Source organism: Microbacterium sp. 22179, from assembly GCF_052045715.1.
GTDB lineage: Bacteria > Actinomycetota > Actinomycetes > Actinomycetales > Microbacteriaceae > Microbacterium > Microbacterium galbinum.
On record NZ_JBQEPJ010000001.1, the window covers coordinates 339,253 to 393,167 of the forward strand.

At 69.4% G+C, this 53,915-nt stretch carries 59 protein-coding genes and 1 tRNA gene (1 of these 60 running past the window's edge); 32 read left to right on the forward strand and 28 right to left on the reverse strand.

The window, feature by feature from the left end:
* Positions 1-99 precede the first annotated feature (99 nt).
* Positions 100-411 carry a thiamine-binding protein gene (locus tag ACTJKK_RS01525; RefSeq protein ID WP_247622837.1) on the forward strand — a complete coding sequence of 104 codons (312 nt, stop codon included), beginning with the start codon at positions 100-102 and terminating at the stop codon, positions 409-411.
* A 14-nt stretch (positions 412-425) separates the two neighbouring features.
* Here ACTJKK_RS01525 and ACTJKK_RS01530 read toward each other — a convergent pair whose 3' ends face one another.
* Positions 426-881, reverse strand: coding sequence for a DUF2000 family protein (locus ACTJKK_RS01530; RefSeq protein WP_440746762.1), 456 nt, complete (start codon positions 879-881; stop codon positions 426-428).
* 48 nt (positions 882-929) lie between these two features.
* Here ACTJKK_RS01530 and ACTJKK_RS01535 point away from each other — a divergent pair, with 48 nt between their 5' ends.
* The 3 genes from ACTJKK_RS01535 to ACTJKK_RS01545 are packed head-to-tail and all read left to right on the forward strand — an operon-like array spanning position 930 to position 3,572.
* A complete protein-coding gene (locus ACTJKK_RS01535; protein WP_247632472.1) occupies positions 930-1,715 on the forward strand; it encodes a helix-turn-helix transcriptional regulator in 786 nt (261 codons plus the stop codon).
* A 9-nt stretch (positions 1,716-1,724) separates the two neighbouring features.
* Positions 1,725-2,954, forward strand: coding sequence for an MFS transporter (locus tag ACTJKK_RS01540; RefSeq protein WP_247632471.1), 1,230 nt, complete (start codon positions 1,725-1,727; stop codon positions 2,952-2,954).
* A 9-nt stretch (positions 2,955-2,963) separates the two neighbouring features.
* Entirely contained in the window at positions 2,964-3,572 is a 609-nt protein-coding gene (locus tag ACTJKK_RS01545; RefSeq protein ID WP_440746763.1) for an NUDIX domain-containing protein, read from the forward strand.
* A 24-nt stretch (positions 3,573-3,596) separates the two neighbouring features.
* On the opposite strand, the gene metX is transcribed toward ACTJKK_RS01545, so the two are convergent.
* Positions 3,597-4,805 (reverse strand): homoserine O-acetyltransferase MetX, encoded by a 1,209-nt coding sequence (gene metX, locus ACTJKK_RS01550; protein WP_247622832.1) that lies wholly within the window; start codon positions 4,803-4,805, stop codon positions 3,597-3,599.
* A 107-nt stretch (positions 4,806-4,912) separates the two neighbouring features.
* On the reverse strand, positions 4,913-6,235 hold the full coding sequence (locus tag ACTJKK_RS01555; RefSeq protein WP_247632468.1) for a bifunctional o-acetylhomoserine/o-acetylserine sulfhydrylase: 1,323 nt from the start codon (positions 6,233-6,235) through the stop codon (positions 4,913-4,915).
* Positions 6,236-6,382: 147 nt separating this feature from the next.
* Between ACTJKK_RS01555 and ACTJKK_RS01560 the strand changes: the two genes are divergently transcribed.
* The 3 genes from ACTJKK_RS01560 to ACTJKK_RS01570 are packed head-to-tail and all read left to right on the forward strand — an operon-like array spanning position 6,383 to position 8,506.
* Positions 6,383-7,165: an SDR family oxidoreductase gene (locus tag ACTJKK_RS01560; protein WP_440746764.1), complete on the forward strand. Its 783-nt coding sequence runs from the start codon at positions 6,383-6,385 to the stop codon at positions 7,163-7,165.
* 2 nt (positions 7,166-7,167) lie between these two features.
* Positions 7,168-7,881: a uracil-DNA glycosylase gene (locus tag ACTJKK_RS01565; protein WP_440746765.1), complete on the forward strand. Its 714-nt coding sequence runs from the start codon at positions 7,168-7,170 to the stop codon at positions 7,879-7,881.
* Positions 7,882-7,885: 4 nt separating this feature from the next.
* Positions 7,886-8,506 carry a GNAT family N-acetyltransferase gene (locus tag ACTJKK_RS01570; RefSeq protein WP_247622829.1) on the forward strand — a complete coding sequence of 207 codons (621 nt, stop codon included), beginning with the start codon at positions 7,886-7,888 and terminating at the stop codon, positions 8,504-8,506.
* Here ACTJKK_RS01570 and ACTJKK_RS01575 read toward each other — a convergent pair.
* The 6 genes from ACTJKK_RS01575 to ACTJKK_RS01600 form a co-directional block, all read right to left on the reverse strand.
* Positions 8,500-9,291 carry an ABC transporter ATP-binding protein gene (locus ACTJKK_RS01575; RefSeq protein WP_440746766.1) on the reverse strand — a complete coding sequence of 264 codons (792 nt, stop codon included), beginning with the start codon at positions 9,289-9,291 and terminating at the stop codon, positions 8,500-8,502. The two genes, ACTJKK_RS01570 and ACTJKK_RS01575, sit on opposite strands and share 7 nt — an antisense overlap.
* On the reverse strand, positions 9,288-10,079 hold the full coding sequence (locus tag ACTJKK_RS01580; protein WP_440746767.1) for an ABC transporter ATP-binding protein: 792 nt from the start codon (positions 10,077-10,079) through the stop codon (positions 9,288-9,290). Before ACTJKK_RS01580 ends, ACTJKK_RS01575 begins: the two co-directional genes overlap by 4 nt.
* Positions 10,076-10,948, reverse strand: coding sequence for an ABC transporter permease (locus tag ACTJKK_RS01585; RefSeq protein WP_440746768.1), 873 nt, complete (start codon positions 10,946-10,948; stop codon positions 10,076-10,078). The genes ACTJKK_RS01580 and ACTJKK_RS01585 overlap by 4 nt, the downstream gene beginning before the upstream one ends.
* Positions 10,945-11,892, reverse strand: coding sequence for an ABC transporter permease (locus tag ACTJKK_RS01590; RefSeq protein WP_440746769.1), 948 nt, complete (start codon positions 11,890-11,892; stop codon positions 10,945-10,947). Before ACTJKK_RS01590 ends, ACTJKK_RS01585 begins: the two co-directional genes overlap by 4 nt.
* A gap of 18 nt (positions 11,893-11,910) precedes the next feature.
* A complete protein-coding gene (locus ACTJKK_RS01595) occupies positions 11,911-13,428 on the reverse strand; it encodes an ABC transporter substrate-binding protein (protein WP_440746770.1) in 1,518 nt (505 codons plus the stop codon).
* Positions 13,429-13,533: 105 nt separating this feature from the next.
* Positions 13,534-14,454 carry an alpha/beta fold hydrolase gene (locus ACTJKK_RS01600; RefSeq protein WP_404596594.1) on the reverse strand — a complete coding sequence of 307 codons (921 nt, stop codon included), beginning with the start codon at positions 14,452-14,454 and terminating at the stop codon, positions 13,534-13,536.
* A 171-nt stretch (positions 14,455-14,625) separates the two neighbouring features.
* Here ACTJKK_RS01600 and ACTJKK_RS01605 point away from each other — a divergent pair, with 171 nt between their 5' ends.
* The 3 genes from ACTJKK_RS01605 to ACTJKK_RS01615 are packed head-to-tail and all read left to right on the forward strand — an operon-like array spanning position 14,626 to position 16,339.
* Positions 14,626-15,102: a carboxymuconolactone decarboxylase family protein gene (locus ACTJKK_RS01605; protein WP_440746771.1), complete on the forward strand. Its 477-nt coding sequence runs from the start codon at positions 14,626-14,628 to the stop codon at positions 15,100-15,102.
* Positions 15,099-15,812 (forward strand): tyrosine-protein phosphatase, encoded by a 714-nt coding sequence (locus ACTJKK_RS01610; protein ID WP_440746772.1) that lies wholly within the window; start codon positions 15,099-15,101, stop codon positions 15,810-15,812. Before ACTJKK_RS01605 ends, ACTJKK_RS01610 begins: the two co-directional genes overlap by 4 nt.
* Before the next feature lie 56 nt (positions 15,813-15,868).
* Positions 15,869-16,339, forward strand: coding sequence for an SIP domain-containing protein (locus ACTJKK_RS01615; RefSeq protein WP_440746773.1), 471 nt, complete (start codon positions 15,869-15,871; stop codon positions 16,337-16,339).
* Positions 16,340-16,362: 23 nt separating this feature from the next.
* On the opposite strand, the gene ACTJKK_RS01620 is transcribed toward ACTJKK_RS01615, so the two are convergent.
* The 4 genes from ACTJKK_RS01620 to ACTJKK_RS01635 form a co-directional block, all read right to left on the reverse strand.
* Entirely contained in the window at positions 16,363-16,800 is a 438-nt protein-coding gene (locus ACTJKK_RS01620) for a Fe-S oxidoreductase (RefSeq protein WP_247632458.1), read from the reverse strand.
* Positions 16,797-17,603 carry an arginase family protein gene (locus ACTJKK_RS01625; RefSeq protein WP_440746774.1) on the reverse strand — a complete coding sequence of 269 codons (807 nt, stop codon included), beginning with the start codon at positions 17,601-17,603 and terminating at the stop codon, positions 16,797-16,799. The genes ACTJKK_RS01620 and ACTJKK_RS01625 overlap by 4 nt, the downstream gene beginning before the upstream one ends.
* A 68-nt stretch (positions 17,604-17,671) precedes the next feature.
* The gene (locus tag ACTJKK_RS01630; RefSeq protein WP_440746775.1) at positions 17,672-18,415 is read right to left on the reverse strand and encodes a PspA/IM30 family protein; all 744 of its coding nucleotides are present in this window, start codon (positions 18,413-18,415) and stop codon (positions 17,672-17,674) included.
* A 55-nt stretch (positions 18,416-18,470) separates the two neighbouring features.
* Complete coding sequence (locus ACTJKK_RS01635; RefSeq protein WP_440746776.1) at positions 18,471-20,516, reverse strand: TPM domain-containing protein; 2,046 nt, start codon at positions 20,514-20,516, stop codon at positions 18,471-18,473.
* A gap of 122 nt (positions 20,517-20,638) precedes the next feature.
* Here ACTJKK_RS01635 and ACTJKK_RS01640 point away from each other — a divergent pair, with 122 nt between their 5' ends.
* The 4 genes from ACTJKK_RS01640 to ACTJKK_RS01655 are packed head-to-tail and all read left to right on the forward strand — an operon-like array spanning position 20,639 to position 23,505.
* Positions 20,639-21,478 (forward strand): DUF3097 domain-containing protein, encoded by an 840-nt coding sequence (locus ACTJKK_RS01640; RefSeq protein WP_440746777.1) that lies wholly within the window; start codon positions 20,639-20,641, stop codon positions 21,476-21,478.
* Between the two features lie 43 nt (positions 21,479-21,521).
* Positions 21,522-22,247 carry a tRNA (guanosine(46)-N7)-methyltransferase TrmB gene (trmB, locus tag ACTJKK_RS01645; protein WP_440746778.1) on the forward strand — a complete coding sequence of 242 codons (726 nt, stop codon included), beginning with the start codon at positions 21,522-21,524 and terminating at the stop codon, positions 22,245-22,247.
* Between the two features lie 5 nt (positions 22,248-22,252).
* On the forward strand, positions 22,253-23,074 hold the full coding sequence (locus ACTJKK_RS01650) for a CPBP family intramembrane glutamic endopeptidase (protein ID WP_440747198.1): 822 nt from the start codon (positions 22,253-22,255) through the stop codon (positions 23,072-23,074).
* Between the two features lie 38 nt (positions 23,075-23,112).
* Positions 23,113-23,505 (forward strand): DUF1304 domain-containing protein, encoded by a 393-nt coding sequence (locus ACTJKK_RS01655; protein ID WP_247632452.1) that lies wholly within the window; start codon positions 23,113-23,115, stop codon positions 23,503-23,505.
* A gap of 27 nt (positions 23,506-23,532) precedes the next feature.
* Here the strand turns inward: ACTJKK_RS01655 and ACTJKK_RS01660 are convergent, their stop codons facing one another.
* From ACTJKK_RS01660 to ACTJKK_RS01685, 6 genes are read right to left on the reverse strand one after another with little or no spacing between them, the layout of a single operon-like run.
* On the reverse strand, positions 23,533-23,934 hold the full coding sequence (locus ACTJKK_RS01660) for a RidA family protein (protein ID WP_440746779.1): 402 nt from the start codon (positions 23,932-23,934) through the stop codon (positions 23,533-23,535).
* Between the two features lie 60 nt (positions 23,935-23,994).
* The gene (locus ACTJKK_RS01665) at positions 23,995-24,972 is read right to left on the reverse strand and encodes a zinc-binding dehydrogenase (RefSeq protein ID WP_440746780.1); all 978 of its coding nucleotides are present in this window, start codon (positions 24,970-24,972) and stop codon (positions 23,995-23,997) included.
* 18 nt (positions 24,973-24,990) lie between these two features.
* Positions 24,991-25,413, reverse strand: coding sequence for an organic hydroperoxide resistance protein (locus tag ACTJKK_RS01670; protein ID WP_247622809.1), 423 nt, complete (start codon positions 25,411-25,413; stop codon positions 24,991-24,993).
* Positions 25,414-25,439: 26 nt separating this feature from the next.
* Complete coding sequence (locus ACTJKK_RS01675) at positions 25,440-25,907, reverse strand: MarR family winged helix-turn-helix transcriptional regulator (protein WP_440746781.1); 468 nt, start codon at positions 25,905-25,907, stop codon at positions 25,440-25,442.
* A gap of 36 nt (positions 25,908-25,943) precedes the next feature.
* Positions 25,944-26,642, reverse strand: coding sequence for an ion channel (locus ACTJKK_RS01680; RefSeq protein WP_440746782.1), 699 nt, complete (start codon positions 26,640-26,642; stop codon positions 25,944-25,946).
* Between the two features lie 44 nt (positions 26,643-26,686).
* Positions 26,687-27,112 carry a GIY-YIG nuclease family protein gene (locus ACTJKK_RS01685; RefSeq protein WP_440746783.1) on the reverse strand — a complete coding sequence of 142 codons (426 nt, stop codon included), beginning with the start codon at positions 27,110-27,112 and terminating at the stop codon, positions 26,687-26,689.
* Between the two features lie 128 nt (positions 27,113-27,240).
* Between ACTJKK_RS01685 and treS the strand changes: the two genes are divergently transcribed.
* Complete coding sequence (treS, locus tag ACTJKK_RS01690) at positions 27,241-29,010, forward strand: maltose alpha-D-glucosyltransferase (RefSeq protein ID WP_247622805.1); 1,770 nt, start codon at positions 27,241-27,243, stop codon at positions 29,008-29,010.
* Positions 29,007-30,467 (forward strand): maltokinase N-terminal cap-like domain-containing protein, encoded by a 1,461-nt coding sequence (locus ACTJKK_RS01695; RefSeq protein WP_440746784.1) that lies wholly within the window; start codon positions 29,007-29,009, stop codon positions 30,465-30,467. The genes treS and ACTJKK_RS01695 overlap by 4 nt, the downstream gene beginning before the upstream one ends.
* 31 nt (positions 30,468-30,498) lie before the next feature.
* On the opposite strand, the gene ACTJKK_RS01700 is transcribed toward ACTJKK_RS01695, so the two are convergent.
* Complete coding sequence (locus tag ACTJKK_RS01700) at positions 30,499-30,891, reverse strand: VOC family protein (RefSeq protein ID WP_247632447.1); 393 nt, start codon at positions 30,889-30,891, stop codon at positions 30,499-30,501.
* A gap of 106 nt (positions 30,892-30,997) precedes the next feature.
* Between ACTJKK_RS01700 and cmtR the strand changes: the two genes are divergently transcribed.
* Both cmtR and ACTJKK_RS01710 read left to right on the forward strand, forming a co-directional pair.
* On the forward strand, positions 30,998-31,360 hold the full coding sequence (gene cmtR / locus ACTJKK_RS01705; protein ID WP_247622799.1) for a Cd(II)/Pb(II)-sensing metalloregulatory transcriptional regulator CmtR: 363 nt from the start codon (positions 30,998-31,000) through the stop codon (positions 31,358-31,360).
* Complete coding sequence (locus tag ACTJKK_RS01710) at positions 31,347-33,278, forward strand: heavy metal translocating P-type ATPase (RefSeq protein WP_440746785.1); 1,932 nt, start codon at positions 31,347-31,349, stop codon at positions 33,276-33,278. Before cmtR ends, ACTJKK_RS01710 begins: the two co-directional genes overlap by 14 nt.
* Positions 33,279-33,284: 6 nt before the next feature.
* On the opposite strand, the gene ACTJKK_RS01715 is transcribed toward ACTJKK_RS01710, so the two are convergent.
* Positions 33,285-33,632: an ArsR/SmtB family transcription factor gene (locus tag ACTJKK_RS01715; RefSeq protein ID WP_440746786.1), complete on the reverse strand. Its 348-nt coding sequence runs from the start codon at positions 33,630-33,632 to the stop codon at positions 33,285-33,287.
* An 80-nt stretch (positions 33,633-33,712) separates the two neighbouring features.
* Between ACTJKK_RS01715 and ACTJKK_RS01720 the strand changes: the two genes are divergently transcribed.
* Entirely contained in the window at positions 33,713-35,029 is a 1,317-nt protein-coding gene (locus ACTJKK_RS01720) for an NAD(P)-binding domain-containing protein (protein ID WP_440746787.1), read from the forward strand.
* Position 35,030: 1 nt separating this feature from the next.
* Here ACTJKK_RS01720 and ACTJKK_RS01725 read toward each other — a convergent pair whose 3' ends face one another.
* Positions 35,031-35,426, reverse strand: coding sequence for an arsenate-mycothiol transferase ArsC (locus ACTJKK_RS01725; protein WP_440746788.1), 396 nt, complete (start codon positions 35,424-35,426; stop codon positions 35,031-35,033).
* A gap of 13 nt (positions 35,427-35,439) precedes the next feature.
* A complete protein-coding gene (locus tag ACTJKK_RS01730; protein WP_440746789.1) occupies positions 35,440-36,114 on the reverse strand; it encodes an arsenate reductase/protein-tyrosine-phosphatase family protein in 675 nt (224 codons plus the stop codon).
* 49 nt (positions 36,115-36,163) lie between these two features.
* Here ACTJKK_RS01730 and ACTJKK_RS01735 point away from each other — a divergent pair, with 49 nt between their 5' ends.
* Both ACTJKK_RS01735 and ACTJKK_RS01740 read left to right on the forward strand, forming a co-directional pair.
* Positions 36,164-36,898 carry an aquaporin gene (locus ACTJKK_RS01735; RefSeq protein WP_440746790.1) on the forward strand — a complete coding sequence of 245 codons (735 nt, stop codon included), beginning with the start codon at positions 36,164-36,166 and terminating at the stop codon, positions 36,896-36,898.
* A 13-nt stretch (positions 36,899-36,911) separates the two neighbouring features.
* On the forward strand, positions 36,912-38,318 hold the full coding sequence (locus tag ACTJKK_RS01740) for an FAD-dependent oxidoreductase (RefSeq protein WP_440746791.1): 1,407 nt from the start codon (positions 36,912-36,914) through the stop codon (positions 38,316-38,318).
* Between the two features lie 62 nt (positions 38,319-38,380).
* Here the strand turns inward: ACTJKK_RS01740 and ACTJKK_RS01745 are convergent.
* Both ACTJKK_RS01745 and ACTJKK_RS01750 read right to left on the reverse strand, forming a co-directional pair.
* A tRNA-Arg gene (locus ACTJKK_RS01745) sits at positions 38,381-38,453 on the reverse strand.
* Between the two features lie 16 nt (positions 38,454-38,469).
* On the reverse strand, positions 38,470-39,276 hold the full coding sequence (locus ACTJKK_RS01750; RefSeq protein ID WP_440746792.1) for an SGNH/GDSL hydrolase family protein: 807 nt from the start codon (positions 39,274-39,276) through the stop codon (positions 38,470-38,472).
* Between the two features lie 70 nt (positions 39,277-39,346).
* Here ACTJKK_RS01750 and argS point away from each other — a divergent pair, with 70 nt between their 5' ends.
* Positions 39,347-41,011, forward strand: a complete 1,665-nt coding sequence (argS, locus tag ACTJKK_RS01755) for an arginine--tRNA ligase (protein ID WP_440746793.1) — start codon at positions 39,347-39,349, stop codon at positions 41,009-41,011.
* Positions 41,012-41,050: 39 nt separating this feature from the next.
* Complete coding sequence (locus ACTJKK_RS01760; protein ID WP_440746794.1) at positions 41,051-41,911, forward strand: LmeA family phospholipid-binding protein; 861 nt, start codon at positions 41,051-41,053, stop codon at positions 41,909-41,911.
* A 1-nt stretch (position 41,912) separates the two neighbouring features.
* On the opposite strand, the gene ACTJKK_RS01765 is transcribed toward ACTJKK_RS01760, so the two are convergent.
* A complete protein-coding gene (locus ACTJKK_RS01765) occupies positions 41,913-42,947 on the reverse strand; it encodes a YhjD/YihY/BrkB family envelope integrity protein (RefSeq protein WP_440746795.1) in 1,035 nt (344 codons plus the stop codon).
* 150 nt (positions 42,948-43,097) lie between these two features.
* Between ACTJKK_RS01765 and lysA the strand changes: the two genes are divergently transcribed.
* The 6 genes from lysA (at position 43,098) to ACTJKK_RS01795 (ending at position 50,417) form a co-directional block, all read left to right on the forward strand.
* Entirely contained in the window at positions 43,098-44,516 is a 1,419-nt protein-coding gene (lysA, locus tag ACTJKK_RS01770; RefSeq protein WP_247632441.1) for a diaminopimelate decarboxylase, read from the forward strand.
* A 21-nt stretch (positions 44,517-44,537) separates the two neighbouring features.
* Complete coding sequence (locus tag ACTJKK_RS01775; RefSeq protein ID WP_440746796.1) at positions 44,538-45,842, forward strand: homoserine dehydrogenase; 1,305 nt, start codon at positions 44,538-44,540, stop codon at positions 45,840-45,842.
* Positions 45,839-46,774, forward strand: coding sequence for a homoserine kinase (thrB, locus tag ACTJKK_RS01780; protein WP_247622791.1), 936 nt, complete (start codon positions 45,839-45,841; stop codon positions 46,772-46,774). The genes ACTJKK_RS01775 and thrB overlap by 4 nt, the downstream gene beginning before the upstream one ends.
* 168 nt (positions 46,775-46,942) lie before the next feature.
* Positions 46,943-48,874 carry a transcription termination factor Rho gene (gene rho, locus ACTJKK_RS01785; protein ID WP_440746797.1) on the forward strand — a complete coding sequence of 644 codons (1,932 nt, stop codon included), beginning with the start codon at positions 46,943-46,945 and terminating at the stop codon, positions 48,872-48,874.
* An 11-nt stretch (positions 48,875-48,885) separates the two neighbouring features.
* Positions 48,886-49,965: a peptide chain release factor 1 gene (gene prfA / locus ACTJKK_RS01790; protein WP_440746798.1), complete on the forward strand. Its 1,080-nt coding sequence runs from the start codon at positions 48,886-48,888 to the stop codon at positions 49,963-49,965.
* 32 nt (positions 49,966-49,997) lie between these two features.
* Positions 49,998-50,417, forward strand: a complete 420-nt coding sequence (locus tag ACTJKK_RS01795; RefSeq protein ID WP_440746799.1) for a hypothetical protein — start codon at positions 49,998-50,000, stop codon at positions 50,415-50,417.
* Between the two features lie 6 nt (positions 50,418-50,423).
* On the opposite strand, the gene epsC is transcribed toward ACTJKK_RS01795, so the two are convergent.
* Together epsC and cysK are read right to left on the reverse strand one after the other, a co-directional pair.
* Complete coding sequence (gene epsC / locus ACTJKK_RS01800) at positions 50,424-50,987, reverse strand: serine O-acetyltransferase EpsC (RefSeq protein ID WP_247632437.1); 564 nt, start codon at positions 50,985-50,987, stop codon at positions 50,424-50,426.
* A gap of 10 nt (positions 50,988-50,997) precedes the next feature.
* Positions 50,998-51,936: a cysteine synthase A gene (gene cysK, locus ACTJKK_RS01805; RefSeq protein WP_247955971.1), complete on the reverse strand. Its 939-nt coding sequence runs from the start codon at positions 51,934-51,936 to the stop codon at positions 50,998-51,000.
* A gap of 100 nt (positions 51,937-52,036) precedes the next feature.
* Here cysK and prmC point away from each other — a divergent pair, with 100 nt between their 5' ends.
* The 3 genes in view from prmC to ACTJKK_RS01820 are tightly spaced (at most 38 nt apart) and all read left to right on the forward strand, a layout consistent with a single transcriptional unit that may run on beyond the window.
* The gene (gene prmC, locus ACTJKK_RS01810; RefSeq protein ID WP_440746800.1) at positions 52,037-52,897 is read left to right on the forward strand and encodes a peptide chain release factor N(5)-glutamine methyltransferase; all 861 of its coding nucleotides are present in this window, start codon (positions 52,037-52,039) and stop codon (positions 52,895-52,897) included.
* Positions 52,898-52,935: 38 nt separating this feature from the next.
* A complete protein-coding gene (locus ACTJKK_RS01815; protein ID WP_440746801.1) occupies positions 52,936-53,661 on the forward strand; it encodes an L-threonylcarbamoyladenylate synthase in 726 nt (241 codons plus the stop codon).
* Positions 53,658-53,915, forward strand: partial view of a glycosyltransferase family 4 protein gene (locus tag ACTJKK_RS01820; RefSeq protein WP_440746802.1) — the start only. The gene runs 912 nt beyond the window's last position; the window shows 258 of its 1,170 coding nt (coding positions 1-258); its start codon is at positions 53,658-53,660; its stop codon lies off the right edge, out of view. Before ACTJKK_RS01815 ends, ACTJKK_RS01820 begins: the two co-directional genes overlap by 4 nt.

Below are 53,915 nucleotides of genomic sequence, written 5' to 3' on the forward strand. Positions count from 1 at the left end.
GGCAGCGGCGGCCGCGCAGGTCCTCGCCGCGATGCTCGGCTCGGACCCCGCCGGCCGGGAAGTCGCTCCCACCGCCATCGAAGAGACACGAGGTTCCCCATGCTGATCGCCTTCTCCGTCGCTCCCTCCGGCACCGGCCGCGAAGACGGCTCCGTCCACGTCGCCGTGGCCGCCGCCGTGCGCGTCGTCCGCGAGTCCGGGCTGCCGCACCGGACGACGAGCATGTTCACCGAGATCGAGGGCCCCGACTGGGACACCGTGATGGACGTCGTCAAACGCGCCACCGAGGCGGTCATGCCCTTCGGCTCGCGCGTGTCCTTGGTGCTCAAGGCCGATATCCGCCCCGGCTTCACCGGCGAGCTCGACGGCAAGATCGAGCGTCTCGAGCGTGCGATCGACGAGGCCGAGTAGAACGCACACGTCGTTCAGGCGTGCATGCGCGCGCCCTTGAGCATGCGGTCGACGGCGTTGCGCGGACCCCGCAGCGCGAGCCCCACGAGATCGAGGTCGGCCGTTGCGACGGCCGCGACGGCGGCGCGATTGGCATCGTCGTGCCCTGTCGCGAAGAGCTCGCGGGTGTAGACCGCGAGCGCGACATCGTCTCGGGCGGAGGCCCGATCGCGAACCGAGCGCAGGAGATCGGAGTTCCCGGTCATGACGAGCACGGGCTGACGCAGCATCGGCAGATACGTCGTACCGTCGCGGTCGCGGTAGGGTCCGCCGATGAGATCGGGTGCACTCACGGTGATGCCGGAGATCAGGAAAGCGGTCACGTTGAGCTCCTGCCAGGCGGCGAGGTCGTCGCCGAGGAGGACGACGACCTTCGTGTCGAAGCGGGCGGTCTGTTCAGCGGGGGTGCTCGTCGGCAGTGCGGTGGTCATGTATCCACGATCGCGCCGGAAGCCCGCGGCGTCTTGTACGTTTCTTGCATGGTCGATCGCGTGCACGCCTGGCATCCCGAGGTGCCCGCGGTGCGGGAGGTGTATCACGCCTCCTTCGAGCACGCGTACCCGCTTCACGCCCACGACGTCTGGACGGCGATGCTCGTGGACGAGGGAGCGGTCGCCTACGGTCTCGATCGTTCGTCGCACATCGCCGCGCCGGGTGCGGTGACGCTGCTGCCCCCGGGTGTCCCGCACGACGGGCGCTCGACCGTGGACGGTCGCATCTATCGCAAACGGGTCGTGTACTTCGATCCGGCGTGGCTTCCCGCCGAGGCGGTGGGCAGGTCGGTCGTCCACCCGACGGTGCGCGACCCGCGAGCGACGGCGGCGGCGCGACGCATCCACGCCGCACTCGCCCTGCCCGGTGACCTGCTCGCCGCCGAGCAGTGGACGCTCGCGCTGAGAGGGCGCATCCTCGCCCATCTCGGGTCATCGACCGTTGCCGCTCGCGACACGCCGCTCGCTCGCCGCCTCCGGGCGCTCATCGACGATCGTTTCACGGAGTCCTTCACCCTCTCCGAGATCGCCACCGCATGGGGAGCACACCCGAGCCATTTGACGCGTTCCTTCACGCGCACGTACGGCATCGCGCCGCATCAGTACGTCCTGAGCCGACGCATCGATCTCGCTCGGAGGCTCCTGGTCGACGGCATCCGACCGTCCGACGCCGCGGCGCAGGCGGGGTTCCACGATCAGGCCCATCTCACGCGACACTTCCGGCGCGTGCTCGGGACGACCCCCGGTGCCTTCGGGCCGTCGGCGGGCCGGTAGGCTAGACCGGTGAATCCCTCGACTGAATCGAGGGGTGCGGCGAAGAGGGCGCTCCTCTCTCTCGCCATCGGCAGTTTCGGCATCGGCATGACCGAGTTCGTCGTCATGGGCCTGCTCCCGAACATCGCCTCCGACCTGCTTCCCTCCCTCTGGGCCTCGAGCCAGGAGGATGCGCTGAGCCAGGCCGGATGGCTCATCTCGCTGTATGCACTCGGCGTCGTGGTGGGCGCGCCGACCATCGCCGGTTTCGTCGCGCGCTTCCCGCGACACAGAGTCATGATCGTCCTGGCGATCGCGCTCACGGTCTTCAACGCCCTCACCGTGGTGCTGCCGACGTTCGAGCTGGTCGGAGCATCGCGCTTCCTCGCAGGCCTCCCGCACGGGGCCTACTTCGGCATCGGTGCTCTCGTCGCGGCCGATGTCATGGGGCCGGGCAACCGCGCCAAGGGCGTCGCCTTCATCCTCACCGGCCTCACGGTCGCGAACGTCGTCGGTGTTCCGCTCGGCACGTTCCTCGGCCAGGCCTGGGGATGGCGCGCCGCGTTCGGCGTCGTCGCCCTCGTCTTCGCCCTCGCGACGATCTGCATCGTGTTCTTCGTGCCCGAGCACCCGGGTTCCCCCGGCCGGACGATGCGCCAGGAACTGGGCGTCTTCCGCATCCGGCAGGTCTGGTTCACGCTGGGCATCGGCGCGATCGGCTTCGGCGGGTTCTTCGCCGTGTACAGCTACATCGCCCCGTTGGTGACCGAGGTGGCCGGGTCGCCGGAGTGGGTGGTGCCGATCGTTCTGGTGCTCATGGGCATCGGCATGACGGTCGGAAACCTCGTGGGCGGTCATCTCGCCGACATCGATCTGCGGCGCACGCTCCTGTTCGGACTCGCGGCGATGGCGGTCGTCTTCGCCCTGCTCGCCGTGTTCTCGTTCTGGATCATCTCGCTGAGCCTCTTGGTGCTCATCGTCGGCTTCGTGTCGTCGGTGCTGAGCCCGACGATCCAGACCCGTCTCATGGACGTCGCCGGAGACAATCAGTCGATCGCCGCGGCCATGAACCACTCGGCGCTGAACATCGGCAACAGCCTCGGCGCGTTCCTGGGTGGCGTCGTGATCGCCGTCGGCTGGGGCTTCACGGCTCCCGCGTGGACCGGTGCCGTGCTCGCGATCGCCGGTCTGCTGATCGCGCTGCTCTCGTACCGCGTCGAGGCTCGTCGCTCCGCTGCCCTGGTGGGCGCATCGTCGTAGGGTGAGGGGATGCTCATCCCCGATGCTCTTCCGGTGGCCGGAACGGCCGTGCTGGTGCGTGACTCGACCGGCGGCGTCGAGGTGCTGATGATCCGTCGGCCCGAGCGGGGTTCCTTCGCGGACGCGTGGGTCTTCCCGGGCGGCAAGGTGGAGGAACACGATCGGCGACGCGGCTCCGCGGAGATCGACGACGCGCGACGCGCCGCCATCCGAGAGACGCAGGAGGAGGTCGGCCTCGAGATCGCCGGTCTGTCGGCGTTGTCGCAGTGGCATCCGCCCGCCGAGGCGCCCACGCGGATCCGGACGTGGTTCTTCCTCGCTGCGGCACCGGATGCCCCGCCCGTCCCGTCGCCCGACGAGGTCGTCGAGTACGCCTGGACGACCCCGGCACTGGCGCTCGAACGACACGGGTCGGGGGAGTGGACTCTGTTCCCGCCGACGTGGATGACGCTCCACGGTTTGATCGCGGTCACCGACGCCGCTTCCGCGCTCGCCGCGCCGTCGACACCGGCCCTGTTCCGAACGCGCGTGATCCCCACGGACACCGGGCGCGACTTCGCCTGGGAGCAGGGGCGTCTACTGACCGGGGGACTCCCGTGGCGGTTCGTCGAGGAGTGAGCCGGCGAGTGAGCCGTCGGGGCGTCAGCTGTCGAGCAGTCGCCGTAGGTGAGCGCCCACGGCCTCGTTCTCGATGAGGAACCCGTCGTGCCCGAAGTCGCTGTTCAGCACGACAGCGTCGTGGCCATCGAGGGTGTTCGGGATGCTCCGGGCGATGCGGTGCTGGCCGTCCACCGGGAAGAGGCGGTCGCTGTCGATCCCCAGCACGAGTGTCGTCGCGGTCACGGTGCGCAGAGCCTCCTCCACGCCGCCGCGGTCGCGCCCGACGTCGTGCGAGTTCATGGCCTCGACGAGGGTGATGTAGCTGTTCGCGTCGAAGCGGCGCGTGAACTTGTTGCCGTGGAAGTCGAGGTACGACTCGACGGCGAAGCGCCCGCCGTGCCCGAGCGGTGAGACCCCCGACTGCCAGGAGCGCTGGAACCGCTGATTGAGCTCGATCGGGCTGCGGTAGTTCAGCAGAGCCATCCGTCGGGCGAGGGCCAGACCCCGGTGCGGGCCGTCGCCGTCGCCGAGGTCGTAGTACTCGCCGCCCTGGAAACGCGGATCCATGCGGATCGTCTCGAGCTGCACGGTGTTGAGCGCGATCTGGTCGGCGGTCGTCACGGGAGGCGACGAGAGCACGGCGAGCCGTTCGACCCGTTCCGGATGCGTCACCGCCCACTCGAGCGCGTGCATACCGCCCATCGAGCCGCCGATGACCGCGGCCCACGTGTCGATGCCCAGGGCATCGGCGAGGCGCACCTGAGCGGCGACCTGATCGCGGATCGTCAGGTACGGGAAGCGCGAGGCCCATTCGTAGCCGTCGGGGGCGACGCTCGCGGGCCCGGTCGAGCCCTGGCAGCCGCCGAGCATGTTGGGGGCGACGACGAACCAGCGATCGGTGTCGAGGGGCGCGCCGGGACCGGTGAGCTCTTCCCACCACCCGGCGGTCGGATGGCCCGCACCGGCCTCGCCGCGCACGTGGCTGTCGCCGGTGAGGGCGTGCAGCACGAGCACCGCGTTGTCGCCCGCGGCGTTCAGCTCGCCCCACGACTCGTAGGCGATCCGGATGCTGGGGAGCTCGGCCCCGCTCTCGGTCCGGAACGCGCCGGACCGCGCGAAGCGGCGTCCGCCCACGGGGTCGCCGTCGCGCCAGGCGCCGGTCGCCGGAGGTCGCGCGCGGAGGAGCCGGACGTCGGCCTCCGTCACGAGCGCCGAGGGCACCGTGTCTTCAGAGGTCGTCTGCCAGTCCATGCTTCCATTCTCGCGTGACCTGCGGGTCGGGCGGCGAACGTTACGCCGCCGGAAGACACGGATGCCCCGGACTCCGGGAGTCCGAGGCATCCGTGGTGGACGAATCGTCAGGCGCGAGCGGCCTCCGAGACGCGACGGGCAGCGGCCAGGGCCTGGTCGAGGTCGGCCTTGAGGTCGTCGACGTTCTCGATGCCGACCGAGAGGCGCACGAGGCCGGGCGTGACGCCCGCCGTGAGCTGCTGCTCGGGGGTGAGCTGCGCGTGAGTGGTCGATGCCGGGTGGATGACGAGAGAGCGCACGTCGCCGATGTTCGCCAGGTGGCTGAACAGCGAGAGGCTGTTCACGAACTCGCGACCCGCCTCGACACCGCCCTTCAGCTCGAACGACAGCACCGCTCCGACGCCCTTGGGCGCGTATTCGTTGGCCTTGGCGTACCAGGGGGAGGACGGCAGCCCCGAGTAGTTGACGGTCGCGACGTCGTCGCGTCCGTCGAGCCACTCGGCGATCTCCTGCGCGTTCTGCACGTGGCGCTCGATGCGCAGCGACAGCGTCTCGACGCCCTGGATCAGGTTCCACGCGCTCTGCGGGGCGATCGCGGATCCGAGGTCGCGGAGCAGCTGCACGCGGGCCTTGATGATGTACGCGAGCGGGTCGCCGACCGCGGTCGTGTAGCTGGCCCCGTGGTACGAGGGGTCCGGAACGGTGAGCCCCGGGAACTTCTCGACGTTCTTCGACCACTCGAACGAACCGCCGTCGATGATCACGCCGCCGATCGTCGTGCCGTGGCCGCCGAGGAACTTGGTGACCGAGTGGATCACGATGTCGGCGCCGTGCTCGAACGGACGGATCAGGTAGGGGGTGGCGATCGTGTTGTCGACGATGAGCGGCACACCGCTGGCGTGGGCGACGTCGGCGACGGCGCGGATGTCGAGGACGTTGATCTGCGGGTTGCCGATCGTCTCGGCGAAGAACAGCTTGGTGTTCGGGCGGACGGCGCGGCGCCATTCCTCGGGGTCGTCCTGGTTCTCGACGAACGTGACCTCGATGCCGAGCTTGGCGAGCGTGTACTTGAAGAGGTTGTAGGTGCCGCCGTAGATCGAGCTCGAGGCGACGAAGTGGTCGCCGGCCTCGGCGATGTTCAGGATCGCGAAGGTCGATGCCGCCTGGCCGCTCGAGAGCACCAGTGCTCCCGTGCCTCCCTCGAGGGCCGCGAGGCGCTGCTCGAGGACGTCCTGCGTCGGGTTCTGGATGCGGGTGTAGATGTTGCCGAACTCGGCCAGGGCGAAGAGGTTCGCCGCGTGGTCGGCACTGTCGAACACGTACGACGTGGTCTGGTAGATCGGCGTGGCACGCGCCTTCGTCACCGGGTCGGGCGCAGCGCCGGAGTGGATCTGCTTGGTCTCGAAACGCCAGGTCTCGGGTGCGGACATGTTGTTCCCCCTGGAACGATCGATGGTCGGATGGCGGATGCCGTTTCAGCGAGAGTACGGAAGATTCCCTCCTGTCAACAATGAGTGGGAAATGTGACGTAACAGTCCCGATCGGCGAAAAACCGCGGAACATCGTACGGTGGAGGCATGGTGAACAGACGTGCAGTTGTGACGGGAGCGAGCTCGGGGATCGGGGCGGCGACGGTGCGGGAGCTCCGTTCGCGCGGATGGGACGTCGTGGGCGTCGCCCGGCGGGAGGATCGTCTCACCGCCCTCGTGTCCGAGACCGGGGCATCCGCCATCGCCTGCGACCTGACCGACTCCGCCGCCGTCGATGCCCTCATCGCCGAGCTGGAGGCCAGCGGCCCCGTGCACGCGCTCGTGCAGGTGGCCGGGGGAGCGCGCGGGACCGACCGCATCGAGGATGGCTCGGTCGAGGACTGGCAGTGGATGTTCGACGCGAACGTGCTCTCGACGCAGCGGCTCGTGAAGGGCCTGCTTCCGCTGTTGCGCCGCGCCGCAGCAGCCGACGGCCACGCCGACACGGTGTTCGTGACGTCGACGGCGGCCCAGACCGCGTATGCGGGCGGAGCCGGGTACAACGCGGCGAAGGCCGCCGAGGCGATGCTCGTCCGGGTGCTCCGTCAGGAGCTGAACGGCGAGCCGATCCGCGTGGTCGAGGTCGCACCGGGAATGGTGCACACCGAGGAGTTCACCCTCAACCGTCTCGGCGGGGACTCCGTCGCAGCCGAAGCCGTCTACGCGGGAGTCGAGGCTCCGCTCGTCGCCGGAGACGTCGCCGACGTCATCGCCTACGCGCTCGATGCGCCGGGGCACGTGAACCTCGACCTCGTCACGATGCGTCCTGTCGCGCAGTCGGCTCAGCACCTGCTGGCGCGCGGACCGCTGCGCGTGCGCTCCGCCGAATGACGATGGCCCGCACCCTCGCCGAGCTCGCCGCGGATGGCGAGATCGACCCGGGATGGGCGGAGGCGCTCGCGCCCGTGCAGCACGACATCACCGCCCTGGGCGAGCGTCTGCGCGGCGAGGTGCAGGCGGGGCGCGGGTACCTTCCGGACGGCGCGAACGTGCTCCGGGCGTTCCGGCGACCGCTCGCCGATGTGCGGGTTCTCATCACCGGTCAGGATCCCTATCCGACCCCCGGTCATCCGATCGGACTCTCGTTCGCGGTCGACTGCGACGTGCGGCCGCTGCCGCGCAGCCTCGCCAACATCTACCGCGAGCGGGAGAGCGATCTCGGCATCCCGCCCGCGCCGCACGGCGACCTCTCGGCGTGGAGCGATCAGGGAGTGCTGCTGCTCAACCGGGTGCTGACCGTGCAGCCGGGCGTGGCGGGCTCGCACCGGCGGTGGGGGTGGGAGAAGGTCACCGAAGCCGCGATCCGGGCGCTGGTCGCGCGCAACCGCCCGCTCGTGGCGATCCTGTGGGGCAAGGACGCCGAGAACCTGCGTCCGCTCCTGGGGGCGACGCCGATCATCGCGTCGGCCCACCCCTCGCCGCTGTCGGCGCGTCGCGGTTTCTTCGGATCCCGCCCGTTCTCCCGCGCGAACGAGCTGCTCGAGGGCCTGGGAGCGGCGCCGATCGACTGGCGGGTAGAGGGCGAACGCCCCGGATCCCTAAGCTGATCGCATGCAGTTCGAACCGGGGGACCGACGTCGCATCCTGCCGCGCCACCTGCGTCCTGCGGCGGCCCCCGAGATCTTCTCGTACACGATCCGTCCCGCCCGGCCCGGTGATCTGCCCTCCGTGCGCGAGATCTACAACCACTTCGTGAGCAACTCCGCCGTCACGCTCGACGAGAAGAGCAGCAGCATCCCGTACTGGCGCGACAAGTTCGCCCTGCTGGATCGGCTCGGGCTCCCGTTCCTCGTCGCGGTGTCACCTTCCGGGGTGGTCATCGGCTATGCGCTCGCGCAGCCCTGGGCGGGCAAGAACGCCTATCGCTACACGGTCGAGGACTCGATCTATCTCGGCCCTGGTGCCGGCGGAAAGGGCCTCGGTGGCGCACTGCTCCAGGCGCTGATCGACGCCTGCGAGCAGTTCGGCATCCGCGAGATGGTCGCGGTCATCAGCGACAGCGGTGCCGAGGCGTCGATCCGTCTGCACGCGCGCCTCGGTTTCGTGGAGGCGGGACGCATGGCCCGGGTCGGCCACAAGTTCGGTCGTGAGCTCGGCACCGTGTACATGAAGCGCGCGCTGAGACCGGTCGCGCGCCGCCGTCGGTTCCTGGCCTCCGGTCGCGGTCACTGATCGCGCGGGATGACCGGGATCGCGGCCAGCAGAGCCTTCGTGTAGTCGTGCTGCGGGCGCAGGAGCACGTCGCCGGTCGTGCCGCGCTCGACGATCCGGCCGTCCTTCATCACCACCACGGTGTCGCTGAGGTTCTGCACCACACCGATGTCGTGCGAGACGAGCACGAGGGTGAGGTCGGTCGTCCGCCGCAGATCGACGAGGAGCTCGAGGATCTGCGCCCGTACCGTCACATCGAGGGCCGAGAGCGGCTCGTCGCCGATGAGGATGCGGGGGCCGTGCACGATCGCACGAGCCAACGCGATGCGCTGTCGCTGCCCGCCGGAGAACTCGTGCGGATATCTGTCGCCGGCATCGGGCTCCAGCCCGACTCGGGCGAGCACCTCGCGCACACGCGCCCGATGATCGCCGTCGATGCCGAGGGCCCACAGCGGCTCGCGAACGATCTGCCCGGCGGTCATGCGCGGGTCGAGGGAGGCGTAGGGGTCCTGGAAGACGAGTCCCGTCTGTCGGCGCAGCCACCGGAGGGACGTCGCGGATGCCGAGGCGTCCACGCGCCGTCCGTCGACGGTCACCGTCCCCGATGTCGGTCTGTCGAGGCCCAGCAGCAGGCGCACCAGTGTCGACTTCCCCGAACCGGACTCGCCGATGATCCCGACGGACGAGCCCTCGATGATATCGAGGTCGGTCGGCTCGAGAGCCGTCTGCCGACGTGTGCGCTCGAGGGGCGAGCGCTTCGGGACGATGAACTCGCGGGTGAGCCCACGCGCTTCGACGAGACTCATGCGATGCCTCCGTCCGGGCGCCACAGTGTCGCCGTCGCATCGCGGAGCAGCCCCTGCGTGATCGGCGAGCTCGGTGCGGTGAGCAGCGTCGAGACCGGAGCGGACTCGACGACGTGCCCGTGTTCGAGAACCACCCCCTCGGTGGCGACCTGTGCGAGGACGGCGAGGTCGTGGGTGATGAAGACGAGCGACATGCCCTCGTCCTCGACGAGGTGCAGCAGGAGCGCCAGGATCTCGGACTGGATCGTGACGTCGAGCGCCGTGGTCGGCTCGTCGGCGATGAGCAGCCGGGGGCGGCAGGCGAGTGCCATCGCGATCGCGACGCGCTGGCGCTGGCCACCGGAGAGCTGGTGCGGGTAGCGATCGACGATCGACTCCGGATCGGGGAGCCGCACGCGGGCGGCTTCCTGAACCGCGCGTGCGCGCGCTTCGCGTCGCCCGATGCCCTCGTGGATGCGGATCGCCTCGGCGATCTGCCGACCGACCGTGCGGATCGGATTGAGGGCGGTGCGCGGCTCCTGGAACACGATGCCGATCTCGTCACCGCGCAGTCGGGCGAGCTCGCGGTCCGGCATCCCGATCAGTTCCGTGCCGTTCCAGCGGATGCTGCCCGCCGCCGTCGCGCCGTCGGGCAGGAGTCCGAGGATCGCGAGAGCGGTGAGCGATTTGCCCGACCCGGACTCGCCGATCAGGCCCAGACGGGCGCCGTCCGCGACCTCGAACGAGACGCCGTCGACGACGCGACGCCCGTCGATCTCGACGGTCAGGTCTTCGACGACGAGGCTCATGCGACCACTCCGGGGGTGTGCGTCTCGGCGCGGCGGTGGCGCAGCGTGGGGTCGGTCGCTTCGCGCAGGGCGTCGCCGAGGAGGTTCAGGGCGAGGACGGTGAGGGTGATCGTGAGACCCGGCCAGATCACCGAGAGCGGGTGCACGCCGATGTAGCGCTGCAGGTCGGCGAGCAGCAGGCCCCAGCTGGGCTCGACGACCGACGCGCCGAAGCCGAGGTACGACAGTCCGGCTTCGGCCAGCACGGCGACGGCCATCGACCACGACAGCTGCACGATGAACACCGGAGCGACGTTGGGGAGGAGGTGGCGCAGCAGGCTCTGCGCGGGGGTGAGGCCGGATGCCTTCGCCGCGAGGATGAAGTCGCTCTGCTGCACCCTCCGCAGCTCGGGGCGGGTGACGCGCGCGATGTTCACGCCGAAGCCGATGCCCACGGCCCAGATCACGACCCAGAGGGAGCCGCCCCAGACCGAGGAGATCATCATCGCGATGAGGAGCACCGGGAAGGCGATCAGGATGTCGACCAGAACCGCGATCGTCTCGCGCAGCCACCGGGCGGTGAGGGCGCCGAGCGCGGCGAGGGCGATGCCGACGACGGTGGCGACGACTCCGGCGCCGATGCTGACGAACACCGTCGTGCGCGCCCCCGCCATGATCAGGCTCAGGATGTCGCGCCCGGTGTCGTCGGTGCCCAGGAGGTGCGGCCAGCTCGGACCGAGCCACCGGTCGCTGATGGTCGAGGATTGCGGGTCGAACGGCGTCCAGAACAGCGCGACGAGGGCTGTCAGGCCGATGAGGGCGACGACGACCAGGCCGAAGGCGCCCGTCGGGGTCGCCCACAGGCGGCGGAGCCACAGCGGAGCCATCATGCCTCCCTCTGGCGCGGGTCGATCGTACGGTGGAGCAGGTCGACCAGGAATCCGATCACGAGCACGAAGCCGGTGAGCACGAGGAGTTCGCTCTGCACCTTGATGAGGTCGCGGGTGCCGACGTCCGCCACCAGCATCCGTCCGATGCCCGGGAGGGTGAACAGCTGCTCGATCACGACGGAGCCCACGATGATGCCGGCGACCTGCAGGCCGAGCACCGTGATGATCGACAGCCCGACGGCGGGGATGCCGTGTCGGATCAGCGCCTGCGTACGCGTGAGTCCCTTGGCCGCCGCCGTGCGGACGAAGTCCTGGCCGGCCGCCTGCAGGGTCGCACTGCGCACGAAGCGCATGAGCATGGCACCCTCCACGATCCCGATCGTGAGAGCCGGCAGGAGGAGCGCCTCGATGGCCTCGCCGGGCGTGCTCCACCCGGTGCGGGGGAAGCCCTGCGGGGGCAACCACCCGAGCCAGACCGAGAAGACGACGATGAGCATCATGCCGGCCCAGACGACGGGTACGGCGGCGAGGGTCTGCGCGCCGACACTCAGCGCGGTGCCGGCGCGCCGTCCGCGAGCCAGCGCGGCGAGGATGCCGAAGGGGATCGCGATCAGGACGGCGATGAGGAGCGACATCAGCCCGAGCGGCACCGTGACCTGCGCCTTGAGCAGGAGCTCTTCGCCGACCGAGGCGCCGGAGAGCAGTGACGTGCCGAGGTCTCCGCGGAAGATGCCTCCGATCCAGTCGGTGTACTGCGACAGGAGCGGCCGGTTCAGGCCGAGCGATTCGCGCAGCGCTTCGACCTCGGCGGGCGATGCCTGGGTGCCGGCGATGAGCTGGGCGACATCACCCGGGAAGACGCGCAGGGTGAGGAAGATGAGGGCGCTCGCGACGAGGAGCCCTGCGATGAGCAGGGCTCCTCGGACGAGCGCGTAACGGATCACGGAGGACGAGACCGCCGCTTACTCGGCGGACGAGACCGTCACGCCGGCCAGGTTGATGCGCGAGTTGATCGAGTCCTCGGGGAAGCCGGTGACGATCGGCGCGACCGCCGTGATCGTCTGTCCGTTGTACAGCCAGTCGGCCGCGTGGTCCTCCGAGACGATCCGCGCCGCCTGGGCGAGGAGATCGGCGGACTTGTCGGGGTCGACCTCGGCGAGGGCCTCGGCGTAGAGGCTCTGCACCTCGGCGTTGTCGTACCCGAAGTAGTAGTCCGGGTTCGCGAAGTTGCCGAAGTCACGCGGCTCGACGTGCAGCACGTAGCTGAGGTCGTAGTCGTGGTTCGTGTAGACGTCTTCGAGCCAGGTGGCGAACTCGACCGAGTCGACGTCGAGGGTGACGCCCACCTTCGCGAAGTCCGAGATGAGCACCTTCGGCACCGTGGTGCCGTAGAACGAGGGGATCGTGAGGGTCAGCTCGAGATCCTCCTGCCCGGCCTCCGCCAGGAGTTCCTTCGCGCGCTCGGGGTCGTAGGAGACGACATCGGAGAGGTCTTCGTAGCCCGGGTCGAGCTCGGGGATCGGTCCGTAGAGCGGGGTGCCCGCGCCGGCCGCTTCGATGAGCGCGTCGTGGTCGATCGCCAGGCGCAGTGCCTCGCGCACGCGGACGTCGTCGAGCGGCGCCTTCGCGTTGTTGAACGCGAGCGTGGCCTTGTCGGTCGTACGACCCGTGGTGAGGGTGAAGTCGCCCGAGTCCTCGAGCTGCGGCGCGAGGTTCGGGTCGACGGCGGTCAGGACGTCGACGTCGCCCGCGATCGCGGCGTTCACACCCGCGGTGAAGTCGGGGATGTACTGGAACTCGACCGACGCGACGCCGGCGGGCTCGCCCCAGTAGGCGTCGCTGCGCGCGAACGTGATCGTGCTGCCCTTGTTCCAGCGGGTGAGGGTGAACGGGCCGGTGCCGTTCTCCGCCGTCTGCAGATCGGTGGTGTCACCGCTCTTGAACACCAGTCCGGCGGGGCCGGTCAGGGCGAAGAGGAAGTTCTGGTTCGGCTCGGAGAGCACGATCTCGACGGTCTTCTCGTCGGGCGCGGTGATCGAGGAGACCGAGGCGAACTCCGCGTTGCCCTGGATGGTCTCGTCGGTGCGCACCTGCTCGTACGAGGCGACGACATCGGCCGACGTCAGGGGCGAGCCGTCGTGGAAGACCACTCCGTCGTTGAGGGTGAACGAGTAGGTCAGGCCGTCGTCGGAGACCGAGTAGTCCGAGGCGATGCGCGCCTCGATCTCGTTGTCCTGGGTGCGGGTGACCAGGCCCTCGTAGATGTTGTCGATGAGGATCTGCTCGAGTGCCGCGCCACTGGTGTGCCGGATGTCGAGGTTGGTCGGCTCGAGCACGAGACCCACGTGGAGGGTCGCGTCGGGGTCGACCTCACCGGTCGAGGTGGCGGCGGGCTGCGGACTGCCGGAGCACGCGCTGAGGATGACAGCGGTGGCGGCGAGCGCGGAGATGAGCGCTACGCGTCGGGAGCGTCGGAACATGATGGTTTCCTCTCGGTGCGGCAGGTGCTGTGTGCCGGTTGAACGAGCCTAGGGATGAGCGAGAAATCGAAGGGTGCGGTGTGGAACGCGACGTCACATTCCGTTTCACACCGACGCGGAGGCTGCGGCGACGAACTCGGCGAGCTCGACGGGAGCGGTCTCCTGAACGTTGTGGGTGGCATCGAACACTACGACGCGTGCGGTCGGGATGCGGCGCTGCAGGTCATCGGCATCCGCTTCGCTGACGAATCCCCGCGTCGCCCGGATCAAGGTCAGGGGAGCGCGGACGGCGGCGAGGTCGTCCCATCCCGTCTCGTGCAGGACGGACGGTGCCGCCGGGGTGCCCGGGGCGTGGGATGCGAGAGCCTGCGCGGCGAGGTGCGCGAAATGGTGCTTCCACTCGATGCGTCCGTCCGGTCGCACGCGGGTGTTCAGGAACACACCTCGCTCGGTCTCGGGGCGTGTACCGCCGAACCCGAGCGCGATCGCCTTGTCGACGAGTTCATCGCGGGTCGCGAAGTCCACGGGCCCGGCATAGAACTCGCGGAGGGCCGCGGGACCGGCGGAGGTGTCGATGCCGGGGGTGATGTCGACGACGATGAGCTCGGCGACGAGATCGGGGCGGCTCGCCGCCAGCGCCGCGCCGGTCAGGCCGCCCAGGGACTGTCCGACGACGATCTGCGGTACGTCGGTCCAGGCATCGAGCGCCGCGGCCACGTCGACGGCGAGGGTGCGCGGCGTGTAGTCGAGGTCGTCGCGCCAGGACGAGTCTCCGTGCCCGGCGAGGTCGATCGCGAGGAGCGGGGTGCCGAGGGCGAGCGCTGTGGTGTCCCAGGTGTGCGCGTTCAGACCGGCACCGTGCAGCAGCGTCACACGGGCGGGTTCCGTCCCGAAGCGCAGCGCGCTGACCGTGCGGCCATCCGGCAGGGGGAGGGTGAGCCGTTCGACCGGAGGAACGGGGAGGCCGAGCGCCTCGGCCTGCGCGGGAAGATAGCTGAACTCGCTGATGTCGATCGCCACGCCCATATTCTGCGCCCCTGGAGCAAGCATCGCGAAATGGCGGATCAAAGTGAGCATCTAAAACGCTAAATCGCTTGTCTAAAAGTTCAGCAAACGGCTTGCAGGGTTGGCTTCGTGCATTTCTTGATGACGGAATGCGTCGGCCGTCCGACACCGACAGCCGAATATCATGGAGTCATGAGCGAGACGCGAGTGCACCTCTCCAAGACCGAGCCGACCGCCTACCAGGCCCTCGATGCGTTCTCCCGCACCGTCGGAGAGATCTGCGCCGCCAATGGCATCGACGATCGTCTCAAGGAGCTCGTCATGATCCACTGCTCGCAGCTCAACGGCTGCGCCTACTGCACACGCATCCACGTCGACCGTGCCGAGGCTGCCGGTATCGACGCCGACACCATGATGCAGATCGCGACCTGGCGCGAGAGCGGCGTGTTCAGCGAGCGCGAACGCGCGGCGCTCGAACTCGCCGAGGCGTTCACGTTCATTTCGGACGAGGGGGTGTCCGACGAGGTGTACAACCGCGTCGGCAGCGTGTTCACCGAGAAGGAGTACGCGGCCCTGAGCTGGGCGTGCGTGTCGATCAACGCGTTCAACCGCGTCGTGGTCGCCGGGCGATACCCCGTACCGGCCCGTTCGCCGCAGGCCCGACCATGAGCGTGCTCGACGTCGGCGGCGTCAACAACGTCCGCGACGTCGGCGGGATGCCGGCGGCAGGCGGTCGCATCCGTCAGGGCATCCTGTTGCGCTCCGGTCAGCTCTCCGGAGCGACGGCGAAGGGGGCCGAGGAGCTCCGCGGCCGTGTCGCGCACATCGTCGATCTGCGCGACGGCGAGGAGGTGGCGGCGGAGCCCAGCGAGATCGTCGGTCCGGACACCACCCACCTCCCGCTGTTCCTGGGGTCCGTGCGCTCGTTCTTCGAGACCGACACGAGTCTCGAAGACCTCTACCTGCATCTCCTCGAGGAGAGCGGTGGGAGGCTCGTCGAGGCCATCCGCATCATCGCGGCGGGGGAGCCGACGCTCGTCCACTGCACGGTCGGCAAGGACCGCACCGGGGTGACGGTCGCACTGGCACTGTCGGCGGTGGGTGCCGATCGGGAGGCGGTGATCGAGGACTATGCGCTGACCGAGTCGCAGCTCCCACCCGAGCGGAACCGTCGGATCGCCGCATACCTGACCGAGCTCCACCCCGAAGCCGTCAACGCCGTCGCTCTCGCGACGCAGTCTCCGGCTCCGGTGATGCGCCGTCTTCTCGAGATGGTCGACGAGCGCTGGGGGTCGGCGGCCGACTATCTGCGGGCGCAGGGGATGACGGATGCCGAACTCGCGGCGCTGACAGCGGCTCTCGTCGAGCCCGTCGAGTGAGGCGAATCGCAGAGCAAGGTTAGGCATGCCTTCATCGGTGTTACGATGGAGGAACCATGGACACCTCGTTCGACATCCGCAGCACACGCGCAGCGCGCCGTGCCGCTCGTCAGCGCTCGCACCACCTCGTGACGGCCGATGAGAAGTCGCTCGTCGACCTCGAGATGTTCCTCGCCACGCTCCCGCTGTGCGCATCGGGCCGGATCTTCATCGAAGTCCCGACCGCTGCCGATATCCAGGTCATCGACGCGCCGGCACGCATGACCGTGACCTGGCTGGCACGCGCAGACCGCTCGGGTGCTCCGGGTTCCGGTCGTTCCTGCGCCCCGGGTCAGGCACTCGCGCGCGCCACGTGCGCGTGGGCCGACGAGATGCTCTGCGATGACGAGGTCTCCACCCAGGTCACGCTTCTCGGCGGTTACCTCGGCACCGCCGACATCGTCGATCACCTCACGACGAGCCTCGCGGTCGAGGCGACGTCGATCCACGCTCCCGAGCGCTTCGGTCTGCTTCCGATCGATCGCTGAACGTTCCGATCCATCGCTGACCGTCAGCGGGAGCGGCGCACGTAGTTGCCGTCCTCCAGCCCGGCTTCGATCTCGAAGCGGTTGCGCAGCGGGTCGCGCCCGGCGACGAAGTACAGCACCGGCATGAGGAAGCCGTACCGCAGCCACTGAGCCTTGTGGACCGCTTCGTGACGCAGGACGGCGTCGGTCGGACGCGCGTCGCCGGTGAGGAAGCACCCTCCGACGCACACGCCGCCGCGGTTGAAGGTCCACGTCGGCATTCCCCGGAAGATCCAGAGTCCGCCGCGGCGTTCGACGGGACCGGTGCTCCACAGCGACCCCCAGAGCCATCCCACGGCCGTCCCCCAGGCGTAGCCGATCCGGCTCACGGGGGAGCGGAGGAGGAAGGAGGGGATGCGGCGGTCGAAGCGTCGGCCGCGGGCCAGCGCCTCCTCGGCCGCGGGTCTCCAGTCCGTCGTCATGCGACGGCACCGATCAGACGCAGGATCGCACCGAGGTCGTCCACCGCGTCGGCGGGCGTGCGCGGGGCGAAGCCCGAGATCGTGGCACCCGCGAGCGGGATGTCTTCGCGGAGTCGGCGGATGGCCGAGGCGAGCGCCGCCGGGGTCGTGCCGAACGGCGCGGGATCGGAGACCCCGGTGATCTCGGCCGGATCGAGCACATCGACGTCGATGTGCACCCAGACCCGTGAGGCGCCGGTCGCGCGGACGGCATCGAGCAGCGCGTCCGTGTCGTCGAGGTCGGCGACCTGCAGGTGGGCGAACGAAGAGATCTCGTCGACCTCGGCATCATCGAGGGCACGCATTCCGACCGTGACGATGCGCTCACGGGGGAGGGCTGCGGTGAGCGCGACTTGCGGCTCTCCCTCGCCCAGGATCGCGCGGAGCGCCATGCCGGAGAACGCCCCGGACGGAGAGGTCTCCGGCGTGTTCAGGTCGGCGTGAGCGTCGCACCACACCACGGCCAGGTCGTCGGTGCCGCCGGGCAGCGCGTCGAGGGCGGCGACCGTGATGCTGCAGTCTCCACCGATCAGCACGCTGTACTCGTCGGTGAGGTGCTCGCGGATCAGTTCGCGGGTGCGCAGCAGAGCGCTGAGCCGCCGCACGCCGGTCCCCAGCGACTCGCCGGCTTCGACCGGCACGTCGAGGGTGGTCGTGCGGGCTCGCGGCAGGTCGCCGGCGATGGCCGATGCGCCGTCGACGAGGAGCATCGCGCGTGCGGCCGGTGATCCCTGCCACTGCGGGACGACGAGGAATCGCACCATGGGTGCCTCCCGGGAAAGAGGAAGTGCGGATGCCCCGGACGACGAGTCCGGGGCATCCGCGGGGTGGATCAGTTGCCTTCGATGGCCTGACGGGGAGCGGTGCCGCCGGCCTTCAGCTCGGCGAGGCGCGCCTCGACCTCGGTGAGCTCGCCGAGGTCCTCGAGGCTCTCAAACTGGGCGTCGAGGCTCGACGCCGCGAGCTCGATCTTGCCCTGTGCGATGGCCTCCTGACGGCGGACCTTGTCTTCGAAGCGGCCCAGCTCGCTGGTGGGATCGAGCACGTTGATCGATCCCACGGCGTCCTGCACCTTGGTCTGCGCCTCGGCGACCTTGGCGCGGGCGAGAAGCTCGCTGCGCTTGTTCTTGAGCTCGCCGAGCTTGTCCTTCATGCCGTTCAGGCCGCTCTTGAGCTTGTCGACGATCTCGGTCTGAGCGGCGATCTGCGGCTCTGCACCGCGGGCCTCGCGCTCGGCGCTGATCTGACGCTGCAGTGCGATCTTCGCGAGGTTGTCGAACTTGTCGGCGTCGGCGGTGTCGCCGGAGCTGCGCATCTCATCGGCCTTGCGGCTGGCGGCGAGGGCCTTGTTGCCCCACTCGGTGGCCGACTGCACGTCTTCTTCGTGGTCGCGCTCGAGCAGGCGCAGGTTGCCGATCGTCTCGGCGATCGCGGACTCGGCATCGGCGATGCTGTTCGTGTAGTCGCGCACGAGCTGATCGATCATCTTCTGCGGGTCTTCGGCAGAGTCGAGGAGCGAGTTGATGTTCGCGCGGACGAGGGTCGAGATTCGTCCGAAGATGGACTGCTTGGTCATGCGAGGTTCCTTTCAGAGGGTCGGAATCGAAGTCTTGTCGAGTGGCCTATGAGGTTCAGAAGCGCCCACCTCCCGAGCGGCCGCTGCGACCGCCGCTGGAGCGGCCGCCCCCGAAGCCGGAGCTGCGGAATCCACCGCCTCCGCTCGAGCGCCAGCCGCTGCTCCGGGAGGAGGATCGACTGCCAACTCCACCTCCGCCCGCGAGGAGGCCGCCGATGATGCCGCCGAGGATGTCGCCCCCGAGGCCGGATCCACCGGACGAGCCGGAGCCCCCGGAGTTCCCGAACGGTCCGCTGCCCCAGCCGTCGTATCCACGGGAGTCGTAGGCGGACACGTCGGCGGACGCGGAGGAGATCGCCTGTCGTGCGAGATCGAGGGCTCGGGTGGCCTCGGCGAGCGCGGCGTCGGGCGAGGTGGCACGGAGAGTGAGCGCCTGCGTCAGGCTCGCATCGGCCTGCGAGAGGCGGGTGCGAGCGGTGGACCCGACCGTTCCGCGTCGGGTCTCGATGAACTCCCGGGCGGTGCGGATCTCGGAGCCCGCCTGGGTCAGGGTCTGCTCGAGCATCTGCTCCGCGCGCCGAGTGCGCTCGAGCGCCTCGCGCCCCTGCGCGATCGCGGCATCGATCTGGGCGTTCGCGGCGGACAGGGCATCGAACGCGCGCTGCGGATTGCGCGCTGTACCGGTGAGATCGGCCTGTGCGGCCTGGAGGTACTGCAGGGTCGTGGACGCGGCTGCGGAGAGTGCTCCGCCGGTGTCGGGGAGCTGCTGCGCGGCGGCGACATCGGCCTGCAGCTCGGCCACGAGCGCCTGCGCCTGTCTCTCGACGGCGGCGAGATCCGAGCCGAGCGTCGTGATCGCCTGCACGAGTTGTGTCGCCTGGGCGACGGATTGCTCGGCCGTGCGGATGGCGAACGCTGCTTCGCCCGTGCGGCCGGCGGTGATCGCCTGGTTCGCCGCCTCGATCGCGTGGTCGGCGAGGCCCGCACGCTCCTGAGCCTGGACGGGGTTGTCGGCGACGGTGCTCAGCGCTTCGGCCGCGTAGGTCGCCGAGAGCGTCGCCAGGGCCGGGGCCGCTCCGGCGAGTACGGGCGCGAGTGCGGCGCGCTCGCGACGCACGCGTTCGAGTTCCTGCGGGGCGTTCTGCTCGAGCTTGCGGAGGGAGTCGAAGGCTTCGGTGTTCGCGTCGAGGAGGTCGTCGATCTCGTCGGCGATCCGGATGATCCGGATGTTCCAGGCGCGTTGCTCGTGCACCGTGTCCTCGATCTCGTCATCGAGCTTCTGTTTGAGGTCGAAAGCCTCCGACAGCTTCGCCTTCGCCTGATCGACGGCGGTCGTGAACTCGGCCGTCGCGCTCTCACCGAACTGCGCGATCGCGAACCCCAGCTCCTCGCGGCTCGAGGTGATGGCGTCGTCGGCCTGCACGAGAGCGGAACCCGCCTGCGTCTGCACCTGCTCATCGGTCAGCGTCGAGAACGGGTCGGCCGGATCCGGATGCTCCGGCATCGCCCCGCGCTTGCGGATCGCGGCTGCCCGGCGGCTCCGCCGGACGAGAGCGATGACCAGCCACGCCACCAGAGCGAGAGCGATGAGGCCGGCGACGACGAGGAACACCTGCAGAGCACCCGCGCCGCCATCGCCCTGGATCTCGTCGGCGGCGAGGAGGATCGCTCCGTCCCAGTCGTCCTGTGCGAGCAGGGGCTGGATCTCCTGCTCGATGTCGTCGAGACGGGAGTTGCTCAACGGCCCGCCCTCGGCCGCGGAGATGTAGTAGCTGCGCTGATCGGTCGCGATCGCGAGCAGGTACTGATCGGGACCGAGGTTGCTGCGCGTCGCCGTCGTGTCCGCCCATTCGACGCGGTCGCTCGGCGAGGTGAACTCGTCGACGAAGACGACGAAGAGGTCGGCGGACGAGTTCTCGGTCAGCTCCTGGAGCCGCGTTTCGACGGCGTTCTTCTCGCTCGCGCTGAGGACGCCGGCGGCATCGGTCACATACCCCGAGTCGAGCGTGAGGGGATCGGTCGCGGAGGCGGCCCCGGAAGGGAGAAGACCCGCCGCGACGGCGACCACCGCGGCGGTCAGCGCCAGCCACCGTGTCTTCATCGTTTTCCCTCCGACCGGCAGGCGAGCCCCATGTCCCGAGTCTATTCACACAGCCCGACACGCGACAGCATCCGGGGGCGGATCGCCGTTCGCCCTCAGCGGAGACGCATACGCTGGAAGGCATGGACGACAGGTACGGATCGGATGTGCTCGCATCGGGTTGGCGCGAGCGCGGTGCGAAGCAGGTGCCGACGGTCCCCGCCGAGCTCGATCTCGTCGTCGAGGTCGCCGACGACGGGTACTGCGGAGCGGTCACCCGCGTGCAGGGCGGAAACGTCGAGCTCGAGGACTGGAAGGGCCGCAGGCGTCTGTTCCCGCTCGGCGGCGGCTTCCTCATCGAGGGCAGGCCCGTGCGGCTGGCGCCCCCGGCGCCGAAGACGCAGGCACCGCAGCGCACGGCATCCGGATCCTTCGCCGTCGGAGACCAGCGCGCGCGCATCGCGTTGCCGAGCCGCATCCTCGTCGAGGGCAAGCACGACGCGGAGCTCGTCGAGAAGGTGTGGGGCGCCGATCTCCGCGTCGAGGGCGTCGTGGTCGAGTACCTGCAGGGCGTGGACCTCCTCGACGAGCTGCTCGCCGACGAGCCTCCGTCCGCGAAGCGGCGTTACGGCGTGCTCGTCGATCACCTCGTGCCGGGCTCGAAGGAGTCGAGGATCGCGGATGCCGTCGCCCGGGGGCCGCACGGGCGCCACGTGCGCATCGTCGGGCATCCGTTTGTCGACGTGTGGCAGTGCGTCACCCCGCGGGCACTCGGAATCACGCGCTGGCCCGAGATCCCGCGGGGCACGGACTGGAAGACCGGGATCTGCCGCGCCTTCGGATGGCCGCACGAGACCCAGGCCGACACCGCGCGTGCGTGGCAGCACATCCTGAGCAAGGTGCACAGCTACCGGGACCTCGAGCCGGCGCTGCTCGGCCGGGTGGAAGAACTCATCGACTTCGTGACGGAACCCGTGAACTGACCCACGCACCGGTCGAGGGGATGCACCCGGCTACCCTGGAAGCATGCCCGAACCCCGAACCTTCCGTGACGAGCCGGTGTCCTTCGTGCGCCGGAGCGGGCGGATGTCCGAGGCGCAGGACCGCGCCTTCACCGACCTCGCCCCGCACTACCTGCTCGACGTGCCGCGGGCCGTCGCGTGGACCTCGGTGCACCCGGAGGCCCGCCTCGACGTCGCCGCCGAGTACGGTCGCGACGCCCCCCTGATCGTCGAGATCGGCTCCGGGCAGGGCCACGCGATCGTCGCCGCTGCGGCCTCGCGCCCTGATGACGATTTCCTCGCCGTCGAGGTGTTCCGCGCGGGACTCGCCCGCACCATGCTCGATGCCGACCGGGAGGGCGCGAAGAACCTGCGGGTCATCGAGGCGAACGCTCCCGAGGTGCTCTCGTCGTACCTGCCGGAGGCCGCTGCCGCGGAGACCTGGATCTTCTTCCCTGATCCGTGGCACAAGAAGAAGCACACGAAGCGTCGCCTCGTGCGTCCGGGATTCGCCGACAACGCGGCCAGGGCACTGGTCGACGGCGGCCTGCTCCGTCTCGCGACGGACTGGGAGGACTACGCGCTGCAGATGCGCGAGGTGCTGGATGCCGAACCGCTCTTCGAGCGCGCCTTCGAGGGGGAGTGGGCCGAGCGCTTCGACGGACGCGTCATGACGGCCTTCGAGCGCAAGGGCATCGCGAAGGGGCGCGATATCCGCGACCTCGTCTACCGACGTCGCCCGCGCCCGTGACCGACGTGCGGAGCGACGTGCGCACCCGGGGCATCGTCCCGGCGGTGCTCGTCTGCGCCGCCGCACCCGCGTTCTTCGTGGCGGAGATCGCCTGGCTCGGATGGGTGCTGCTGGCGATCGGGATCGGCATCTCCTGGGCGATCGAACGCGGACGGGTCACGGCATCCGCTCCCTCGCTCATGCGCGACCTCTCGCTCATCGCCCTCGGCCTGCTCGTCGTGAGTGTGATCCCGCTGGCCGCCGAACTCGACAACCTCGCGATGCTGCGCTTCACCCTCGCGCTCGGTGGCGCGGTCGCTCTGCCCTATCTCGTGTCGCGCTTCGTCTATCGCGACCGCGCGATCTCCTTCCCGTGGCGGGCGCACCGCCGGTGGGGCCGGTTGCAGTGGGGCTGGCTCGTCGCCGTCCTCGTGCTCGGCTGGCTGATCCTGCCGTTCTACTTCATCACGAGCGGCGTCTACGCCAACTGGCCCGTCGTCGACACCCCCGATCTGATCGCACGCCTCTTCGTCGGTGTCGGCGCGGTCGGCATCTGGGACGAGCTGTTCTTCATCTGCACCGTGTTCGCCCTGCTGCGCCGGCACTTCCCGGACGCGGTGGCGAACGTGCTGCAGTCGATCGTGTTCGTCTCGTTCCTCTGGGAACTCGGCTACCGGGAGTGGGGCCCTCTCCTGACGATCCCGTTCGCACTGCTGCAGGGGTTCATCTTCTTGCGCACCCATTCGCTCGCCTACGTGGTCACGGTGCACCTGCTGTTCGACGCCGTCGTCTTCGCCGTCCTGGTGCACGCGCACAATCCCGGACTGCTGCCGATCTTCCTCGTCTGACGCCCCGCGCGAGGGCGCGAGTCTGCGACAATCGGAGGATGCTCATCGCCGGACTCGTCCTCGCCGCGGCCGCTGCCGCGTTCCACGTCTTCATCTTCGCGCTCGAGTCGCTGAAGTGGACCGAGCCCGAGACCCGCAAGATCTTCGGCGTCGCCAGCGAGGCGGATGCCGTCACGATGAAGCAGCTCGCCTTCAACCAGGGTTTCTACAACCTCTTCCTGGCGCTCACGACCCTCTTCGGCATCGGGTTCACGATGTTCGGGTTCGCCACGATCGGGCTGACCCTGGTCTTCGCCGGCACCGGGATGATGCTGGCCGCCGCTCTCGTGCTCGTGCTCGCGGACCGGACGAAGGCGCGTGCTGCGGCGATGCAGGGAACCCTGCCGCTCCTCGCGGTCGTCGTCACCGCGATCGGTGCATCGCTCGCCTGATCGCGGCACCGGATCGCCGGACGCCCGTCAGGCGCGCACGACGGCGGCGACGGCGCTGATCTCGATCAGCGCGCCGGGAACGCCGAGCGCAGAGACGATCGCGGCGGTCACCAGCGGAGGCTCGCCGTCTCGCGCGAGCCGCGATGCGACCGCGCCGTAGGCGGCGCGAAGATCCGCATCCTGATGGATCAGCACCGTCCAGCTGATCACGTCGTCGAGCGTCGCCTCGACCGCCGCCAGAGCGATCGCCGCGTTCTCGACCGCGCGGATCGACTGTTCTGCGGCGTCGTCGGAGACGATCCTCCCGGACTCGTCGACGCCGTTCTGGCCGCCGACGTGGATCGTCGTCGCTCCCGGCGGGACGACGGCGACATGGCTGAACGCGGGACTCTTGACGAGCCCTGCCGGTCTGATCAGTGAGATGTCCATGAACGCAGTATGGGCCGGGTCGCCGACATCGGCGACCCGGCCCATACCGGTCGGAGGGCGTCAGAAGCGCAGCAGCGCCTTGCCGACACGACCGGGGGTCTTGCTCAGGCGAACGGCATCCGCGATGTCGGCGGCGTCGAAGGTGCCGGCGACCGGGAGGGTGAGCGTACCGTCGGTGACGCGCTGGATCAGCTCGGTGAACAGTGCTCCGCGGGTGGACGCATCCATCGTCTGGATGACCTTGCTGCCCCAGAATCCCTTCACCGTCGCCTGCTTGAAGATCACATCGGACGAGGCGATCTCCATGACGGGGGAGTTCATCGCGCCGAAGGCCACGAGCGTGCCGCCCTCGCCGATCAGCGACAGCACGTCGCCCGCCGACGACCCGCCGACCGAGTCGACCCCGGCGACGATCGCGGCACCGCCGGTCAGCGCGGCGGCCTGCTCGCGCCAATCCGACTGATCGGTCGCGATGACGTTCTCGATGCCCTGCGCGCGCAGCTCCTCGACGCCGGCCGAGCGCCGCACGAGGCCGAGCACGTTCACGCCGCGTGCGGCGCCGAGCTGGGCGAGCATGCGCCCGACGGCGCCGTTCGCCGCGTTCTGGACGATCCAGTCGCCCTCGTTCACATCGAGGAACTGCAGCAGGCTGATCGTGCTGAAGGGCATCGAGACCAGCTGCGCGGCGCTCTCATCGGAGAGGCCGTCGGGCACGGGGATGAGCCCTGCGGCGTTCGCGACGATGTACTCGGCCCAGGCGCCGAAGGTGCCACCCGTCGCGACACGCTGGCCGACGACGAGATGCTCGACGCCGTCGCCGAGGGCATCGACGACGCCGAGCGCCTCGGTGCCGGAGGCGGCGGGCAGCTCGGGCTTGAACCCGTAGGTGCCGCGCACCGTCCACAGATCGTGGTTGTGGATGGGGGAGAGAGCGACGCGCAGACGGACCTGGCCGGGCCCCGGCTGGGGAACGGGCCGCTCCTCGAGGGCGAGGACGTCTTCTGCTTCTCCGAAGGTGTGGTGGATGAGTGCGTGCATGGAGTTGCTCCTTCGGTCTCAGTCGTCGGAGACGGTGATCGTGACGTCGATGTTGCCGCGGGTCGCGTTCGAATACGGGCACACCTGGTGCGCGGCATCCGCGAGGGCCTGCGCCTGCTCGTGGGGGAGCGTGGGGATCACGACCTCGAGTTCGACGGCGAGGCCGAAGCCGCCCTGGCCGTTGGAACCGATGTGCACGCGCGCGCCGACCGAGGAGTCCTCGATCTGCACCTTCTGCGCCCGGGCGACGGACTGCAGCGCGGAGTGGAAGCAGGCCGCGTAGCCGGCGGCGAACAGCTGCTCGGGGTTCGCCCCGTCGCCGCTCCCGCCCATCGCCTTCGGGATGGCGAGATCGAACTCGACGCGACGGTCGTCGGTTGCGACGTGTCCGTTGCGGCCAGCGCCGGTGGCGAGTGCTTCGGCGGTGTAGAGAGCTTCCATGGGTGTGTTTCCTTCCGGGAGGGTGGTCATTCGGAGCCGCGGGCGCGAGCGGCGCCGGCGGGGGTCGGAGTGGATGCCTGGAGGAGGCGCGTCAGCTCGTGGAGCTCGCCGATCAGACGCAGCCGGTGCGCGTCGTCGTGGATGCCGGAGAACCCGGCGACCTCGGCCGGGATCTTGGCCAGGTCGCCGCGGAGCGCCTGACCGTCCGCCGTGAGCTGCACGGTCACGACCCGCTCGTCGGCGGAGCTGCGCTGCTTGCGCACGAGCCCCGACTGCTCGAGCCGCCGCACGAGCGGGGAGAGCGTGCCGGAGTCGAGTTGCATCGCCTCGCCGAGCGATCCGATGGTCTGCTCGCCCTCATGCCAGAGGATCGCGAGCACGAGGTACTGCGGGTAGGTGAGCCCCCAGGGCGCGAGGAGGGCACGATAAGCCTGCGTCGTCGCGCGGGCGGCGGAGTACAGCGAGAAGCACACCATCTCATCGGTCACGGCCATGCAATGAGTATTGCACGCAATTCAGTTGTGCACAATTTAACTGTCGGGCTGTGCGTCCTCGCGCGGAGAGGTGGCGCCACGCAGGATACGAGCGAAGGCGGTGAGGAGGAAGAGCTGGCCGGTGATCGCCTCGACGACCGCGATCGTCTGCCCGACCGTTCCCTCCGGAACGAGATTGCCGTAGCCGGTGGTCGTCAGCGTCGTGAACGAGAAGAAGAGCTGATGGGCCAGCGAGTCCTCGTGCGCATCGGCGAACACCGGTTGCGGGGAGAGCAGGCCGAGCAGGTTGTACGCGAAGGCGAAGGCGATCCCCACGAGCACGTATGCCGTGATCGCTGCGAGGAGCGCTTCGAGGTTGAGTCCTCGACGACGGATCTGGTGGGCGATGATCGCGACCGGCGCGATGAGCAGCGCCACGAGCGTCGCCGACGAGAGTCCGATGTCGAGTAGTTTCTGCTCGGTGCCCGAGAGTACCGCCACGACCGCCGCTGCTCCGGCGACCGAGAGGATCACCCAGCTGGTGCGCTGCAGGAGGGCCCTCGCGCCGGTGACGCGGAACACGACCGCGACGGTCGCGAGGATCAGCAGGAACGCGAGTGGGCTCGGATTCGTCGACCTCTGGGCCGTCGAGAGGGCGTAGAACACCACGAGGAGCACGAGCACGCCGCAGTAGCCGATGACGCCCTCGCGCGGCTTGCGCCGACCGTCACCAACGTTCTCCTCGTGGCTGGACACGCCGCCAGTATGGCACCGCGGGTGCAACGCATCCATCGCGACGCTCACCGCCGCAGCGCCTCGCTCACCCAGCGTGCGTACTGGTTCCACGGCGGCCCGGCGCGTTGCAGGCCCCGGGTGTGCGCTTCGAGCGCCGAGCTGAACTCGAACCACTCGCCGCCCTCGCGCCACTCGGCGAACTCCCGATGTCGCTGCTGTTCGAGTGCGCGGTCGCCGCGCTCGAACGCCAGCAGCTCGTCGTGGTGGATGCGAGCGAGCCTCTGGCGGGGGTGCGCGCTCGTGCCGATCTTCACCCGTCTGTCGTATCGGAGGTAGTAGACGACGTCGACCCGAGGACGCGGCAGGTCGTCATCGGGAACATCCCCGTACCGCCAGCCGCAGATCGCACAGATCCATCGGTCATCACGACGCTCGCCGTCGACCCCGCCGCATAGGTGGCAGGGCCCGGGGAGGAACGTGGGCCGGGTCATGTGTCGAAAGGCTAGGCGCACCCTCCGACATCGCGTCGGTACACCTTCGTCGTCCGAACCCGCAAGGGGTGACGTTCCCGGGGTCGGATGTGACAGGTTGGGCGCATGTTGCGAGACGGGAGAAACGCATGAGCACTGCGGCCGATCCGGCACCGCCCACGGCATCCATCCCCATCCTCACCCAGGAGCCGTTCCCCGACACCCCGGGCAGTCCCGCGCCCGAGTGGTTCAAGACCGCGGTGTTCTACGAGGTCCTCGTCCGCTCCTTCAAGGACGGCGACGGCGACGGGTCGGGTGACTTCCGCGGACTGATCGACAAGCTCGACTACCTGCAGTGGCTCGGGGTGGACTGCCTCTGGATCCCGCCGTTCTTCCCGTCCCCGCTGAGAGACGGCGGGTACGACGTCGCCGACTACACGGGCATCCAATCCGACCTCGGCACCACGGCCGACTTCCAAGAGTTCCTCGACGCGGCCCATGCGCGCGACATGCGGGTGATCATCGACTTCGTCATGAACCACACCAGTGACGAGCATCCGTGGTTCCAGGCGAGCCGGAACGATCCCGACGGGCCGTTCGGAGACTTCTACGTGTGGAGCGACACGGACGATCTCTACGAGGACGCGCGGATCATCTTCGTCGACACCGAACCCAGCAACTGGACCTGGGACCCGGTGCGCCAGCAGTACTTCTGGCACCGCTTCTTCTCCCACCAGCCCGACCTCAACTTCGACAACCCGAAGGTGCACGAGGCGATGATCGACGCCATGCGGTTCTGGCTCGACATGGGGCTGGACGGATTCCGCCTCGACGCCGTCCCGTATCTCTACGAGCGCCCGGGCACCAACGGCGAGAACCTGCCCGAGACCCATGACTTCCTCAAGAAGGTGCGGCGGATCGTCGACGACGAGTACCCCGGTCGGGTGCTGCTCGCCGAGGCGAACCAGTGGCCGGCCGACGTCGTCGACTACTTCGGCGACCCCGAGGTCGGCGGCGACGAGTGCCACATGTGCTTCCACTTCCCGGTGATGCCGCGGATCTTCATGGCGGTCCGACGGGAGTCGCGGTACCCGATCAGCGAGATCCTCGCCGAGACGCCCTCGATCCCCTCGGGGTGCCAGTGGGGGATCTTCCTCCGCAACCACGACGAGCTCACGCTCGAGATGGTGACCGACGAGGACCGGGACTACATGTGGAGCGAATACGCCCAGGATCCCCGGATGAAGGCCAACATCGGCATCCGTCGTCGCCTCGCGCCGCTCCTCGACAACGACATCGATCGCATCGAGCTGTTCACCGGACTCCTGCTGTCGCTGCCCGGATCGCCGGTGCTGTACTACGGCGACGAGATCGGGATGGGGGACAACATCTGGCTCGGCGATCGCGACGGCGTGCGCACTCCGATGCAGTGGACCTCGGATCGCAACGCGGGTTTCTCGACCGCCAATCCCGGACGGCTCTCCCGTCCGATCGTGCAGGATCCCGTGTACGGGTACCTCGCGGTGAACGTCGAGGCTCAGCAGGAGGACCGGTCATCGCTGCTGCACTGGACGCGGCTGATGATCCACGCCCGCAAGAAGCACCCGGCCTTCGGGCTCGGCAGCTTCAACGACCTCGGGGGATCGAACCCCGCCGTGCTGTCGTACACGCGCGAGCACACGAATGACGACGGCACCGTCGACGTCATCCTCTGCGTCAACAACCTGTCGCAGTTCCCGCAGCCGGTCGAACTCGACCTCCGTCGCTTCGAGGGGATGGTGCCGGTCGAGCTGGTCGGCGGCGTGCCCTTCCCCCGCGTCGGCGAGCTGCCGTATCTGCTGACGCTCGGCGGACACGGGTTCTTCTGGTTCCAGCTGCAGGAACCCGCCGACGATGCCGATGAACGGGGGATGCTGTGAACGTCGTCGCTCCGGGAGTCCTGGAGGACTACCTCGTACGCACCCGCTGGTTCGCCGGCAAGAGCCGGCCGTTCCGCGTCTCGCGGGTGCGGCGGATCGCTGACCTCGAGGGCCCGGACCAGGGCGTGCGGGTGGCGGTCTTCCTCGTGACCGTCGACTACTCCGACGGCGAGGCGGGTCATGAGACCTATCAGGTCCCCCTGTCGATCTACGACGAGCCGCAGGAGGCGATCGCCCACGCGTTCATCGGGGCGGCGGAGGACGAGGGGCGCATCCGGCACGTCTACGACGCCGTGCACGATCGTTACGCCATGGCGCTCTGGCTCGACGGGCTCGTGGCGGCGGAGCACGGCGCGACGTTCGACCGGGGAGGACTCCGTTTCCATCGCGTGCCGGGAACCGATCCGCTCGACCCGGGGCTGCGGGCATCCCCGCTGAGCGGCGAGCAGTCCAACTCGTCGATCCGCTTCGACGACGTCGCGATCATGAAGGTGTTCCGCAAGGTGACCCCGGGCGCGAATCCCGACATCGAGATCCATCGGGAACTCACCCGGCAGCACTCGGAGCACGTCGCCGCGCTCTACGGCTGGGTCGAGGCCGATGTCGACGGCGAGACCGTGCAGCTGGCGATGATGCAGGAGTTCCTGCGCACCGCTTCCGACGGGTTTGAACTGGCGACCGGGAGCGTGCGATCACTGCTCGCCAACCCGTCGCAGAGCGTCGAGGAGTCGGGAGCGGACTTCGCCGGCGAGGCCGCGCGCCTGGGAACTGCGGTCGCCGAGGTGCACGCGGCACTGCGGGGCCGGTTCCCCTCGGAGACGCGTGATGCGGCCGCCGCGCAAGCCCTGGCGCGTGCGCTGGAGGATCGTCTCGACCACGCACTCGGTGTCGTGCCGGAACTCGCACCGTACGCCGAGCGCCTTCGGGCGATGTACGCGACGGTGGCCGCGCTCGGCCGGCTCGACGTGCAGCGCGTGCACGGCGACCTTCACCTGGGGCAGACCCTCCGCACCGCGCACGGGTGGCGCATCGTCGACTTCGAGGGCGAGCCGGGGCGCCCGTTCGCGGAGCGCTCGCTCCCCGATTCACCCTGGCGCGACGTCGCCGGGATGCTGCGCTCCTTCGACTACGTGCCCGGCACGGTGGCCCTCACGCAGGCGACGGAGGAAGGGGCCGATCCGGACGCCGAAGACGATCTGCGCGCCGATCTCGCTCGTGAGTGGGCGCGTCGGGCGCGGGGGCATTTCCTCGACGCCTACGTCGGCGCGCTCTGCCGTACCGAGTCGGTCGGGGCGGATGCCGCGGCGCCGGGGGAGGAGGAGCAGATCCTCGCCGACAACCGCACGCTGCTCGACGCCTACGTCGCCGACAAGGCCGTGTACGAGGCCGTGTACGAGAAGCGCAACCGCCCCGCGTGGATCGCGATCCCGCTCGCCGCGCTCGCCGACGTGGTCTGACGACGCGGTTCGGTGGGTCTGCTCCGGTGGATCAGGATGCCGAGAGTACCGAGAGCACGTTGCCAGCCGGATCTCTGAACCAGGCGATGTCCGGCCCGCGATCGGGCCCGCCGTGCATGATCCCCTTGGCGTCGGTGCCCATCTCGTCGTCGTAGATCTTCGTGACCACGCCCCGGGCGTTCAGATCGTCTACCGCGGCCTCGACGTCGTCCACAGGGAAATTGAGGATCGTGAAGCTGGCCGGTGTGTGATCGGGTTTGGCGTACACGAGGATCGACCCTCCGTCGGGCAACCGGATGTCGAGGAACCCCATCGCGTTGGTCGTGACATCCAGGCCGAGGGTGTCGCCGTAGAAGGCACGGGCTGCGTCGATCGAGTCGACGCTGAACCCGCTGAACGGATGCGTGATCTGGAAAGCGGTCATGGAATCAGCATGCGCTCGCCGCGGGGGCGTGTCCAGAGGCGGAGTCCGGGATGGAGCGACGCCTCGCCGACTGTCGACTATTCATCATTCACTGTATAGTCACCGTATGCTGACCATTGCCTCCCGGATCGATGTGATGAACCGTCTCGGCCGTGCCATGGCCGATCCCACGCGTTCGCGGATCCTCCTGCAGCTTCTCGACGGCCCCGCGTACCCTGCGCGCCTCTCGGAGACGCTCGCCCTCTCGCGCACGAACGTCTCGAATCACCTGTCGTGCCTGCGGGGATGCGGGATCGTGGTCGCGACGCCGGAGGGGCGGCAGACCCGCTACGAGATCGCCGACCCCCACGTGACGAAGGCGATCACCCTTCTGGTGAACACCGTGCTCGCGGTAGACGACGGCGAACCGTGCACCGACGAGAACTGCGACGTGCCGCTGTGTTGTTCACCCGCCGATGTCGACCTGTGATGCGTGCTGCGGTCCGGTGACCGCAGCGGCAGGGGCGGTCGGGCACGCGGATGCCGAGCACGAGGTGCGTCCGCCGCTCTGGCGTGATACCGCGCTGCTGCCGTCCGTCATCGCCGGCGTGATGCTGCTCGCCGGCTACGTGCTCGAGTGGAGCGGGTTCCCCATCCCGGCCCTCGTGCTGCAGGGGGGCGCCCTCCTCGCCGGTGCGTACACCTTCGTGCCCGGAGCGCTTCGCCGCCTGGCGCGGGGGCGCCTCGGCGTCGGGCTGCTGATGACCATCGCGGCGATCGGAGCGGTGGCTCTCGGCCATGTGGGAGAGGCAGCGGCATTGGCTTTCCTGTTCTCCCTGGCCGAGGCGCTCGAGGACCGGGCGATGGACCGAGCGAAAGAAGGCCTCCGCGCTCTTCTCTCGCTCATCCCCGAGACGGTGCGCGTGTCGAGACTGAGCGGCGACGCGAGTATTCCCGCCACGGAGGTGCGAGAGCTCGACGTCCTCGTCGTCGGGGCGGGAGAGCGGATCGCGACCGATGGCGTGGTCGTGGACGGGCGCTCGAGCATCGACACGTCCGCCGTGACGGGCGAGTCGATCCCGGTCGCGGTCGGTCCGGGGGAGGCGGTGCCGGCGGGTTCGGTGAACGGATCGGCGACGCTCCGCATCGAGGCGACGGCCGACGGACGGGACAACTCCCTCACCCGGATCGTCGAGCTCGTGGAGCAGGCGCACGCCCGCAAAGGCGAACGTGCGCGCCTGGCCGACCGGATCGCCCGCCCGCTCGTGCCGGTGGTGCTCATCGTCGCCGCCCTGATCGTCGGGTTCGGGTTCGTGGTCGGGGACCCCGGTCTGTGGGTCGAGCGCGCCCTCGTCGTCCTCGTGGCCGCATCCCCCTGTGCTCTCGCCATCGCCGTTCCCGTGACCGTCATCAGCGCCATCGGCTCGGCATCGAAGTTCGGCGTCGTCATCACCTCGGGCGAGGCGTTCGAGCGGTTCGGAACCATCCGCACGATCGCATTCGACAAGACCGGCACGCTCACCCGCAACGAGCCCGAGGTGGTCGCCGTCGCCGCGGCCCCCGGCCGCACGCGCGAGGAGGTCCTCGCCCTCGCCGCCGCGCTCGAGAGGACGAGCACGCACCCGCTCGCCGCCGCGATCGCACGCGCGGCGGCGGACGCTCCCGCGGCGACCGAGGTCGTCGAGGATGCGGGCCACGGTGTGACGGGTCGGGTCGGGGCCACTCGCGTCCGCGTCGGTAGTGTGCGGTGGCTCTCCGAACTGGGCGACCTCGAGGGCGCCGCCGAAGAGATGGCAGACGACGGGATGACCGTGGTCGCGGTCGAGGTCGATGCACGGACCGCGGGGGTCGTCGGTGTACGCGATGAGCTGCGCCCCGAGGCGGCGGAGACCATCTCATTGCTCGAGGAGCAGGGCGTTCGCGCCATCATGCTCACGGGCGACAACGAGCGCACCTCCCGCGCGCTCGCCGCCGGCGCGGGAGTGAGCGACGTCCGTGCGGAGCAGCTCCCCGTGGACAAGGCGGCCGCCATCACCGCCCTCCTCGCCGAGGGGCCGACGGCGATGGTCGGTGACGGCATCAACGACGCGCCGGCGCTCGCGACCGCGACCGTCGGCATCGCCATGGGAGCGGGCGGTTCGGCGGCGGCCATCGAATCCGCCGACATCGCGTTCACCGGCCACGACCTCCGCCTCCTGCCCGCAGCCCTCGCCCACGCGCGCCGCGGGCGCCGGATCATGACCGTCAATATCGGCCTCGCCCTGGCGATCATCGTGGTGCTGTTCCCGTTGGCCCTGTTCGGAGTGCTCGGCCTGGCCGGCGTCGTGCTCGTGCACGAGATCGCCGAAGTCGTCGTCATCCTCAACGGGGTGCGGGCCGCCCGGCGCGCGGTGCCCGGCTTCCGTTGACCTCCGTCAGGGTTGCAGCGCCCGAGCAGCGGCTTCGAGAGCCTCTGGCACGACTCGGTAGTAGGCCCAGCGTCCGCGCTGTTCGCGGGTGGCGAGTCCGGCGCCGACGAGAAGACGCATGTGATGGGAGACCGTGGGTTGCGACAGGCCGACAGGCTCGGTGAGGTCGCAGATGCATGCCTCCCCGCCCTCGGATGCCGCGATGAGCGACAGGAGGCGGAGGCGCGTGGGGTCTCCGAGTGCCTTGAAGGTGGCGGAGATGCGCTCGGCCTCGGCGACGTCGAGTACGCCGCCGGTCACACGCGAGCAGCACGAGGTCGCGTCGGTCGCGAGAAGTGGCAGCTGAATGGTCATGCTCCGAGTTTGCCACACGCATTGACATCTGTCGATGTATCGACGAGTCTCGATACGTCAGAACGAGTGAGGAGCTCGCAATGGATGAGTCGTTGCCGGTTGTCGTTATCGGTGCCGGTCCGCAGGGCCTGGCGTCCGCTGCGCATCTCGTGGAGCGCGGTGTGGAGGTCGTGGTCCTCGAGGCTGGTGGGGGTGTTGCTTCGGCGGTTGCCGAGTGGGGTCATGTGCGGCTCTTCTCCGAGTGGGGTGAGCTCGTCGATGCTGCATCCGCTCGTCTTCTCGCGCCGACGGGGTGGGAGGCGCCGCGGTCGGGTTATCCGACCGGAGATCAGTGGATCGCCTCCTACCTGAAGCCGCTCGCCGACCTCCTGGGCGACCGCGTTCGCTACGGAGCGCGGGTGGTGGGCGTCTCTCGTCGGGGTCGGGACCGTCTGGTCGACGCGGACCGGGGCGAGCAGCCATTCACCGTGCACGTCGACTGCGCTGACGGCGAGTATCGGTTGCAGGCGCGCGCGGTCATCGACGCCTCAGGAACCTGGCAACACCCGAACCCTGCGGGAGCGGACGGACTGCCCGCTCTCGGAGAGCGCGCCGCCTCGAGCGCGCTGACCTACCGGATCCCGGACTTCCGAAGCACCGCGGAGTTCGCCGGCAAGCACACCATCGTCATCGGCTCAGGGCACTCGGCGATCACGGCCGTCCTCGCTTTGGCACGAATGGCGCGTCGAGACCCCGCAACGACGGTCACCTGGGCGCTCCGACGGGCGGCGACGGCGAACACCTTCGGCGGCGGCGACGCGGACGAGCTGCCGGCGCGTGGCGCGCTGGGGATCAGAGCGAAGGAGTTCGTCGATGCGGGTCTCGTCGACCTGGTCGCCGGCTTCCGTGTCGACAGCATCTCCACAAACCCTGACGGCGCTACCATCGTCGCCGAGGATGGGCGGACGCTGAGCGCAGACCGTGTCGTCGTGCTGACCGGATTCCGTCCGGAGCTCTCGTTCCTGTCAGAGCTGCGCCTCGAGCTCGACTCGACCCTGCAGGCCCCGTCGCGGATCGCGGCCGGGGTCGATCCGAACATTCACTCCTGCGGCTCGGTCGCCGCGACCGGAGCCGCAGATCTTGCGCACCCCGAGCCGGGCTTCTACATGGTCGGGGCGAAGTCATACGGGCGAGCACCGACGTTCCTTGCGCTCACCGGTTACGAGCAGGTCCGGAGCGTGGTCGCCGAGCTCGTAGGCGACCATGAAGCTGCTCGTCGGATCGAGCTGGTGATGCCGGATACGGGCGTGTGCGGAGGGGCCGGTCTGTTCGATGCATCGGGTGCCTCGCTCGGCGGGGCATGCTGTGCGCCGTCCGCTCAGGTGGTGCAGATCGGGCGAGCCCCGGCATCCGTCTGAGTCAGCGCGCGAGCAGCGTCTCGCTGATCTTCGCGGACACCGCTTCGCGCAGAGGGCGGACGGCCTCGGCATCCCACGCCTCGGGGTTGGGGAACTCCCACTGGAGAACCTCGCCTCGGGGCGTGCCGGGCAGCTGCAGTCCGGGCTTCATCAGGACGATCACATCCGCCGTCTGCAGATCATCCTCGGTGACCGAGCGGGGGACTCGGTCGCTGATGTCCATTCCCAGCTCCGCGACGGTTGCGGCGACAGCGGAGTTCACGGTCTCGGCGGGGGTCAGGCCCGCAGATGTCGCGGTGAACCGGTCACCGGCAAGGTGCTCGAGAAGTGCGGCGCCGAGCTGAGAGCGACCGGCATTGTGCTGGCAGACGAACAGGACGGTGGGTGCGGTGGTCATCGTGTGATCTCTCTCAACGTGTCAGGGTCAGGCGGGGTGCGAGCTCGCTGATGCGGCGCTCGAGCTCGTCGTAGGCGGTATCGAACGCGGCGTCGTCGCCGACTCGCACCGGGTCCGGGATGGACCAGTGCAGGTGACCGCGAGGGCTCAGCGTCTCGTGTGCGCTGTCGCAGACCGTCACGATGAAGTCCGCGTCCGTTGCGACGTCATCGAGATGGCGGGGCATCTCGTCGGTCAGGGTCAGGTCGTGGCGCTGTGCAGCGTCGCGCGCACCCGGGGCGATCTGCTCCGCCGGCTGGGTTCCACCCGAGACTGCGGGGATGGTGCTGTGCTGCGCCCACAGGGCCGCGGCCAGTTGTGAGCGTGCGGAGTTCGCGGTGCACACGAACAGCACGCGCGCTGCTTCATCGACCGGGGACGGTACGAGTCCTTCGAGGGCGCTCGGCGTCAGGTGAACGTAGCTGCGTCGCCTATCCGCCTCTGACCGCGACCGGCCGACCATGGCGACGGACTCCAGGACTCCGAGGTGGTGGGCCACGAGGTTCGAGGGCATGTCCAGCGACACGGCGATCTCTTTCGGAGAGAGGTCGCCAAGGGTGAGTAGGTCGACGATGCGAAGTCGTGACGGGTCACCAAGGGCTGCGTGCTTGGCAGCGCGCACGTGAAGAAGACTTCGTTCACTGTTCATTGACTCAATATTGACTGAACTATCCCTCGTGAGTCAAGATGGGCCAGCCATGAACGAAATCACATCCACCCGCCCGGTCCTGAGTCGCCGACTGCTCGCCGAGTTCCTGGGCACCGGTTTGCTCGTCACCACCGTCGTCGGATCCGGCATCGCCGCCCAGCGCCTCTCTCCCGATGACACCGGTCTGCAGCTCCTGGAGAACAGCCTGGCCACCACGCTGGGGCTCGCCGTGCTCATCCTGATGTTCGGCCCGGTCTCGGGCGCGCATTTCAACCCGGTCGTCACGCTCGCCGACTTCGTACTCGGTCGCCGTCACGGCGATGGTGTTGCAGCCCGAGATGTCGCTCCGTACCTCGTGGCGCAGATCACCGGTGGGATCGGGGGAGCGTTGCTCGCAAGCGTCATGTTCGATGTGGCGCCGGCGTTCTCCTCGAACGATCGAGCCAGCGCCGGTCACCTCGTCGGGGAAGTCGTTGCCACCGCCGGACTCGTCATCCTCATCTTCGCTCTCGCGCGGACGACCACGCCTGCGGTCATCGCAGCCGCCGTCGGAGCGTACATCGGCGCCGCGTACTGGTTCACCAGCTCCACTTCTTTCGCCAACCCGGCGGTCACCATCGCCCGACTGTTCACCGACACCTTCGCAGGCATCGCTCCCGTTGCGGTGGTGCCCTTCATCGGTGCACAACTCGTCGGCGGCGCCCTCGGGCTCGCCCTCGTCTCCTATCTCTACCCTCGAGTCGCTCGGGTCGCCGGCGACGTCGTCATCCCCACGCACTCCTGAAGGGCTCACCACCATGCACCTCGTAGCCGTCGGCGGAAGCGACGCCGGCATCTCCACCGCTCTCCGCGCCCGCGAGCTCGACCCGTCCGTCGACGTCACCGTCGTGGTCGCCGACGCCTTCCCGAACTTCTCCATCTGTGGGATCCCGTACTACTTCTCCCGGGAAGTCCAGCCCTGGCAGTCGCTCGCGCACCGCACCCACGCCGACCTTGAAACCACCGGCATGAACCTCCGCCTGAACACCCTCGCCACCGACATCGACGTCGCCGGACGCCGTCTCCACGTGCGCGACGAACACGGCGCCGAATCGACCATCGCATACGACGAGCTGATGGTGGGAACGGGCGCTTCGCCGTCCACCGCCGGCATCAAGGGGCTCGATCGGCTCGGACCCGACGAGGGTGTCCACCTGCTGCACTCCATGGGCGACACCTTCGCGCTCGAGCAGTACCTCGACACCCACCAGCCGGAGACCGCCATCATCGTCGGCGCCGGGTATGTCGGCCTCGAGATGGCCGAAGCCCTCACGATCCGCGGCCTGCACGTCACCCAGATACAGCGCGGCCCGGAAGTCCTCTCCACCGTCGACCCCGAACTCGGAACCCTCGTACACGATGAACTCACTCGACACGGAGTCGACGTCATCACCAATACTCGCGTCGAAGGCATCAGTCGCGGTGACCGCGGGATCGTCGTCACCGGAGCCCGTGCCGGTGAGGCGTTCACCCGCACAGCGGACGTTGTGCTCGTCGTGGTCGGTGTGCGCCCCAACACCGACCTTCTCACCGCCGCCGGTGCCACGACCGGCCCCGGCGGCGCCGTCTCGGTCGACGAGCAGATGCGCACCGGACTCCCGAACGTCTGGGCTGCCGGCGACGGTGTCGTCACCCACCACCGCCTCCTCGGGGCCACCTACCTCCCGCTCGGTACCACTGCTCACAAGCAAGGCCGCGTCGCCGGAGAGAACGCCATCGGCGGCAACGCCCGCTTCGCCGGCAGTCTCGGCACACAGGTCGTCAAGATCTTCGACCTCGTCGCAGCACGCACCGGACTTCGTGACCACGAGGCGGTCGCCGCTGGTTTCACCCCGGTCTCGGTGACCTCCACACCCGACGACCACAAGGCCTACTACCCGGGTGCCACCCCCATCAGCATCCGCATCACCGGCGACGAGGATGGTCGCCTCCTCGGTGCGCAGCTCGTCGGGCAGCGCACTGCCGAGGTCGCCAAACGCGTCGACACCTACGCCACCGCGCTGCACCACGAGATGACCGTCGCGCAGATGAGTGACCTCGACCTCTCCTACACCCCGCCCCTGGGGTCGCCGTGGGATGCCGTGCAGATGGCCGCTCAGGCGTGGGAGCGGCAGGTGAACGGACCGCAGAGGATCGACAGCGGCCCGGAACTCTCACGCCGCTGATCGCATCACCCGTATACGCGAAGAAGGACCGCCCTCACGGACGGTCCTTCTTCGCGTATACGTGCCCCCGACAGGAGTCGAACCTGCGACCTACGGTACCGGAAACCGGCGCTCTATCCACTGAGCTACGGAGGCGTACCGAACGACGATATCACTGCTCGGGGGTGGTCTCCGACTCGCCGGCGATCGTGACCGGCACGCCGCTGAGCGCATCGAGCGCGGCGGCGATGCGTTCGGCGAGGTAGCGGTGCCCGGCGGAGGACGGATGCTTGCGCCCCACCTCGACGTCGATGATCTCGAGGTAGTTCTGCTCGGTGATCCAGTCCTCGGCGACGGGGGAGACGTACCACCAGCCGCGGGCGGCGGCGAGATCTGCGAGATCCGCGTCGATGCGCGCGGTGCCGGCACCGACGGGGAGCTCGTGCGGGGCGGGCCCGAGGATCACGATCGTCGCCTCGGGGTACTTCGCCACCATCGCATCCCAGGCCGCGTTAACTGCCTCGCGGTATCCGGCCGCGCCCTGCTCACGGTCGTTGATCGAGCCCTGCAGGATCACGAGGTCGGGAGACAGCGCGGGATCGAGTGCCGCGATGCGCTCGCCGAAGGCGGGGCCGTCGAGTCCGGGCTTGAGATAACCGCTGCCGCGCACACCCTTCACGATCGTCTCGCCGTCGAGCAGATCGGCGAGGAGATACGCGTACCCCTCGGTCGGGACGGTGGCGGCCGAGCCGTACGTCCAGGAGTCGCCGAAGACGAGCACGGTCGGGTGCTCCGGCAGGACGAGCGGAGCCGGTGCGATCGCGGCGGCGGGCTCGCCTTCCGCGGCGCCGATGGGGGCGGTCGAGGGGAGCGGTGCCCAGGGGCGCCAGACGCCGAGGACGCCCGCGACGACGGCGACGGCGAGCACGGCGGCGACGCCGGCGAAACGCAGTCGGCGGCGGGCGGGAGCGACGGTCATGGCATGAGGGTAAGTCACAGATCGGTCTGCGCAAATTCGACACCGTCCCGAGCCGTAAACTTGGTGGTCTATGAATCCTGAAACGCTCGCCGAAGCCCTCCTCGAAGTCCTCGCCCCGATCGCGGACGAGCGACGCCCCGGCGAGCCCCTCGGGCTCTCGGCATCCGACATCGTCCTGGAGCGCCCGCGCAACCGGGACCACGGCGACTGGGCCTCGAACATCGCGATGCGCCTCGCCAAGCCGTTCGGCACGAACCCGCGCGAGCTCGCGCAGCAGATCGCCGACGGTCTGGTCTCGGTCGACGGCATCGCCACCGCCGAGGTCGCGGGCCCCGGATTCATCAACATCCGTCTCGAGGCCGCTGCCGCCGGCGCGCTGGCGAAGACGATCGTCGACGCGGGCGTCGCCTACGGCACGAACACCTCGCAGCAGGGCGTGAGCGTGAACGTCGAGTTCGTCTCGGCGAACCCGACCGGACCGCTGCACATCGCCCACACGCGCTGGGCGGCGCTCGGTGACGCGATCGTCCGCCTGCTCCTCGCCAGCGGCGCGCACGCCGTGCGGGAGTACTACATCAACGACGCCGGCTCGCAGATGGACCGCTTCGCATCGTCGCTGGTCGCCGCCGCGAAGGGTGCGCCGACCCCCGAGGGCGGATACCCGGGGGAGTACATCACGGCGCTCGCCGGTCGCATCCTCGAGGCGCGCCCGGATCTGCTCGACCTCTCCGACGAGGAGCAGCTCGCGGTCGCCGGCGACCTCGGATACGAGTACCAGCTCGCCGAGATCAAGAGCTCGCTCGACCGGTTCAACGTGCCGTTCGACGTGTGGTTCTCGGAGCGCACGCTGCACGCCAAGGACGCGTCGGGCACGAGCCTGATCGACCAGGCGGTCGAGCGCCTGCGCGAGCAGGGCCACGTCTTCGACGAGGACGGCGCCGTCTGGGTGCGCACCACCGACTTCGGCGACGACAAGGATCGGGTGATCCGCCGCTCGAACGGCGAGTACACCTACTTCGCCGCGGATGCCGCCTACTACCTCAACAAGGGCGACCGCGGATTCGAGAACAAGATCTACCTCCTCGGCGCCGACCACCACGGGTACGTGCACCGCCTCAAGGCGGTCGCCGGTGCGGCGGGCGAGGATCCGGAGCGCAACGTCCAGGTGCTCATCGGGCAGATGGTGTCGATCAACGGCGCCCGCCTCAGCAAGCGCGCGGGCAACATCATCGAGATGGACGACCTGCTCGAGTGGCTCGGCGCCGACGCCCTGCGGTACTCGCTCGAGCGCTCGCCCGCGGACTCGCCGCTCGATCTCGACCCCGAGCTGCTGCAGAAGCGCACGAACGACAACCCCGTCTTCTACGTGCAGTACGCGCACGCCCGCACGCACAATGTCAGCCGCAACGCGAACGACTCGGGCGTCGACCGCTCCGAGTTCGCCCCCGAGACGCTGACGCACGAGTCCGAGGCGGCGCTGCTCGGCGCGCTCCAGGAGTTCCCGCGCATCGTGGCGTTCGCCGCCGAGGTGCGCGAGCCGCACCGCGTCGCCCGCTACCTCGAGGAGCTCGCGGGCCTCTACCACCGCTGGTACGACAACTGCCGCGTGATCCCGCAGGGCGACGACCCGATCGAGAGCGTGCACCGCACGCGTCTGTGGCTCAACGATGCCGCCGGACAGGTCTTCCGCAACGGGCTCGACCTCCTGGGCGTCTCCGCGCCGGAGCGCATGTAACCCCCCGTTCGCACCACCGAGGTAGGGCAGGATGACCCCATGAGCGAAGACAACCGCACGCTGCCGTACCCGGAGCCGGATGCCGAGCATCCGACGCTCGTCCTCCCGGGCGCCGGTGCCGGGACCGACGACGGCGTCGCGAGCGCCCCGCAGCGTCGTCGCCGACGCTGGCCGTGGGTGGTGCTCATCGTCGTCGTCGTGCTCGCGGGGCTCGTGGTCGCGGCGGAGTTCGTCGCGCGGGCCATCCTTCCGGGAATCGTGCGCTCGCTCGTCATCGAACAGCTCGACCTCCCTGCCGATCAGCAGATCGACGTCAACGCCGACGGCATCCTGCTGCCGCAGCTCATCGGCGGACGTCTCGACAGCCTCCACCTGTCGACCGACGCGGTCACCCTCGAGGGGATCACCGGTGCGGTCGACGTGACCGCGACGGGGGTGCCGCTGCGCGGCGGCGATCTCGCCGGCGCATCGGGCACGATCCGCATCGACGAGGATCAGTTCACCTCGCTGCTGGCCACCACCGACCTGCCGGTCGACACGGTCGCCCTCGACGAACCGAACGCCACCGTCAGCGGGTCGATCACCGTTCTGGGGCTCGCCGTCCCGATCTCGCTCACCCTCACGCCCGGAGCGCTCGAGGGCGACCTCGAACTCACGCCGGTGTCGTTGAGCGTCGGCGGGATCGAGATCGACGCCTCGCAGGTCGGATCGAACCTGGGATCCATCGGCGCGGATCTCACCCAGCCGCAGCGGATCTGCATCGCCGATCAGCTCCCGGAGGGCCTCACGCTCACCGGTCTGGAGATCGACGGATCCGTGGCGGTGATCGACATCGACGTCGACGGAGCCATCGTCACCGACGAGAGCCTGCTCGAGAAGGGCACGTGCCCGGCCGGATGAGTCAGGCTTCGCGGGCGGCTTCCTGAGCGGCGCGCAGTTCGTCGGTCGCGATCTTCACATCGATCTCGGCCCGCTGCACGCGACGCTGCGGGAAAGTGGTCGCGCCGAAACGAGCGCGCACCCGGTCCGTGCGTTCCTCCTCGCCCGTGACGATGTAGGCGCACGAGATGAGCATGACCTGCGCCGACAGGTTGAGCCAGATCAGGAGGGCGAGCAGCGACGCGAACGAGGCCAGCAGAGGATTGCTGGTCGCGCCGCCGACGAAGAGCGACGAGAGTTCCTGGAGCACCAGGAGGCCGACGGCGCCGAGAAGGGCACCGCTCCAGAGGGACCGCGCCGACGGGCGGACCCCGGAGAGCACGAGGAACACGGCGATGAGCAGAGCGGTGTTCAACGCGAAGACGATCACCAGCGAGAGGATCCGCACGCCCCAGGTCGCCAGCGCGGAGTCGGTGGAGATCCCGAGCAGATCACTCACCCAACCGACGCCGATCCGTCCGACGATGGAGAGGAATGCCGCCGCGATGAACGCCGCCCCGATGCCGATCGCCAGGGCGAGGTTGCGCAGGATCACCCAGATGAACAGGACGTCGCTCTGCGCGGTGCCCGAGATCACACGAACGGCGGTGCGGAGCGACCCCACGGCACCCAGGGCGGCGCCGATCAGGGCGATCGCCGACACCGCGCCCGCCAGCGAGAACGAGATCGGTTCGCGGAGATCGGCCGGATCGATGACTCCGTCCTCGCCGATCAGGCCGGGCACGACGGATTGCACGGCGTCGATGATCGCGTTCCAGGCCTGCGGGTTCCCGGCGAGCCACAGTGCGGCGATGGAGAATCCCAGGAGCACACCGGCGAACACGCTGAACAGGGCGCGGTAGGTGACGCTGTCGGCGAGCATCGGGCCGCGGCGCTCGCTGTAGAGGAGGAAGGCCCGCACGGGCTTGCGCTGGAGCGCCCAGCGCGTCACGGCTGCGATGGCACGCGGGATCGGCCCGGGGCGGGCAGGGGCTTCGGACGTCGATGGGGCTTCCACGTTCTCACCCTACGAGTGAGCGCCGGCCGCCGTCACAGGGGTTGCGGGACGGGCGTCACCATGGCTAGGGCGGCATGCGCCGTGCCCTAGAATCGGGGTCAGTCTCGTCGTGCGCTTCCCGCCCGAGTCCCGCTCCACGATTGGTGTTCCTTGCTTCCCGCTGCCGATTCGCTCGCGCCCGAGTGGCTCGCCGTTCCCGATGACGCGAATGATCTCGCGGCCGGTGTCTGGCCCGCGCGCGCCGCCCGAGACGCCGACGGCGTCCTGACCCTCGCCGGGGTGGATGCCGCGACCCTCGCCCGCACCTACGGCACCCCCCTTCTGGTGCTCGACGAGGACGAGGTGCGTCAGCGCGCACGGGAGTTCCGCCGGGCCTTCGACCAGGCGGCGTCGGAGCACGGCACGGTCGCGCAGGTGTACTACGCAGGCAAGGCGTTCCTCAGCGCCACCGTCGCACGCTGGGTGGTCGACGAGGGACTCCGCGTCGACGTGTGCACCGGGGGAGAGCTCGAGGTCGCGCTGGCGGCGGGAGTCGCACCGGCATCCATCGGCTTCCACGGCAACAACAAGTCGACGCGCGAGCTCGAACGAGCGGTCGAGGTCGGTGTGGGCAGCATCATCGTCGACAGCGCGATCGAGATCGAACGACTCGCGGCGATCACCGCCCGCGTGGACGCGGTGCAGCGTGTGCTCGTGCGCGTGATCAGCGGCGTGCACGCCGAGACCCACGACTTCCTCGCCACCGCGCACGAAGACCAGAAGTTCGGATTCCCGCTCGAGGATGCCGAGGTCGCCGTTGCTCGCATCCGAGAGATCCCCGGGCTCGACTTCGTGGGTCTGCACTGCCACATCGGGTCGCAGATCTTCGGCGTCGCCGGGTTCCGCGAGTCCGCCTCGCGCGTGCTCGAACTGCACGCGGCGCTGCTCGAGGGCGGCGCGGTCCCGCAGATGAACCTGGGAGGCGGCTTCGGCATCGCCTACGTCCGCAGCGACGACCCCACTCCGATCGACGTCCTCGCCGGTGAGATCGTGTCCGCCGTCGCCGAGGGCTGCGCCGCGCGCGGCATCGCCGTGCCCGCGCTCTCGTTCGAGCCCGGTCGCGCGATCGTCGGAACGGCGGGCGTCACGCTCTACGAGGTCGGCACGACCAAGGACGTCACCATCGACTCCGGTGCCGTCCGGCGCTACATCAGCGTCGACGGCGGGATGAGCGACAACGCTCGCCCGGCGCTCTACGGGGCGCAGTACTCCGCGCGCATCGCCTCGCGCGTGGGGATCGGCGCCCCGCAGCTGAGTCGCGTGGTCGGCAAGCACTGCGAATCCGGCGACATCGTCGTCGATCACGAGTACCTGCCCTCCGATCTGGTACCGGGCGACCTGCTCGCCGTGCCGACGACGGGCGCGTACTGCGTCTCGCTGTCGAGCAACTACAACCATGTTCCGCGTCCGCCGGTCGTCGCCGTGCGCGACGGTCGCTCGAGGGTCATCGTCCGCGGTGAGACCATCGACGATCTCCTCTCCCGTGACGCGGGCATCGACGGGGCGAACGCCCCCGAGGGAGAGAAATGACCCACTTCCGAAGGAGCAACAATGGCTGAGTACCGACGACTTCGAGTGGCGCTTCTCGGCGCCGGAGCGGTCGGATCCCAGGTCGCCGACCTCCTGCTGCGCCACGGCGACGAGCTCGCCGACCGCGCGGGCGCCTCGCTGGAGCTCGCCGGCATCGCCGTGCGCGACGTCGATGCACCGCGCGACGTCCACCTTCCGCGCGAGCTCTTCACCACGGATGCCGAGTCGCTGATCCTCGGATCCGACATCGTGATCGAGCTCATGGGCGGTATCGAGCCCGCACGCACGAGCATCCTGCAGGCGATCGGCTCCGGCGCCGATGTGGTCACGGCCAACAAGGCGCTCCTCGCCACGCACGGTCCGGAGCTCTTCGAAGCCGCCGACCGCGTCGGTGCCTCGGTGCACTACGAGGCCGCTGCGGCCGGCGCCATCCCGATCATCCGCCCGCTGCGCGATTCACTCGCCGGCGACCGCATCGTGCGCATCATGGGCATCGTGAACGGCACGACGAACTACATCCTCGACCGCATGGACACCGAGGGCGCCGACTTCGCCGACGTGCTCGCCGACGCGCAGCGTCTCGGATACGCGGAGGCCGACCCCACGGCCGACGTCGAAGGCTACGACGCGGCGCAGAAGGCCGCGATCCTCGCGAGCCTGGCTTTCCATACCGCCGTGCCGCTCGACGCGGTCTACCGCGAGGGCATCACCACCGTCACCGCCTCGATGATTGAGGAGGCCCGTGCCGCGGGCTTCGTGATCAAGCTCCTCGCCGTGTGCGAGCGCCTCGACGTCGACGGAACCGAATCGATCTCGGTGCGCGTGTACCCGGCACTGGTACCGCACTCGCACCCGCTGGCGTCGGTGCACGGCGCCAACAACGCGGTGTTCGTCGAAGCCGAGGCCGCCGGCTCCCTGATGTTCTACGGCGCGGGCGCCGGTGGAGTGCAGACCGCGTCGGCCGTGCTCGGTGACGTCGTCTCCGCCGCTCGCCGCCACATCGCCGGAGGCGTGGGCGTCGGCGAGTCGACGCGGGCGAACCTGCCGGTCGTGCCCATCGGGCACGTCACGACCCGTTACCAGGTCACCCTCGAGGTCGCGGACGCGCCGGGTGTGCTCGCCACGGTCGCCGGCATCCTGAGCGACGGGGGCGTCTCGGTCGCCACGATCGTTCAGACGGTCGAGGGCGACGAGGAGCCCACCGCGCGACTCATCATCGGCACGCACCGGGCAGCCGAGCAGTCGCTCAGCGCCGCGGTCGCGGCACTCGCCGACAGCTCGGTCGTCGAGCGCGTCGTGTCGGTGCTGCGCGTGGAAGGCGAGTGACGGTGGCGGAAGGGCGCACGATCGAGGTCCGCGTTCCCGCCACGAGCGCGAACCTCGGGCCGGGATTCGACACCCTCGGCCTCGCACTCAGCGTCTACGACTCCCTCGTCGTCACCGAGCTCCCGGCGGGTGAGCTCGACATCGAGGTGTCGGGTTCGGGCGCCGAGGAGATCCCGCGCGACGCGTCGAACCTGATCGTCCGCACGGTCGAGCACGTCTACGCCGATGCCGGCCGGCCGATGCCGGGGCTGCGGATCGTCGCCGAGAACGGCGTGCCGCACGGCCGCGGCCTGGGCTCCTCCGGCGCGGCCGTGGTCGCCGGGGTCCTGATCGCGAAGGGCCTTCTCGCCGGAGACGTCGAGATCGGCGACTCCGATCTGTTGCGACTCGCGACCGAGCTCGAGGGGCACCCCGACAACGTCGCGCCCGCCCTCTTCGGCGGCCTGACGATCGCCTGGATGAGCGAGCGCGGCGCGCAGCACAAGAAGCTCCTCGTGCACCGGGGCGTCTCGCCCCTCGTGCTCGTGCCGGCGTACACGATGTCGACGTCGCAGGCGCGCTCTCTGCAGCCGCCACAGGTGTCCACCGCGGATGCCGTGTTCAACGTGTCGCGTTCGGCGCTGCTGATCGCGGCGCTGACGCAGAGCCCCGAGCTCCTCCTCGACGCGACCGCCGATCGGCTGCACCAGGATTACCGCGCCGAGGCGATGCCCGAGACGCAGCGGCTGGTGCAAGCCCTGCGTGCCGCCGGTTTCGCCGCCGTGGTCTCCGGTGCCGGCCCCAGTGTGCTGGTGCTCGCCGACGGGCCGGGAAGTCGTCAGGACGCGGTCGAACTGGCCGGGCGAGTGACCGACACTCCGTGGGAATCCCTCCTGCTCGCCGTCGATGTGCGTGGTGGTACAGTGGGGGATCGAGCGGAGGGCTCCACGTAACGTCTTCGTGAATCTGGCCCCATTGCAACTCTTGCAAGACCCGCACGTCCAACCTCATGGCACAAGTGCCTAGGCCGGCTGGCGCCGAGCGTCAGCCCGTGCGAACGCGCGCAGCACCCGTTGCGCGTGTGGACCGCTCACTACCCCCGAGAAATAGAGGGAGTACTCGTGGAGAACTTCTCCGAGACCCAGAACGACCAGGCCGCCCCGGTCGTCGATGCCCCGGCAGCAGCCGGCACCGACGCATCCGCTGAGGCGGCACCCGCCCGCAAGCGCGCACCGCGACGTGCGACGACGGCGACCGCCGCCGCGAAGGCCGAGAAGGCGGCAGAGGCCGCGCCGGCCGCCGATGCGGCACCGGCCAAGGCAGATGCCGCAGGCGACAGCGCCGAGGCCGCTCCGAAGGCCAAGGCGCCCCGCCGCAGCCGCGCCAAGAAGGCGGATGCCGAGGCCCCCGCCGCGGAGTCCGCGGGCGAGACGCCCGCTGCGGAGAAGGCTGCCGAGAAGGCGGCTCCCGCTCAGGCCTCCGACGAGAAGTCGACGGAGAAGCCCGCTGACGCGGGCGCTGCGGATGCTTCCGCCGAACAGGCCCCCAAGACCACGGGACGCGGTCGCCGCGCACCGAAGAAGACGACGGAGTCCGACGCTTCGGCCGCCGACGCCCCTGCCGCCGATTCCGCTGCCTCCGACAACGCTCCCGCCGCGGACAACGCGGGTGAGGGTGGCGACGGCGGAGACGAGCAGAGCGGTCGCGGCCGCAGCCGCAACCGCAGCCGCAACCGCGGACGCGGCCAGAACGGCACCGGTGCCGCCCAGGAGCAGCAGGCGCAGCCCGCCGGCGACGACGAGCAGGGCGGCAACGGCCGCAACCGTCAGCGCAACAAGCGCCGCGGCAACGCGCAGACCGACGAGTTCGACACCGAGATCGGTGAGGACGACGTCCTGATCCCGGTCGCCGGCATCCTCGACGTGCTCGACAACTACGCCTTCGTCCGCACGACCGGTTACCTCGCCGGCCCCAGCGACGTCTACGTCTCGCTCGGGCAGGTCAAGAAGTACAACCTGCGCAAGGGCGACGCGGTCGTCGGCTCGATCAAGCAGCCCCGCGAGGGCGAGCAGCAGGGGCGCCAGAAGTACAACGCCCTGGTCAAGGTCGACTCGATCAACGGGCTGTCGATCGACGATGCCGCCACGCGCGTCGAGTTCGGCAAGCTCACGCCGCTCTACCCGCAGGAGCGCCTGCGCCTCGAGACCGCGCCCGAGAAGCTCACGCAGCGCATCATCGACTTGGTCGCGCCGATCGGCAAGGGCCAGCGCGGCCTGATCGTCGCGCCGCCGAAGGCCGGTAAGACGATCGTCCTGCAGCAGATCGCCAATGCGATCGCGCAGAACAACCCCGAGGTCCACCTCATGGTCGTGCTCGTCGACGAGCGCCCCGAAGAGGTCACCGACATGGAGCGCACGGTCAAGGGCGAGGTCATCGCCTCGACGTTCGACCGTCCTGCCGAGGACCACACCACGGTCGCCGAGCTCGCCATCGAGCGTGCGAAGCGCCTGGTCGAGCTCGGTCGCGACGTGGTCGTGCTGCTCGACTCGATCACACGTCTCGGCCGCGCGTACAACCTGGCGGCTCCGGCTTCCGGCCGCGTGCTCACCGGTGGCGTCGACGCGTCGGCGCTCTACCCGCCCAAGCGTTTCTTCGGCGCCGCGCGCAACATCGAGAACGGCGGGTCCCTCACGATCCTCGCCACGGCTCTCGTCGAGACCGGCTCCAAGATGGACGAGGTCATCTTCGAGGAGTTCAAGGGCACCGGCAACAGCGAGCTGCGCCTGTCGCGTTCGCTCGCCGACAAGCGCATCTTCCCGGCCGTCGACGTGAACGCGTCGAGCACCCGCCGTGAAGAGATGCTGCTCTCCTCCGACGAGGTCAAGATCACCTGGAAGCTCCGTCGCGCCCTCGCCGGCCTCGACACCCAGCAGGCCCTCGAGGTCGTGCTCGGAAAGCTCAAGGAGACGCAGTCGAACGTCGAGTTCCTCGTGCAGATGCAGAAGTCGATCCCGACCCTGCCCGCAGGTTCGCACGACAACAACATCCGCTGAGCGGAGAGTCCGTGTTCGAGTCCGTCCAGGCTCTGATCGACGAGCACCGCCGGGTCCAGGAGGAACTCTCCGACCCGGCGGTGCACGCCGACGCCGCCCGCGCCAAGCGTGTGAACCGCCGCTACGCCGAGCTGTCGCGGATCGTCGCCGCGCACGAGGCGTGGGTCGCGGCATCCGACGACCTGGATGCCGCGCGCGAGCTCGCTCGCGAGGACGAGGCCTTCGCAGCGGAGGTCCCCGGACTCGAGGCCGGACTGCAGGCCGCGCAGGAGAAGCTCCGGCGACTCCTCATCCCGCGCGACCCCGATGACGCCCGTGACGTGATCATGGAGATCAAGGCAGGGGAGGGCGGCGCCGAGAGCGCGCTCTTCGCGGCCGATCTGCTGCGCATGTACGTGCAGTACGCGGCGTCGATGGGCTGGAAGACCGAGCTGCTCGAGCGCAACGAGTCCGATCTCGGCGGTTACAAGGACGTCCAGGTCGCGATCAAGGGCTCCTCGACCGACCCGGCGCAGGGCGTCTGGGCGCACCTCAAGTACGAGGGCGGTGTGCACCGCGTGCAGCGTGTGCCGGCGACCGAGTCGCAGGGACGCATCCACACCTCGACCACCGGTGTGCTCGTCTTCCCCGAGGTCGACGAGCCCGACGAGATCGAGATCAACCAGAACGATCTCAAGATCGACGTATTCCGCTCTTCGGGGCCGGGCGGGCAGTCGGTCAACACGACCGACTCCGCGGTGCGCATCACGCACGTCCCGACGGGCATCGTCGTCTCCATGCAGAACGAGAAGTCCCAGCTGCAGAACCGCGAGGCGGGAATGCGCGTGCTCCGTGCGCGGCTGCTCGCGAAGCAGCAGGAGGAGCTCGATGCGGCGGCATCCGATGCTCGCCGGTCGCAGATCCGCGGTATGGACCGGTCCGAGCGGATCCGCACCTACAACTTCCCCGAGAACCGCATCGCGGATCACCGCACGGGATTCAAGGCGTACAACCTCGATCAGGTGATGGACGGCGCGCTTGGACCGATCATCGAATCGGCGATCACGACCGACGAAGAGGCCCGGCTCGCCGCCGTCGGCACCGAGTCCTGATCCGCACGCCCCCGGAGCGCTAGGCTCGGCGCGTGATCACTCTCTTCTTCCGCACCCTCATCTACATCGTTTCCGCGGGGCTCGGGCTGATCGTCGCCGATCTCCTGCTCGACGGATTCCAGATCGAGTGGTCGAAGTGGTGGGGCTTCGTTCTCTGCATTCTGATCTTCGCGCTGCTGCAGAGCATCCTCTCGCCGTGGATCAGCAAGATCGCCGACCGCTACGCGCCGGTGCTGCTCGGTGGAATCGGCATCTTCTCGACCCTGGTGGCGTTGATCATCGTCGTGCTGCTGCCCATCGGCGGTCTGCGCATCGTCGATGTCACCGGCTGGTTGCTCGGCGCGGTGATCGTCTGGCTCATCACGGCGCTGGGCACGGTGCTGCTGCCGCTGATCTTCCTCAAGCGCCGAGTCGGCGACGCGCGCGAGAAGCGCGACCGTCGCACACGCTGAGCGGACTCAAATCGAGTAGTCCGGCACGGTGAGCAGCGCGCGCGTGTCTTCGCCGCCCGCGCGCTGACGCGGTTTGGCGGGGACACCGACGAGCACGCTGTCTGCGGGCGCGTCCCGGGTGACGACGGCGTTCGCTCCGACGAAGGAGTGCGCCCCGATCGTCACGGGTCCGAGGATCTTCGCTCCGGCTCCCACGGCGACACCGTCACCGAGTGTGGGGTGGCGTTTGCCGGTGGAGCGCGAGCGCCCGCCGAGCGTGACCCCGTGGTACAGCATCACATCGTCGCCGATCTCCGAGGTCTCGCCGATCACGACGCCCATACCGTGGTCGATGAAGAAGCGGCGGCCGATCCGCGCGCCCGGATGGATCTCGATGCCCGTGAACCAGCGGGCGAGCTGCGAGTTGGCGCGTGCGAGGAAACGCAGCCGCCGTCGCCACAGTGCATGCGAGACGCGGTGCGCCCAGATGGCATGGAGTCCCGGGTACAGCAGTGCGACCTCCGCGGCGCTGCGGGCAGCAGGATCGCGGAGCCGGGCAGCGGCGATGTCCTCGCGCATTCGACCGATCATGCGGTGGTCGTCAGTCCTCGCGCAGGTCCGCGAACAGCGCGGTCGACAGGTAGCGCTCCCCGGTGTCGGGAAGGACGACGACGATGTTCTTCCCCGCGTTCTCGGGGCGGGAAGCGACCTGCAGGGCTGCCCACGTCGCTGCGCCGCACGACATGCCGACGAGGAGACCCTCGCGGGCGGCCAGCTCCCGAGCCACCCGGATGGCGTCGTCGAACTCGACGGGGATCACCTCGTCGATCACCTCACGGTCCAGGATCGCGGGGACGAAATTCGGCCCGATGCCCTGGATCTTGTGCGGGCCGGGGTGGCCCTCGCTGAGCATGGGGGAGTCCTTGGGCTCGACGGCGATGACCTGTACACCGGGCTTGGCGGCCTTGAGCGCCTGTCCGGTGCCGGTGACGGTGCCACCGGTTCCGACTCCGGCGATGAAGATGTCGACCTCGCCGTCCGTGTCGCGGAGGATCTCCTGTGCGGTGGTCTCACGGTGGATCTGCGGGTTCGCGGCGTTCTCGAACTGCCGCACCCACACCGCGCCCGGCGTGTCGGCGACGATCTGCTTCGTGATCTCGATCGCACCGCTCATGCCCTTGGTCGGGTCGGTGAGGACGATCTCTGCGCCGAAAGCCTTGAGCAGCACACGGCGCTCCTTCGACATGGACGCGGGCATGGTGAGGATCACCTTGTAGCCACGCGCTGCCCCGACCATCGCCAGGGCGATGCCGGTGTTGCCGCTGGTCGACTCCACGATCGTGCCGCCCGGCTGCAGTTCACCGGATGCTTCGGCGGCGTTGATCATCGCGATGCCGATGCGGTCCTTCACGCTGGAGGCGGGGTTGTAGTACTCGAGCTTCGCGAGGACGGTGGCGCCGAGGCCCTCGGTCACGCGGTTCAGACGGACCAGCGGCGTGTTGCCGAACGCGGTCGTGATGTCGGAGTGGATGCCGGGCATGGAGGAGCCTTCCTGTGCGGGTCGCTTCGCTCTCAGCCTATGGGAGGGGTACTGGGGAGAGGGCAATGTGACACCCGGCGGGCGCTCTACGCTGGAGATCATGCCCGACACGTCTTTCGCCGCACTCGTCCGTGCGGCCGCTCAGCGCCTCGCCGATGCCGGTGTGACCGATCCACTCGTCGACGCGGAGCTCCTGGTCGGCCACGTGCGGGGTCTGCGTCGCGGCGAGGTGCAGGCGGCCGTCGTCCGAGGCGACGTGATGAGCGACGCGGATGCCGAGCGGCTCGATGCTCTCGTGACGCGCCGGGAGTCGCGGGAACCCCTGCAGCACATCACCGGCACGGCGCCGTTCCGGCATCTCGAACTGGCCGTGGGCCCCGGGGTGTTCGTCCCCCGACCCGAGACGGAGATGGTGGTGCAGCACGCGATCGACGCGCTCCTGCACGCGCCCGATCCGCAGCCGATCGGCATCGATCTCGGTACGGGTAGCGGGGCGATCGCACTCGCGATGGCGACCGAGGTGCCGCACGCGCGGATCTACGCCGCGGAGCTCTCGCCCGAGGCGCACGCGTGGGCGAGCCGCAACACCGCCGATGCCGAGAACCTCACGCTGGTGCTCGCCGACATGGCGGATGCCTTCCCCGAACTCGCCGGTGCCGCCAGCGTCGTCATCTCGAACCCGCCGTACGTGCCGGATGCGGCGATCCCGCGCGACCCCGAGGTGCGCCTCTTCGACCCGGCGATGGCGCTGTACGGCGGCGAGGACGGTCTCGATCTCGTGCGCGCGCTCAGCACCAATGCTCTGCGGCTGCTCCGTCCCGGCGGGCTGCTGGTGATCGAGCACGGTGAACTCCAGGGGGCCGAGATCCGCGGCATCCTCGAGCGCGACGGCTGGCGTGCCGCGGCGACGCACCGCGACCTCACCCTGCGTGACCGCGCCACCACGGCCATCCGTCCCTGATCCGCTCTCTCGGCGGCCTCCCGTAGAATCGGAACGACATGTCCTCCATCTTCGACTGCGGCGACGAGGCGCAGCTGCTCGCCGGTATGCGTCATGCACGCCAGGCGATCGGCCGCGGTGAACTCATCGTCATGCCCACCGATACCGTCTACGGCGTGGCCGCCGACGCCTTCTCGCCCGCTGCCGTGCAGCGGCTGCTGGATGCGAAGGGGCGGGGGCGCGATCAGCCGCCGCCCGTCCTCATCGGCACCAAGGAGACGCTGACGGCTCTCGCGGAGTCGGTCCCCGAGCCGGTTCAACGCCTCGTCGACGCCTTCTGGCCCGGCGGGCTGACCATCGTGCTCCCTGCTCAAGCCTCGCTCGTCTGGGATCTCGGCGAGACCCGGGGAACCGTCGCCGTGCGGATGCCCGAGGGGCGCGTGGCGCTGGAGCTGCTGGCCGAGACCGGACCGCTCGCGGTCTCGAGCGCGAACCTCACGGGTCAGGCCGCGGCGATCTCGGCCTTCGACGCCGAGAAGATGCTCGGCGACAGCGTCGCCGTCTACCTCGCAGACGGAATGAGCCGCGACGGTGTGGCCTCGACGATCGTCGATGCCACCTCGCTCGTTCGTCCGCCGACGGATCCGGATGCCGGACGCGTGCGCATCCTGCGTGATGGCGCGATCAGTCGCGAGCAGCTGGAGGAGGTGCTCGGCGATCTGCTCGAGCCAGCCCCGGAGCCGGATTCCGCGGCGCCCGCGCCTCGACAGGACGGGGATTCGTGAAGCAGTACCTCTTCACGATCATCCTGACCGCCGCGATCACCTTCGTACTGACCTGGGCGGTCCTGCGGGTGAGCCTGCGGTTCAAGCTGTACCCCGAGATCCGCGATCGCGATGTGCACACGCGTCCCACTCCGCGGCTCGGCGGAGTCGCGATCTTCCTCGGCATCGCCGCCGCGATGGGGATCTCGGCAGCGAACCCCTTCTTCCAGAGCATCTGGATGCCGCCGCAGACGATGTGGTCCATCCTCGGAGCC

What these genes read in the sequence shown, in the direction of transcription:
- ACTJKK_RS01525 (WP_247622837.1), top strand. Translation starts at nt 100, where the DNA reads ATGCTGATCGCCTTCTCCGTCGCTCCCTCCGGCACCGGCCGCGAAGAC.
- ACTJKK_RS01530 (WP_440746762.1), bottom strand. Translation starts at nt 881, where the DNA reads ATGACCACCGCACTGCCGACGAGCACCCCCGCTGAACAGACCGCCCGC.
- ACTJKK_RS01535 (WP_247632472.1), top strand. Translation starts at nt 930, where the DNA reads ATGGTCGATCGCGTGCACGCCTGGCATCCCGAGGTGCCCGCGGTGCGG.
- ACTJKK_RS01545 (WP_440746763.1), top strand. Translation starts at nt 2,964, where the DNA reads ATGCTCATCCCCGATGCTCTTCCGGTGGCCGGAACGGCCGTGCTGGTG.
- metX (WP_247622832.1), bottom strand. Translation starts at nt 4,805, where the DNA reads ATGGACTGGCAGACGACCTCTGAAGACACGGTGCCCTCGGCGCTCGTG.
- ACTJKK_RS01555 (WP_247632468.1), bottom strand. Translation starts at nt 6,235, where the DNA reads ATGTCCGCACCCGAGACCTGGCGTTTCGAGACCAAGCAGATCCACTCC.
- ACTJKK_RS01560 (WP_440746764.1), top strand. Translation starts at nt 6,383, where the DNA reads ATGGTGAACAGACGTGCAGTTGTGACGGGAGCGAGCTCGGGGATCGGG.
- ACTJKK_RS01565 (WP_440746765.1), top strand. Translation starts at nt 7,168, where the DNA reads ATGGCCCGCACCCTCGCCGAGCTCGCCGCGGATGGCGAGATCGACCCG.
- ACTJKK_RS01570 (WP_247622829.1), top strand. Translation starts at nt 7,886, where the DNA reads ATGCAGTTCGAACCGGGGGACCGACGTCGCATCCTGCCGCGCCACCTG.
- ACTJKK_RS01575 (WP_440746766.1), bottom strand. Translation starts at nt 9,291, where the DNA reads ATGAGTCTCGTCGAAGCGCGTGGGCTCACCCGCGAGTTCATCGTCCCG.
- ACTJKK_RS01580 (WP_440746767.1), bottom strand. Translation starts at nt 10,079, where the DNA reads ATGAGCCTCGTCGTCGAAGACCTGACCGTCGAGATCGACGGGCGTCGC.
- ACTJKK_RS01585 (WP_440746768.1), bottom strand. Translation starts at nt 10,948, where the DNA reads ATGATGGCTCCGCTGTGGCTCCGCCGCCTGTGGGCGACCCCGACGGGC.
- ACTJKK_RS01595 (WP_440746770.1), bottom strand. Translation starts at nt 13,428, where the DNA reads ATGTTCCGACGCTCCCGACGCGTAGCGCTCATCTCCGCGCTCGCCGCC.
- ACTJKK_RS01600 (WP_404596594.1), bottom strand. Translation starts at nt 14,454, where the DNA reads ATGGGCGTGGCGATCGACATCAGCGAGTTCAGCTATCTTCCCGCGCAG.
- ACTJKK_RS01605 (WP_440746771.1), top strand. Translation starts at nt 14,626, where the DNA reads ATGAGCGAGACGCGAGTGCACCTCTCCAAGACCGAGCCGACCGCCTAC.
- ACTJKK_RS01610 (WP_440746772.1), top strand. Translation starts at nt 15,099, where the DNA reads ATGAGCGTGCTCGACGTCGGCGGCGTCAACAACGTCCGCGACGTCGGC.
- ACTJKK_RS01615 (WP_440746773.1), top strand. Translation starts at nt 15,869, where the DNA reads ATGGACACCTCGTTCGACATCCGCAGCACACGCGCAGCGCGCCGTGCC.
- ACTJKK_RS01620 (WP_247632458.1), bottom strand. Translation starts at nt 16,800, where the DNA reads ATGACGACGGACTGGAGACCCGCGGCCGAGGAGGCGCTGGCCCGCGGC.
- ACTJKK_RS01625 (WP_440746774.1), bottom strand. Translation starts at nt 17,603, where the DNA reads ATGGTGCGATTCCTCGTCGTCCCGCAGTGGCAGGGATCACCGGCCGCA.
- ACTJKK_RS01630 (WP_440746775.1), bottom strand. Translation starts at nt 18,415, where the DNA reads ATGACCAAGCAGTCCATCTTCGGACGAATCTCGACCCTCGTCCGCGCG.
- ACTJKK_RS01635 (WP_440746776.1), bottom strand. Translation starts at nt 20,516, where the DNA reads ATGAAGACACGGTGGCTGGCGCTGACCGCCGCGGTGGTCGCCGTCGCG.
- ACTJKK_RS01640 (WP_440746777.1), top strand. Translation starts at nt 20,639, where the DNA reads ATGGACGACAGGTACGGATCGGATGTGCTCGCATCGGGTTGGCGCGAG.
- trmB (WP_440746778.1), top strand. Translation starts at nt 21,522, where the DNA reads ATGCCCGAACCCCGAACCTTCCGTGACGAGCCGGTGTCCTTCGTGCGC.
- ACTJKK_RS01655 (WP_247632452.1), top strand. Translation starts at nt 23,113, where the DNA reads ATGCTCATCGCCGGACTCGTCCTCGCCGCGGCCGCTGCCGCGTTCCAC.
- ACTJKK_RS01660 (WP_440746779.1), bottom strand. Translation starts at nt 23,934, where the DNA reads ATGGACATCTCACTGATCAGACCGGCAGGGCTCGTCAAGAGTCCCGCG.
- ACTJKK_RS01665 (WP_440746780.1), bottom strand. Translation starts at nt 24,972, where the DNA reads ATGCACGCACTCATCCACCACACCTTCGGAGAAGCAGAAGACGTCCTC.
- ACTJKK_RS01670 (WP_247622809.1), bottom strand. Translation starts at nt 25,413, where the DNA reads ATGGAAGCTCTCTACACCGCCGAAGCACTCGCCACCGGCGCTGGCCGC.
- ACTJKK_RS01675 (WP_440746781.1), bottom strand. Translation starts at nt 25,907, where the DNA reads ATGGCCGTGACCGATGAGATGGTGTGCTTCTCGCTGTACTCCGCCGCC.
- ACTJKK_RS01685 (WP_440746783.1), bottom strand. Translation starts at nt 27,112, where the DNA reads ATGACCCGGCCCACGTTCCTCCCCGGGCCCTGCCACCTATGCGGCGGG.
- treS (WP_247622805.1), top strand. Translation starts at nt 27,241, where the DNA reads ATGAGCACTGCGGCCGATCCGGCACCGCCCACGGCATCCATCCCCATC.
- ACTJKK_RS01700 (WP_247632447.1), bottom strand. Translation starts at nt 30,891, where the DNA reads ATGACCGCTTTCCAGATCACGCATCCGTTCAGCGGGTTCAGCGTCGAC.
- cmtR (WP_247622799.1), top strand. Translation starts at nt 30,998, where the DNA reads ATGCTGACCATTGCCTCCCGGATCGATGTGATGAACCGTCTCGGCCGT.
- ACTJKK_RS01710 (WP_440746785.1), top strand. Translation starts at nt 31,347, where the DNA reads ATGTCGACCTGTGATGCGTGCTGCGGTCCGGTGACCGCAGCGGCAGGG.
- ACTJKK_RS01715 (WP_440746786.1), bottom strand. Translation starts at nt 33,632, where the DNA reads ATGACCATTCAGCTGCCACTTCTCGCGACCGACGCGACCTCGTGCTGC.
- ACTJKK_RS01720 (WP_440746787.1), top strand. Translation starts at nt 33,713, where the DNA reads ATGGATGAGTCGTTGCCGGTTGTCGTTATCGGTGCCGGTCCGCAGGGC.
- ACTJKK_RS01725 (WP_440746788.1), bottom strand. Translation starts at nt 35,426, where the DNA reads ATGACCACCGCACCCACCGTCCTGTTCGTCTGCCAGCACAATGCCGGT.
- ACTJKK_RS01730 (WP_440746789.1), bottom strand. Translation starts at nt 36,114, where the DNA reads ATGAACAGTGAACGAAGTCTTCTTCACGTGCGCGCTGCCAAGCACGCA.
- ACTJKK_RS01735 (WP_440746790.1), top strand. Translation starts at nt 36,164, where the DNA reads ATGAACGAAATCACATCCACCCGCCCGGTCCTGAGTCGCCGACTGCTC.
- ACTJKK_RS01740 (WP_440746791.1), top strand. Translation starts at nt 36,912, where the DNA reads ATGCACCTCGTAGCCGTCGGCGGAAGCGACGCCGGCATCTCCACCGCT.
- ACTJKK_RS01750 (WP_440746792.1), bottom strand. Translation starts at nt 39,276, where the DNA reads ATGACCGTCGCTCCCGCCCGCCGCCGACTGCGTTTCGCCGGCGTCGCC.
- argS (WP_440746793.1), top strand. Translation starts at nt 39,347, where the DNA reads ATGAATCCTGAAACGCTCGCCGAAGCCCTCCTCGAAGTCCTCGCCCCG.
- ACTJKK_RS01760 (WP_440746794.1), top strand. Translation starts at nt 41,051, where the DNA reads ATGAGCGAAGACAACCGCACGCTGCCGTACCCGGAGCCGGATGCCGAG.
- ACTJKK_RS01775 (WP_440746796.1), top strand. Translation starts at nt 44,538, where the DNA reads ATGGCTGAGTACCGACGACTTCGAGTGGCGCTTCTCGGCGCCGGAGCG.
- epsC (WP_247632437.1), bottom strand. Translation starts at nt 50,987, where the DNA reads ATGATCGGTCGAATGCGCGAGGACATCGCCGCTGCCCGGCTCCGCGAT.
- cysK (WP_247955971.1), bottom strand. Translation starts at nt 51,936, where the DNA reads ATGCCCGGCATCCACTCCGACATCACGACCGCGTTCGGCAACACGCCG.
- prmC (WP_440746800.1), top strand. Translation starts at nt 52,037, where the DNA reads ATGCCCGACACGTCTTTCGCCGCACTCGTCCGTGCGGCCGCTCAGCGC.
- ACTJKK_RS01815 (WP_440746801.1), top strand. Translation starts at nt 52,936, where the DNA reads ATGTCCTCCATCTTCGACTGCGGCGACGAGGCGCAGCTGCTCGCCGGT.